This window comes from Sulfitobacter sp. EE-36, assembly GCF_000152605.1.
Taxonomy (GTDB): domain Bacteria; phylum Pseudomonadota; class Alphaproteobacteria; order Rhodobacterales; family Rhodobacteraceae; genus Sulfitobacter; species Sulfitobacter pontiacus.
In genome coordinates, this window is the sequence record NZ_CH959310.1 from 1108519 (window position 1) to 1162947 (window position 54429).

At 61.9% G+C, this 54429-nt stretch carries 59 protein-coding genes, 1 tRNA gene and 1 pseudogene (1 of these 61 only partly in view); 25 read left to right on the forward strand and 36 right to left on the reverse strand.

Translation table 11 applies throughout. The features are described 5' to 3' along the window. The 3 genes and pseudogenes from EE36_RS07890 to EE36_RS07900 all read left to right on the forward strand — a co-directional run. Positions 1-471: pseudogene (locus EE36_RS07890) on the forward strand (phosphodiesterase); the annotation flags it as partial. A gap of 50 nt (positions 472-521) precedes the next feature. Further along, positions 522-1709: a GNAT family N-acetyltransferase gene (locus tag EE36_RS07895; RefSeq protein WP_005851089.1), complete on the forward strand. Its 1188-nt coding sequence runs from the start codon at positions 522-524 to the stop codon at positions 1707-1709. Continuing rightward, a complete protein-coding gene (locus EE36_RS07900) occupies positions 1706-2017 on the forward strand; it encodes a 4a-hydroxytetrahydrobiopterin dehydratase (RefSeq protein ID WP_005851091.1) in 312 nt (103 codons plus the stop codon). Before EE36_RS07895 ends, EE36_RS07900 begins: the two co-directional genes overlap by 4 nt. Positions 2018-2105: 88 nt before the next feature. Here EE36_RS07900 and EE36_RS07905 read toward each other — a convergent pair whose 3' ends face one another. Further along, positions 2106-2594: a peroxiredoxin gene (locus tag EE36_RS07905; RefSeq protein ID WP_005851093.1), complete on the reverse strand. Its 489-nt coding sequence runs from the start codon at positions 2592-2594 to the stop codon at positions 2106-2108. Positions 2595-2686: 92 nt separating this feature from the next. On the opposite strand from EE36_RS07905, the gene EE36_RS07910 reads away from it, so the two are divergent. The 4 genes from EE36_RS07910 to pssA all read left to right on the forward strand — a co-directional run bounded on the left by EE36_RS07910 (position 2687) and on the right by pssA (position 5957). Then, positions 2687-3895 carry an NAD(P)/FAD-dependent oxidoreductase gene (locus tag EE36_RS07910; protein ID WP_005851095.1) on the forward strand — a complete coding sequence of 403 codons (1209 nt, stop codon included), beginning with the start codon at positions 2687-2689 and terminating at the stop codon, positions 3893-3895. After that, positions 3892-4443, forward strand: a complete 552-nt coding sequence (gene rsmD, locus EE36_RS07915) for a 16S rRNA (guanine(966)-N(2))-methyltransferase RsmD (RefSeq protein WP_005851097.1) — start codon at positions 3892-3894, stop codon at positions 4441-4443. Before EE36_RS07910 ends, rsmD begins: the two co-directional genes overlap by 4 nt. Positions 4444-4534: 91 nt before the next feature. Beyond that, positions 4535-5194, forward strand: a complete 660-nt coding sequence (locus tag EE36_RS07920) for a phosphatidylserine decarboxylase (RefSeq protein WP_198005501.1) — start codon at positions 4535-4537, stop codon at positions 5192-5194. Position 5195: 1 nt separating this feature from the next. Further along, complete coding sequence (gene pssA / locus EE36_RS07925; protein WP_005851102.1) at positions 5196-5957, forward strand: CDP-diacylglycerol--serine O-phosphatidyltransferase; 762 nt, start codon at positions 5196-5198, stop codon at positions 5955-5957. Between the two features lie 3 nt (positions 5958-5960). Here pssA and map read toward each other — a convergent pair whose 3' ends face one another. Together map and sfsA are read right to left on the reverse strand one after the other, a co-directional pair. Beyond that, positions 5961-6776 carry a type I methionyl aminopeptidase gene (map, locus tag EE36_RS07930; protein WP_039912200.1) on the reverse strand — a complete coding sequence of 272 codons (816 nt, stop codon included), beginning with the start codon at positions 6774-6776 and terminating at the stop codon, positions 5961-5963. Positions 6777-6810: 34 nt separating this feature from the next. Then, entirely contained in the window at positions 6811-7548 is a 738-nt protein-coding gene (gene sfsA / locus EE36_RS07935) for a DNA/RNA nuclease SfsA (RefSeq protein WP_005851105.1), read from the reverse strand. 46 nt (positions 7549-7594) lie between these two features. Here sfsA and EE36_RS07940 point away from each other — a divergent pair, with 46 nt between their 5' ends. The 4 genes from EE36_RS07940 to EE36_RS07955 are packed head-to-tail and all read left to right on the forward strand — an operon-like array spanning position 7595 to position 10553. Beyond that, on the forward strand, positions 7595-8314 hold the full coding sequence (locus EE36_RS07940) for a molybdopterin-binding protein (protein WP_005851107.1): 720 nt from the start codon (positions 7595-7597) through the stop codon (positions 8312-8314). Then, on the forward strand, positions 8311-9021 hold the full coding sequence (locus EE36_RS07945) for a GNAT family N-acetyltransferase (protein ID WP_005851110.1): 711 nt from the start codon (positions 8311-8313) through the stop codon (positions 9019-9021). The genes EE36_RS07940 and EE36_RS07945 overlap by 4 nt, the downstream gene beginning before the upstream one ends. A gap of 12 nt (positions 9022-9033) precedes the next feature. Further along, complete coding sequence (locus EE36_RS07950; protein WP_005851112.1) at positions 9034-9603, forward strand: peroxidase-related enzyme; 570 nt, start codon at positions 9034-9036, stop codon at positions 9601-9603. After that, entirely contained in the window at positions 9600-10553 is a 954-nt protein-coding gene (locus EE36_RS07955) for an OmpA family protein (RefSeq protein WP_005851114.1), read from the forward strand. The genes EE36_RS07950 and EE36_RS07955 overlap by 4 nt, the downstream gene beginning before the upstream one ends. A gap of 91 nt (positions 10554-10644) precedes the next feature. Here the strand turns inward: EE36_RS07955 and EE36_RS07960 are convergent, their stop codons facing one another. The 3 genes from EE36_RS07960 to EE36_RS07970 form a co-directional block, all read right to left on the reverse strand. Then, positions 10645-11550, reverse strand: coding sequence for a LysR family transcriptional regulator (locus EE36_RS07960; RefSeq protein WP_005851116.1), 906 nt, complete (start codon positions 11548-11550; stop codon positions 10645-10647). 136 nt (positions 11551-11686) lie between these two features. Next, positions 11687-12646 carry a zinc transporter ZntB gene (locus EE36_RS07965; RefSeq protein WP_005851118.1) on the reverse strand — a complete coding sequence of 320 codons (960 nt, stop codon included), beginning with the start codon at positions 12644-12646 and terminating at the stop codon, positions 11687-11689. Between the two features lie 116 nt (positions 12647-12762). Then, positions 12763-14790, reverse strand: a complete 2028-nt coding sequence (locus tag EE36_RS07970; RefSeq protein ID WP_005851119.1) for an NADPH-dependent 2,4-dienoyl-CoA reductase — start codon at positions 14788-14790, stop codon at positions 12763-12765. A 167-nt stretch (positions 14791-14957) separates the two neighbouring features. Between EE36_RS07970 and EE36_RS07975 the strand changes: the two genes are divergently transcribed. Both EE36_RS07975 and purU read left to right on the forward strand, forming a co-directional pair. Next, positions 14958-15449, forward strand: a complete 492-nt coding sequence (locus EE36_RS07975) for an RNA pyrophosphohydrolase (protein WP_005851121.1) — start codon at positions 14958-14960, stop codon at positions 15447-15449. Positions 15450-15660: 211 nt separating this feature from the next. Beyond that, positions 15661-16545 carry a formyltetrahydrofolate deformylase gene (gene purU, locus EE36_RS07980; RefSeq protein ID WP_005851123.1) on the forward strand — a complete coding sequence of 295 codons (885 nt, stop codon included), beginning with the start codon at positions 15661-15663 and terminating at the stop codon, positions 16543-16545. A gap of 12 nt (positions 16546-16557) precedes the next feature. Here purU and EE36_RS07985 read toward each other — a convergent pair whose 3' ends face one another. From EE36_RS07985 to nth, 3 genes are read right to left on the reverse strand one after another with little or no spacing between them, the layout of a single operon-like run. After that, positions 16558-17148, reverse strand: a complete 591-nt coding sequence (locus EE36_RS07985; RefSeq protein WP_005851125.1) for a GNAT family N-acetyltransferase — start codon at positions 17146-17148, stop codon at positions 16558-16560. Beyond that, positions 17148-18137 (reverse strand): adenosine kinase, encoded by a 990-nt coding sequence (locus tag EE36_RS07990; protein WP_005851127.1) that lies wholly within the window; start codon positions 18135-18137, stop codon positions 17148-17150. The genes EE36_RS07985 and EE36_RS07990 overlap by 1 nt, the downstream gene beginning before the upstream one ends. Further along, positions 18134-18778 carry an endonuclease III gene (gene nth / locus EE36_RS07995; protein WP_005851129.1) on the reverse strand — a complete coding sequence of 215 codons (645 nt, stop codon included), beginning with the start codon at positions 18776-18778 and terminating at the stop codon, positions 18134-18136. The genes EE36_RS07990 and nth overlap by 4 nt, the downstream gene beginning before the upstream one ends. Before the next feature lie 140 nt (positions 18779-18918). On the opposite strand from nth, the gene EE36_RS08000 reads away from it, so the two are divergent. Then, the gene (locus EE36_RS08000) at positions 18919-19812 is read left to right on the forward strand and encodes a bifunctional helix-turn-helix domain-containing protein/methylated-DNA--[protein]-cysteine S-methyltransferase (RefSeq protein WP_005851131.1); all 894 of its coding nucleotides are present in this window, start codon (positions 18919-18921) and stop codon (positions 19810-19812) included. 126 nt (positions 19813-19938) lie between these two features. After that, entirely contained in the window at positions 19939-20607 is a 669-nt protein-coding gene (locus EE36_RS08005; protein ID WP_005851133.1) for an OmpA family protein, read from the forward strand. A gap of 95 nt (positions 20608-20702) precedes the next feature. On the opposite strand, the gene EE36_RS08010 is transcribed toward EE36_RS08005, so the two are convergent. Next, complete coding sequence (locus EE36_RS08010; protein ID WP_005851135.1) at positions 20703-21734, reverse strand: FAD-binding oxidoreductase; 1032 nt, start codon at positions 21732-21734, stop codon at positions 20703-20705. 59 nt (positions 21735-21793) lie between these two features. On the opposite strand from EE36_RS08010, the gene mnmD reads away from it, so the two are divergent. Both mnmD and EE36_RS08020 read left to right on the forward strand, forming a co-directional pair. Beyond that, positions 21794-22465 (forward strand): tRNA (5-methylaminomethyl-2-thiouridine)(34)-methyltransferase MnmD, encoded by a 672-nt coding sequence (gene mnmD, locus EE36_RS08015; RefSeq protein WP_005851137.1) that lies wholly within the window; start codon positions 21794-21796, stop codon positions 22463-22465. Next, positions 22462-23370: a DMT family transporter gene (locus EE36_RS08020; RefSeq protein ID WP_005851139.1), complete on the forward strand. Its 909-nt coding sequence runs from the start codon at positions 22462-22464 to the stop codon at positions 23368-23370. Before mnmD ends, EE36_RS08020 begins: the two co-directional genes overlap by 4 nt. Here EE36_RS08020 and EE36_RS08025 read toward each other — a convergent pair. Further along, positions 23326-25299 (reverse strand): lytic transglycosylase domain-containing protein, encoded by a 1974-nt coding sequence (locus EE36_RS08025; RefSeq protein ID WP_039911749.1) that lies wholly within the window; start codon positions 25297-25299, stop codon positions 23326-23328. The genes EE36_RS08020 and EE36_RS08025 overlap by 45 nt on opposite strands. Positions 25300-25418: 119 nt before the next feature. Between EE36_RS08025 and dapA the strand changes: the two genes are divergently transcribed. Further along, a complete protein-coding gene (gene dapA / locus EE36_RS08030) occupies positions 25419-26294 on the forward strand; it encodes a 4-hydroxy-tetrahydrodipicolinate synthase (protein ID WP_005851145.1) in 876 nt (291 codons plus the stop codon). A 139-nt stretch (positions 26295-26433) separates the two neighbouring features. Here the strand turns inward: dapA and EE36_RS08035 are convergent, their stop codons facing one another. The 17 genes from EE36_RS08035 to EE36_RS08115 form a co-directional block, all read right to left on the reverse strand. Next, the gene (locus tag EE36_RS08035; protein WP_037944890.1) at positions 26434-26691 is read right to left on the reverse strand and encodes a glycine zipper 2TM domain-containing protein; all 258 of its coding nucleotides are present in this window, start codon (positions 26689-26691) and stop codon (positions 26434-26436) included. A 96-nt stretch (positions 26692-26787) separates the two neighbouring features. Beyond that, positions 26788-28185 carry an aspartate aminotransferase family protein gene (locus EE36_RS08040; protein WP_005851149.1) on the reverse strand — a complete coding sequence of 466 codons (1398 nt, stop codon included), beginning with the start codon at positions 28183-28185 and terminating at the stop codon, positions 26788-26790. A 272-nt stretch (positions 28186-28457) separates the two neighbouring features. After that, a complete protein-coding gene (locus EE36_RS08045) occupies positions 28458-30653 on the reverse strand; it encodes a DEAD/DEAH box helicase (protein ID WP_005851151.1) in 2196 nt (731 codons plus the stop codon). A 164-nt stretch (positions 30654-30817) separates the two neighbouring features. Further along, positions 30818-32386 carry a gamma-glutamyltransferase gene (locus tag EE36_RS08050; RefSeq protein ID WP_005851153.1) on the reverse strand — a complete coding sequence of 523 codons (1569 nt, stop codon included), beginning with the start codon at positions 32384-32386 and terminating at the stop codon, positions 30818-30820. 85 nt (positions 32387-32471) lie between these two features. Beyond that, positions 32472-33029, reverse strand: a complete 558-nt coding sequence (locus tag EE36_RS08055) for a CHAP domain-containing protein (RefSeq protein ID WP_235183743.1) — start codon at positions 33027-33029, stop codon at positions 32472-32474. Between the two features lie 195 nt (positions 33030-33224). Continuing rightward, positions 33225-33854 (reverse strand): urease accessory protein UreG, encoded by a 630-nt coding sequence (ureG, locus tag EE36_RS08060; protein WP_005851157.1) that lies wholly within the window; start codon positions 33852-33854, stop codon positions 33225-33227. Then, the gene (locus EE36_RS08065; RefSeq protein ID WP_005851158.1) at positions 33851-34486 is read right to left on the reverse strand and encodes an urease accessory protein UreF; all 636 of its coding nucleotides are present in this window, start codon (positions 34484-34486) and stop codon (positions 33851-33853) included. Before EE36_RS08065 ends, ureG begins: the two co-directional genes overlap by 4 nt. Positions 34487-34498: 12 nt before the next feature. Beyond that, positions 34499-34951, reverse strand: coding sequence for an urease accessory protein UreE (locus tag EE36_RS08070; RefSeq protein ID WP_005851160.1), 453 nt, complete (start codon positions 34949-34951; stop codon positions 34499-34501). 9 nt (positions 34952-34960) lie between these two features. Further along, positions 34961-36670 carry an urease subunit alpha gene (ureC, locus tag EE36_RS08075; protein WP_005851162.1) on the reverse strand — a complete coding sequence of 570 codons (1710 nt, stop codon included), beginning with the start codon at positions 36668-36670 and terminating at the stop codon, positions 34961-34963. A gap of 24 nt (positions 36671-36694) precedes the next feature. Further along, entirely contained in the window at positions 36695-37000 is a 306-nt protein-coding gene (locus EE36_RS08080; protein WP_005851164.1) for an urease subunit beta, read from the reverse strand. Then, positions 36997-37182, reverse strand: a complete 186-nt coding sequence (locus EE36_RS08085; protein WP_005851166.1) for a hypothetical protein — start codon at positions 37180-37182, stop codon at positions 36997-36999. Before EE36_RS08085 ends, EE36_RS08080 begins: the two co-directional genes overlap by 4 nt. Before the next feature lie 27 nt (positions 37183-37209). Beyond that, a complete protein-coding gene (locus EE36_RS08090; RefSeq protein WP_005851167.1) occupies positions 37210-37512 on the reverse strand; it encodes an urease subunit gamma in 303 nt (100 codons plus the stop codon). A gap of 1 nt (position 37513) precedes the next feature. Beyond that, positions 37514-38386 (reverse strand): urease accessory protein UreD, encoded by an 873-nt coding sequence (locus EE36_RS08095; protein ID WP_005851169.1) that lies wholly within the window; start codon positions 38384-38386, stop codon positions 37514-37516. A 153-nt stretch (positions 38387-38539) separates the two neighbouring features. After that, on the reverse strand, positions 38540-39853 hold the full coding sequence (locus EE36_RS08100; RefSeq protein ID WP_005851171.1) for a TRAP transporter large permease subunit: 1314 nt from the start codon (positions 39851-39853) through the stop codon (positions 38540-38542). Continuing rightward, positions 39850-40416, reverse strand: a complete 567-nt coding sequence (locus EE36_RS08105) for a TRAP transporter small permease subunit (protein WP_005851172.1) — start codon at positions 40414-40416, stop codon at positions 39850-39852. Before EE36_RS08105 ends, EE36_RS08100 begins: the two co-directional genes overlap by 4 nt. A gap of 112 nt (positions 40417-40528) precedes the next feature. After that, positions 40529-41566, reverse strand: a complete 1038-nt coding sequence (locus EE36_RS08110; RefSeq protein WP_005851174.1) for a TRAP transporter substrate-binding protein — start codon at positions 41564-41566, stop codon at positions 40529-40531. Between the two features lie 195 nt (positions 41567-41761). Continuing rightward, complete coding sequence (locus EE36_RS08115; protein WP_005851175.1) at positions 41762-42616, reverse strand: helix-turn-helix domain-containing protein; 855 nt, start codon at positions 42614-42616, stop codon at positions 41762-41764. Positions 42617-42709: 93 nt separating this feature from the next. Here EE36_RS08115 and pobA point away from each other — a divergent pair, with 93 nt between their 5' ends. Further along, complete coding sequence (pobA, locus tag EE36_RS08120; protein ID WP_005851177.1) at positions 42710-43879, forward strand: 4-hydroxybenzoate 3-monooxygenase; 1170 nt, start codon at positions 42710-42712, stop codon at positions 43877-43879. A 101-nt stretch (positions 43880-43980) separates the two neighbouring features. On the opposite strand, the gene EE36_RS08125 is transcribed toward pobA, so the two are convergent. Beyond that, entirely contained in the window at positions 43981-44961 is a 981-nt protein-coding gene (locus EE36_RS08125) for a zinc-binding dehydrogenase (protein ID WP_005851180.1), read from the reverse strand. Between the two features lie 21 nt (positions 44962-44982). Continuing rightward, on the reverse strand, positions 44983-45576 hold the full coding sequence (locus EE36_RS08130) for a TetR/AcrR family transcriptional regulator (protein ID WP_005851182.1): 594 nt from the start codon (positions 45574-45576) through the stop codon (positions 44983-44985). 121 nt (positions 45577-45697) lie between these two features. Between EE36_RS08130 and EE36_RS08135 the strand changes: the two genes are divergently transcribed. After that, positions 45698-45952 carry a hypothetical protein gene (locus EE36_RS08135; RefSeq protein ID WP_005851184.1) on the forward strand — a complete coding sequence of 85 codons (255 nt, stop codon included), beginning with the start codon at positions 45698-45700 and terminating at the stop codon, positions 45950-45952. A gap of 506 nt (positions 45953-46458) precedes the next feature. Here the strand turns inward: EE36_RS08135 and EE36_RS08140 are convergent. Beyond that, positions 46459-46534 (reverse strand) — tRNA-Ala (locus EE36_RS08140). Positions 46535-46650: 116 nt separating this feature from the next. After that, positions 46651-46977 (reverse strand): TIGR02300 family protein, encoded by a 327-nt coding sequence (locus tag EE36_RS08145; RefSeq protein ID WP_005851186.1) that lies wholly within the window; start codon positions 46975-46977, stop codon positions 46651-46653. Positions 46978-47089: 112 nt separating this feature from the next. Here EE36_RS08145 and EE36_RS08150 point away from each other — a divergent pair, with 112 nt between their 5' ends. Then, on the forward strand, positions 47090-47788 hold the full coding sequence (locus tag EE36_RS08150) for a M48 family metallopeptidase (protein ID WP_005851187.1): 699 nt from the start codon (positions 47090-47092) through the stop codon (positions 47786-47788). A gap of 56 nt (positions 47789-47844) precedes the next feature. After that, a complete protein-coding gene (locus tag EE36_RS08155; protein ID WP_005851189.1) occupies positions 47845-48495 on the forward strand; it encodes a GntR family transcriptional regulator in 651 nt (216 codons plus the stop codon). A gap of 21 nt (positions 48496-48516) precedes the next feature. On the opposite strand, the gene EE36_RS08160 is transcribed toward EE36_RS08155, so the two are convergent. From EE36_RS08160 to EE36_RS08170, 3 genes are all read right to left on the reverse strand, one after another. Next, positions 48517-49479: an acetyl-CoA carboxylase carboxyltransferase subunit alpha gene (locus tag EE36_RS08160; RefSeq protein WP_005851191.1), complete on the reverse strand. Its 963-nt coding sequence runs from the start codon at positions 49477-49479 to the stop codon at positions 48517-48519. Positions 49480-49543: 64 nt separating this feature from the next. After that, entirely contained in the window at positions 49544-50143 is a 600-nt protein-coding gene (locus EE36_RS08165) for a LysE family translocator (protein WP_254655565.1), read from the reverse strand. 104 nt (positions 50144-50247) lie between these two features. Next, positions 50248-51207: an L-malyl-CoA/beta-methylmalyl-CoA lyase gene (locus EE36_RS08170; protein ID WP_005851195.1), complete on the reverse strand. Its 960-nt coding sequence runs from the start codon at positions 51205-51207 to the stop codon at positions 50248-50250. Positions 51208-51456: 249 nt separating this feature from the next. On the opposite strand from EE36_RS08170, the gene dgcN reads away from it, so the two are divergent. From dgcN to EE36_RS08185, 3 genes are read left to right on the forward strand one after another with little or no spacing between them, the layout of a single operon-like run. Continuing rightward, a complete protein-coding gene (dgcN, locus tag EE36_RS08175) occupies positions 51457-52458 on the forward strand; it encodes an N-acetyltransferase DgcN (RefSeq protein WP_039912203.1) in 1002 nt (333 codons plus the stop codon). A 45-nt stretch (positions 52459-52503) separates the two neighbouring features. After that, on the forward strand, positions 52504-53469 hold the full coding sequence (dgcA, locus tag EE36_RS08180) for an N-acetyl-D-Glu racemase DgcA (protein ID WP_005851199.1): 966 nt from the start codon (positions 52504-52506) through the stop codon (positions 53467-53469). Positions 53470-53472: 3 nt separating this feature from the next. Next, positions 53473-54333: a D-amino-acid transaminase gene (locus EE36_RS08185; RefSeq protein WP_005851201.1), complete on the forward strand. Its 861-nt coding sequence runs from the start codon at positions 53473-53475 to the stop codon at positions 54331-54333. A 31-nt stretch (positions 54334-54364) separates the two neighbouring features. Here the strand turns inward: EE36_RS08185 and EE36_RS08190 are convergent, their stop codons facing one another. Beyond that, positions 54365-54429 carry the final stretch of a DUF1244 domain-containing protein gene (locus EE36_RS08190; RefSeq protein WP_005851203.1) on the reverse strand. Its footprint extends 250 nt past the window's final position, so 65 of the gene's 315 nt are visible here — the last part of the coding sequence; its start codon lies beyond the right edge, outside the window — the gene reads right to left on this strand; its stop codon occupies positions 54365-54367.

The following is a 54429-nucleotide window of genomic DNA, read 5'->3' on the forward strand; positions in this document are numbered from 1 at the left end:
GTGCTGGAACTGATCGCAGGACGCGTGCCGCTGCTGGTCGAGATCAAGGATCAGGACGGTGCAATGGGGACGGACATCGGACCGCTGGAAGATGCGGTGGCAGAAGCCCTGCGCGACTATGTGGGCGATGTGGCTATCATGTCGTTCAACCCCAACAGCGTCGCGCGGATGGCAGAGCTGCTGCCGGATGTGCCGCGTGGATTGGTGACCAGCGCCTATCGCTATGTCGAATGGCCGCTGCCCAAAGCCACCTGCGACCGCCTGCGCGAGATCCCCGATTACGATCGCAGCGGCGCGTGTTTCATCAGCCACGAGGTCGACGATCTGCCCCGCCCCCGCGTGGCAGAGCTGCGCGAGGCAGGCGCGATGATCTGCTGCTGGACCGTGCGCAGTCTTTCAGTTGAAAACGGCGCACGCGAATTTGCGCATAATATCACCTTCGAAGGCTATGACGCGCCGCTGCAAGGTTGAACCGTCCGGCTTCGGCCACAGATAAGGCCTATGACAACGGGACATCCAGTATGAACGCGCGCGACGTCGAAATCAGAATTGCCTCGCGCATCGCGCACATCGGTCAGGCGGAATGGGATGCCTGTGCCTGTCCCGAAGCCGCCGGGGGCGCGCGCCCCGCGGACCCTTTCACCACCTTTCGTTTCCTTTCAGCACTAGAAGAAAGCGGCAGCGTCGGCCCCGGTACGGGGTGGCAGCCGCAATACCTCAGCGCTGCCATTGACGGTCAGATCATCGCGGTCGCGCCGATGTACGCCAAGTCACACAGTCAGGGTGAATACATCTTTGACCACAGCTGGGCCCATGCGTTTGAACGGGCGGGCGGGCGCTATTACCCCAAGCTGCAGATCGCCGTGCCTCACACCCCCGCCACGGGCCGCCGTTTCCTGACCCGTCCGGGGTTCGAAGAGACGGGCACCGCGGCCCTCATCCATGGGGCGGTCCAGCTGACGGATTCAAACGGGCTGTCGTCCCTGCACATTACCTTTTGTACCCAGGACGAGGCCGCCGCGGCAGAGCAACTGGGCCTGCTGACCCGCAAAAGCCAGCAGTTCCACTGGCAAAACGCGGGCTTTGAGGACTTCGACGGGTTCCTTGCCACGCTCAGTTCGCGCAAGCGCAAGAACATCCGCAAGGAACGCCAGCAGGCTCAGGCCTTTGGCGGAGAGATAGAGGTGTTCACCGGTGACGATCTGCAGCCCGAACATTGGGATGCGTTCTGGCAATTCTATCAGGACACTGGCGCGCGCAAATGGGGCACGCCCTATCTGACACGCGCATTCTTCGACATCGCCCAGGACCAGCTACGCGACGACATGGCACTGGTGCTGGCCAAACGGGATGGTGCATGGGTGGCGGGCGCGCTGAACTTTATCGGTGCCGATGCGCTTTATGGGCGCTATTGGGGCTGCACCGAACATCATCCGTTCTTGCACTTTGAACTGTGCTATTATCAGGCCATCGATATCGCGATCAAACTGGGCCTCTCTACCGTCGAGGCAGGTGCGCAGGGGGAACACAAGCTCGCGCGCGGTTACCTGCCACAGGCGACGTGGTCGCTGCATTGGATGCGGGACGAGGGTTTTATGCGCGCTGTTGAAGACTATCTTGTACAGGAACGGGCAGCCGTTGACGAAGAGATAGACATTTTGACAGATTACGGCCCATTCAAAAGGGTCGAGGTTGAGGAACAGGAATGAGCGAAAGATTAAGCGAAGAGACGCGCAAAACCGTATTGGCCCCCTTGTTCAGCACAGGCTGGGCTATGGTGGAGGACCGGGATGCGATCGTCAAAACCTTCAAGTTCAATGATTTCGCGGATGCTTTCGGCTGGATGACCCGCGCGGCGATCTGGGCCGAGAAATGGAACCACCATCCAGAGTGGGAGAATGTTTATAACAAGGTGATCGTTACCCTGACGACCCATGACGTGGATGGCCTAAGCTCGCTTGATGCCAAGCTGGCGCGCAAGATGGATGGATTGATGGGCGAGGTCAAAGCGGGCTAAGGCACCATTAACCGTCGAATTATCCAAAGAAAAACGCAGCCCCGGTGTCCCCGCGGCTCCGTTTTTCATTTTTCAGCGTCGTGCCGGATTACATGTTGTCCAGCAGCGCCTCGCCGCCCGACATATCGCAGACGCCGGGCTGTACCTCGGCCTGGAATAGCGTGACCTTGCCGTCATCCACCAGCATCGCATAGCGTTTGGAGCGCGAAATCAGCCCCGCGGGCTCGGCCGAGAATTCCATGCCGATGGCTTTGGTAAAGGCGCTGTTGGCATCGGCAAGCATGGTGATGCCAGCCGCCGTCGCGCCTGTCGATTCACCCCAAGCGGCCATAACAAAGGGGTCATTGCAGGACACGCAGATGATCTCGTCCACGCCTTTGGCGTCGAACTGGTCCTTGGTGCGCACGAAGCTGGGCACATGGGCGGAATCGCAGGTGGGCGTATAGGCACCGGGCACGGCAAAGACGACGACCTTGCGGCCCTTTAGCTTGTCAGCCATCTGCACAGGCTGCGGGCCGTCCGGCCCCATTTGCACCAGCGTTGCATCGGGCAGCGTGTCGCCTTGAGAAATCGTCATATGCGTGACCTTTCGTGTCATTGCGTTTGTCTTCACGGAAGATATAGGCTTTGCACGCAGGCAGGAACACGGTTTTTTCGAAAGGGGCAAGGATGGGTCATGTGGTGGTGATCGGGGCAGGGCAGGCGGGGTCATCCTGTGTGGCCAAGCTGCGCAACTCCGGCTTTGAGGGTAAGATCACGTTGATTGGGGCGGAAACCGTGCCCCCCTACCAGCGCCCGCCCTTGTCCAAGGCCTATCTGCTGGGCGACATGGCGCTCGAGCGGCTCTATCTGCGGCCCGAGAGTTTTTACGCCGACCACGGGATTGACCTGATGCTGGGCACCACGGTCGACAGCATCGATCCGGCGGCGCAGACCGTGCGGGTCAACGGCGGGGATATGGCCTATGACGATCTGGTGCTGACCACCGGATCTTTCCCGCGTCGTCTGCCTGCGCATATCGGTGGCGATCTGGCGGGCGTGCATGTGGTGCGCGACCTCAGCGATGTCGATACGATGGGCCCGCGCTTTACCAAAGGCGCGCGGGTGCTGATCGTCGGCGGTGGCTATATCGGGCTAGAGGCCGCCTCGGTCGCGGCCAAGCTGGGGTTGCAGGTGACACTGGTAGAGATGGGCGACCGCATCCTGCAACGGGTCGCGGCCCCGCAGACCTCTGACTTTATCCGCGCGCTGCACGAGGCGCATGGCGTCACCATCCGTGAAGGGGTCGGGCTTGAGCGTTTGACAGGCGACACCCATGTCACCGGCGCTGAACTGTCGGACGGCACGACGCTGGACGTGGATTTCGTGATCGTCGGCGTTGGCATCGGGGCGGCGACGGCGCTGGCCGATGCGGCGGGGATCGTGAATGACAACGGCATTATGACCGACAGCCACGGGCGCACTTCTGCGCCGCATGTCTGGGCTGCAGGCGATTGCGCGTCCTTCCCTTATCGCGGCGGGCGCATCCGGTTGGAATCTGTGCCAAACGCCATTGATCAGGCCGAGCTGGTCGCGGAAAATATCATGGGTGCGGATAAGGAGTATGTCGCCAAGCCGTGGTTCTGGTCGGACCAGTATGACGTGAAACTGCAGATCGCGGGGCTGAACATGGGCTATGATCGCGTGATCACCCGACACGCCGATGCCGATAGCGTGGCCTTCTGGTACTATCGCGGGGACGAACTGCTGGCGGTGGATGCAATGAACGATCCGCGCGGCTTTATGATCGGGCGCCGGTTGATTGAGGCGGGCAAATCCCCCGCGCCTGCGCTGATCGAAGACCCGAACACAGACCTGAAGGCGCTGCTGAAGTCATGAGGATCATCGCTGGCAAACACCGTGGCACCCAACTGGCCGACGTGGGCAAGGGCGATGCGGATGCGCATTTGCGTCCTACCTCTGACCGCGTGCGCGAGAGCCTGTTTTCGATGCTGACCCATCACAATGTGATCAACGGCGCGCGGGTGCTTGACCTGTTCGCGGGCACTGGTGCCCTTGGGCTAGAGGCGTTGTCGCGCGGTGCGCGCGAGGTGGTGTTCATCGAGAACGGGCGCGTCGGGCAAAAGCTGATCACCGAGAACATCAAGAAGCTGCGGGCCGAGGGCGCGACCACGCTGATGCGCTCCGACGCGACGGCCCTTGGGGGTTGGATCGCGGCGCCGTTCGATCTGGTCTTTCTCGATCCGCCTTATGGCAAGGGGATGGGCCAGACCGCCTTGGTCAAGGCGCGGGCGGGCGGCTGGCTGACACCCGATGCCATGATCGTCTGCGAGGAAAACGCCCCGCTTGATCCGCCGCAAGGGTTCACGCGCGAGGACAAGCGCAAGTATGGCGACACCTGGATCACCCTGCTGCGCCAAGACTAGCCCAATGGCCATCAACAGTTGCCGCTTTGCATTCGCTGCGCTGCGGCCTATGTGCTAACAAAGACGTAAAGGAAAGTAGACCGCCATGAGCCTGAGCATGACCAGCACCTTCATCAAGCCGATGCACCCCGAGGGGCGCAAGTTCGTGGCGATCTTTGCCACGATCACGCTGGTGCTCTTTATCATCGCTGAACCACTGGGGTGGCTCGGTGTCGGCGCAACCGTCTGGTGCTACTACTTTTTCCGCGACCCTGAACGGGTGACACCCAAGGGCGATAACCTTGTTATCAGCCCCGCAGATGGCATCGTATCGCTGATCGAACCTGCCGTACCCCCTGCCGAGTTGGGGATGCCCGACACGCCGCTGACACGGGTCAGCGTGTTCATGAACGTATTTAACTGCCACGTGAATCGCGCCCCCGTCGCGGGCGAGATCACCGAAATCGCTTACCGCCCCGGCAAGTTTTTCAACGCCTCGCTGGACAAGGCGAGCGAGGATAACGAACGCAACAGCCTGCGCATCAAGATGGCCGACGGCCGCGAGGTCGCCGCCGTCCAGATCGCCGGTCTGGTAGCGCGTCGTATCGTGTGTTTCACCAAGAAGGGCGCGCATACGCAGGCGGGTCAACGCTTTGGCCTGATCCGCTTTGGGTCGCGCGTCGATGTCTACCTGCCCGAGGGAGTCACCCCGCGCGTCAGCATCGGCCAGACGATGGTCGCAGGCGAAACCGTGCTGGCAGAGCTTTCCTGAGATGACCGATCAGCCCCCCGTCGCGCCGGATAAGACGAAAACCGAATTCTCGTTGTTACAGCTGTTGCCCAACATGCTGACCATTGCCGCGATCTGTGCCGGTATTTCCGCGATCCGTTTCGCCGCCGAGGGGAATATCGCGCTGGCTGTGGCGCTGATCACGCTGGCGAGTATCCTTGACGGAATGGACGGGCGCACCGCGCGCTATCTGGGCTTCAACAGCAAGATCGGGGCCGAGCTCGACAGTCTTGCGGATTTTGTGAACTTCGGCGTTGCCCCGCCTTTGGTGGTGTATTTCTGGGGGCTACAGGATTCCTACCGCGCGGGCTGGCTGGCGGTGCTGGTCTTTGCGATCTGTTGCGTCATGCGGCTGGCACGGTTCAACGTCGATTCCCGGACCAAAGACCCGCTGGACGACGGCGGCTATTTCACTGGTGTGCCGTCGCCCGCAGGTGCGATGCTGGTGATGCTGCCGATCTATCTGCCCTATGCCTTCGGCCCCGGTGCCGCGCTGCCCGACGTGGTATCCAGCCTGTATATCGTGCTGGTCGGCTGGGTCATGGTCAGCCGCATCCCCACGTGGTCGTTCAAATCGGTCAGCTTTTCGCGCGCCAATGTGACCTATTTCCTGATCTTCTTTACCGGCTTTATCGCCTGCCTGGTCAGCTTCCCCTGGGCCACATTGGTGATCTGCTGCTTTGCCTATGCAGGCAGCGTGCTGTGGGCCGTGATCGAGCTGAAGCTGGCCAAGCGCCGGGGCTGAGGATCAGCCCTGGCGATAGGTCGGGTGGAACATACCGGCGGGGGATTCGGTAAAGATCTCGTATCCGGTTTCGGTCACGCCGATAGAGTGTTCAAACTGCGCTGACAGGGATTTGTCGCGGGTGACCGCAGTCCAGTCATCGGCCAAGACCTTGGTCTCTGCGCGGCCCAGATTGACCATCGGTTCAATGGTAAAGAACATGCCGGGCTCCAGCACCGCACCGGTGCCGGGGCGGCCATAATGCAGCACGTTTGGCGGTGCGTGGAACACGCGACCCAGCCCGTGACCGCAGAAATCTGTCACAACGCTCATCCGGTGGGATTCCGCGAAAGTCTGGATCGCGTGGCCGATGTCGCCAAAGGTATTGCCGGGCTTCACGACCTCGATCCCGCGCATCAGCGCGTCATGGGTCACGTTGATCAACCGCTCTGCCTTGCGCGACAGCTTGCCCGCGACATACATGCGCGAGTTATCCCCGTACCAGCCATCGACAATCACGGTGACGTCGATGTTCAGGATGTCGCCATCCTTCAGCTTTTTATCACCGGGGATGCCGTGGCAGACGACATGGTTCAACGAGATACAGCTGGCGTGTTGATAGCCCTTATACCCGATGGTGGCAGACTTCGCGCCGGCGTCTTCGATCATCTGCGTGATCACACCGTCAATGGCACCTGTGGTCTGTCCGACAAACACATGTTCGGCGATGTCATCAAGGATTTGCGCCGCCAGCTTGCCCGCCGCGTGCATCCCCGCGAAATCCGAGGGGTCGTAAATGCGAATGCCATCTTTGGTCTGGCGTCCTCGGTGTTCGTTCATCACCGCTGTCTCCGTCATATGAATTTGGTGCTGTCTAACCCGCTTGGCCCCCAAGAGCCAGTGCAGGCGGGTCGATTAGGGGGATTGCGCCCGCAACGCTGACCCCAAGGGGGCTGATATGGGTGCCGATGACATGGGTTTCCAGCCCTGCGGCATGGGCGTCGGCAAAAGCGGCGGCATAGGCAGGATCGATATCGGCCGCCACGCTAAAGGCGCTGCAATCGGTCCGCTGCACCAGATACAGCAGCACGGCGCGGTGCCCGTCCCGTGCCATCTGCGCCAGCTCTCCCAGATGCTTTGCGCCGCGTTTGGTCACGCTGTCGGGGAATTCGACCAGCCCCTCGCGGCGCGACAGGGTGGCGGATTTCACCTCGACATAGGCGTCGGGCAGGCCGGGCTCGGCCAGCAGAAAGTCGATGCGCGAGTTTTCACCGTATTTCACTTCGGGCCGCACGGTCGTGTAGCCCGCGAGCGGGGCGATCTGCCGATCCATTAACGCGGCCTTGATCGCACGGTTCGGCAGCGCGGTGTCGACGCCGGTGAAATGCCCGTTCTCGTGGTCAACCAGCCGCCAGCCGTAATTCAGCTTGCGCTTGGGGTCATCATTGGGCTCAAGCCAGATTTTCATGCCCGCTGTGGCCAGCCCCATCATCGACCCGGGGTTGGCGCAATGGGCCGTCACCTCGGTGCCGTCCTCAAGCTGGCAATCGGCCAGAAACCGTTTGTAGCGGCGGATCAGGCGGGCGGGGACAAGTTCGGTTTGAAAGCGCATGGGGGGTGACCTATACCTCAATCAACGGCCCCTCAAGGAGACAGCCATGCCTAACCCCACTGCTGCGATGATCGTCATCGGCGATGAGATCCTGTCGGGGCGCACCCGCGATTCAAACATGCACCATCTGGCGGGGCAGTTGACCAGCGTCGGGATCGACCTGAAAGAAGTCCGTGTGGTGGGGGATGAAAACGGCACGATCATTGCTGCCGTGCAGGAACTGTCGCGCGTCTATGACAGCGTGTTCACCAGCGGCGGCATCGGGCCGACCCATGATGACATCACTGCCGAATGCATCGCCGCTGCGTTCAACAAGCATATCGACGTGCGCGAGGATGCCCGCGCCATTCTGGCCGACCACTACGCCAAAAGCGCGACAGAACTGAACACCGCCCGTCTGCGGATGGCGCGTATCCCCGATGATGCCACGCTGATCGACAATCCCGTGTCGGCGGCTCCGGGGTTCAAGCTGGAAAACGTCTATGTCATGGCCGGCGTCCCCGCCGTGTTCGAGGCAATGGTCGCCAGCGTTCTGCCAACCCTGACCGGTGGGGCCCCCCTGATCAGCGCCACCCATCGCATCGAACGGGGAGAGGGCGACATCGCCGGACCGTTGGGAGAGTTGGCGCATAGCTATCCCAACCTCTCTATCGGGTCCTACCCCTTCCAGAAAGACGGCAAATACGGCGCGCATATCGTGATCCGTGGCAATGATCAGGCCGAAGTCGACGCGGCGATGGCAAAGCTCGCGCAGGTGTTCCCGTGACCGATCTGGCGCAGCTTTATCAGGTCATCGACCACACATGGCCCGCCGCGAAAATCTGGACCGAAACCGGCTGGACCCTGCGGGACGGGCAGGGCGGGGGCAAACGCGTCTCTGCCGCGACGATGGCCGAACCCAATGCGGATATCGGTCAGGCCGAGGCCGCGATGCACGCCATGGACCAGCGCCCGATCTTCATGATCCGCGACGGCGACGACACGCTGGATACAGAACTGGCCGCGCGCGGGTATGACATCGTCGATCCGGTGAATGTCTATATCGCACCGGTCGGCAAGCTGACCGATGTGCCGATGCCGCGGGTGACCGCTTTCCAGATCTGGGAGCCGCTGGCCATCATGACAGAGATTTGGGCCAAGGGCGGCGTGGGTCCTGAACGGATCAACGTGATGCACCGCGCCGCGACCAAAACCGCGATCCTGACCCGCTGGAACGAGATGCCCGGTGGCGTCGCCTTTGCCGCGCTGCATGATGGTGTGTGCATGGTCCATGCGGTCGAGGTGCTGGAACACCAGCGCGGGCAGGGTGTCGCGAAATGGCTGATGCGCAGCGCCGGTTTCTGGGCGCAGGCGCAGGGGGCGACGCAGGTGGCGGTTCTTTGCACAAAGGCGAACGCGGCCGCGAACCGCCTGTATCAAGGACTGGGCTTTGACCTGGTAGGGCACTATCATTACCGTCAATCCCCTGACTAAAGGAGCCGCCCCATGGCGCATGATGCCCCCACTGCCCTGAACCTGCCGATGGTCGATCCGCTGCCCGAGGACACGCAGAAATACTTTGATGTCTGTCAGGAAAAGCTGGGGATGGTGCCGAATGTGCTGCAAGCCTATGCCTTTGACATCGACAAGCTGAATGCCTTTACCGCGATGTACAACGACCTGATGCTGGGCGCGTCGAACCTTTCAAAGCTGGAACGCGAAATGATCGCGGTCGTCGTGTCGTCCGTGAACAAATGCTACTATTGCCTGACGGCCCATGGCGCGGCGGTACGGCAACTGTCGGGCAATCCGATCCTTGGGGAACAGATGGTGATGAACTGGCGTGTCGCCGATCTGGATGCGCGGCAAACGGCGATGCTGGCTTTTGCCGAACATCTGACCGTCGCCAGCGCCAAAACCACCGAGGCGGACCGTCAGGCGCTGCGCGATGTGGGCTTCTCCGACCGCGATATCTTTGACATCGCGTCGGTCACGGGGTTCTTCAATATGACCAACCGCGTCGCCAGCGCGACCGAAATGAAACCGAACGACGCTTACCACGCGAAATTCAGATGATCCTCTGGCGTGCCGGGCTGATCTGGCTTTTACTGGCGGGCACGGCCCATGCGCTGGATCTGTCGTTGCCCGCTGCGGCGCGGCAGACCGTGACCCGTGATACCGACCCTGACAGCTATCTTGCCCCGACCTCTGCCTTTGAGGACGGCGGCTTTGCCAGCGTCAAGATCGAAGGCGCGGTTGCGCGCTCTGCCTGGCGGTTAGAGGCTCCGGGCCTCACGCCCCTACAGATTATGCGGCCCCTGCGCACCCAGCTAGAGGACGCGGGCTACAGGATCGTGCTGGATTGCAGCGCCGAGGTCTGCGGCGGTTTCGATTTCCGCTTTGCGATCGAAACACTGCCCGCGCCGAACATGTATGTCGATCTGCGCCAGTACCAGTTTGTCACCGCCGTCAAAGGGTCGCTGCAATCACCTGATGCCGTTGCGACCCTTCTGGTAAGCACAACCGATACTTCTGCCTATCTGCAGATCGTTGAGGCGGATGCGCAAGGCCAGGCGTCCAGCCCGTCGGTGCCAGAGGTGGCGGAAGACACCCGGACCTTGGCCCCCGATGCCCCCGCGCAAAGCCAGTCAGAGATGGCTGCGGCGTTGCAGAATACCGGCCATGTGGTGCTGGCTGCGCTTGATTTCGGCACCGGCACCGCGGCCTTGGGGCAGGGGGAGTTTGATGCGCTATCCAATCTGGCGGCGGTGCTGAAAGACCAGCCCGATCTGAGGATTGTTCTGGTGGGCCACACCGATAGCGTCGGCGGGCTGCAAAACAATATTGCCTTGTCCCGAAGCCGCGCGGCGGCGGTGAGGCGGCGGCTGATCACGGCGCATGGCATCGCGGGCGATAGGATCGAGGCGCAGGGCATGGGCTATCTGTCGCCAATCGCGTCCAACCAGACCAAAGCGGGGCGCGACGCCAATCGACGGGTCGAGGCCGTGCTTTTACCCGCGCCCTGACCCCGAACAGAAAAATCCCCGCATCCCTGAAAAGGGAGCGGGGGCAGCCACATATGGGCTCAGTTCACCGAGGGCAGTTGGTGATCTCGTGTTACCAGTCCGTTGGACCTTTTTCGGCAAAGGTATGGGCTAGAAAATCAATGAAGGCGCGCACCTTGGGCTGGGTGAACCGGCCCGGAGGATAGACGGCGTAGATGCCTTGGGTCTCAAGCGGGAGATCGGGGATCGCGTCTTCGACCAGCCCTTTCTCCATCGCGTCGGCATAAAGAAAGCTCGGCAGGTAGGCGATGCCAAGGCCAGAGATGGCGGCGTTCAGCAGCGATTGCCCGTCGTTCACCGACAGCCAGCCAGCGGTGCGCACCTGACGCTTTTCGCCCGACGGCGAGGTCAGCTTCCACATATTGCCGCTGGACTGGTTGGAATAATGCAGCAGCTTGTGATCGTTCAGATCGTCGATCTTTTCGGGGCGGCCGTATTTCTCGAAATAGGCGGGCGAGGCGATCATGCGTTTGGTCGTCTCGGTCAGCTTGCGGGCCCGCAGTGTGCTGTCTTCCAGCTCACCGATACGGACGGCCATGTCGAAACCTTCGCTGATCAGTTCGACGTAGCGGTTGTTCAGCACCATGTTGACGGTGATATCGGGGAAATCGGCGAGGAATTCGGACAGGGCGGGTGACAGATGGTTCACGCCAAAGTCAGTCGCGACCGAGATCCGCAAAAGGCCCGATGGCGCGGATTGCATAGAGGTCACAAGCGCATCGGCTTCGCCCGCGTCATTCAGCACGCGGCGGGCACGGTCGTAATAGGCAAGCCCGATCTCTGTCGGGCTGACACGGCGGGTCGTGCGGTTCAGCAACCGCGCCCCAAGCCGCGCTTCAAGCGAGGATACGTGTTTGGATACGGCGGATTTGGAGATACCCATCTTCTTGGCCGCATCGGTAAAGCCACCCTGGTCCACGACCGTGGCGAATGCTTCCATCTCTGTCAGGCGGTCCATACCCGTCCCCTTTCATCATCTGCGTCTGGAAAGGGTATGGCGGCCAAATCGGGCAGGATCACGGCAGCGGTGAGACAGTGGAGAGGTATTTATAGGGATCGTTCGCGGCGGGGAAACAGGGCGCGCCGTGCTGTGGTTAAATCCAGCGGACCAGTTTCAGGACCAGAAACATAAGCAGCGCCAGCCCCGCCATGCCAAGACAGAGGATGGTAAACGCCCAAGGATGGTCCACCCCCGGCATCCCGCCCACGTTGACGCCGAACAGACCGGTCAGAAACCCCAGCGGCAGAAAGATCGCCGCGGCGACCGACAGCACATAGCCGTGGCGCGCTTGGCGCTGCGCGATATTGGCGTCGTGCTCTTCCTGAACCGACACCAGCCGGTCGCGCAGCTCGTCCAGCTCTTCTACCGCGATCAGCGCGCTGTTGGCCTGCTCGCGCAGCTCAAGCTGGCTTTCGTCGGGGATCAGCGGAATATCAAAGGCGGCCAGCTTGGCCAGCGCCTCGCGTTGGGGGTCAAGATAGCGCCGCAGCCGGATCACGCTGCGCCGGATTTCGGGCAGCTCATGGGGCATCGGGGTGTTCTTATCCTCTAGATCATCCTCGAAGAACTCCGCCTGTTCATCCAGCGTTGCAACATGTTCCTGCACCCGCAGGGACAAGCGACCCACAAGCGCTTCGAGGAACTCGGCAGGGCTGGGAGGGGCCTTTTGCGCTTCGGCCTCGCGGCGGATCGCGTCGATGGCAAAGACTTTCTTGCGGCGCACGGTGATCAGCAGGTCGGAATCCACATACATCCGCACCGATACCATTTCATCGGCATCCTGCCCTTCGTTCATATTGATGCCGCGCAGGTTCAGGATCAGCCCGCCTTCAAACCGGTCACAGCGCGGGCGGGTCTGTTTCTGGATCAGCGATCCGGCGGGGATTTCATGCAAGTGTTCGCGGACCCAGGGTTCAAGCATCGGGTCGGCCAGATCAAAGTGCCACCAGCGGTAGATGCCCGGCCCCGTGAGATGCGTGTCGGTAGGCACTTGGGTCGTGCCATCGGCAAAGATATCGAAAACGCAAATCGGCATGGCCACACCCTGAAACATCTATTGATCCGGGCATTTTGACAGACCGGCGCGGAGGCGCAAGATGTGCTGCCTTTGTGGCGCGGGCGAAAGACGGGGCAGGCCACGACAGCCTGCCCCGTTTTGGTCGACATACCTTAGAGCGCAGCGGCCAGACGGGTGCCTTGGTCAATCGCGCGTTTCGCATCCAGTTCAGCCGCGACATCCGCGCCGCCGATAACATGGCACGGGATGCCCTTGACCTCTAGCGCGTCGGCCAGCGACCGGTCCGACAGCTGACCGGCACAAAGCACGATCGTATCCGCCGCGATCACCTGCGGCTTTTCACGCGCTTCGCCAAAGCTGATGTGCAGGCCCTCTGCGTCGATCTTCTCGTAGTTGACGCCCGCGATCATCTGCACGTTCTTCATGGTCAGGGACGCGCGGTGGATCCAGCCGGTCGTCTTGCCCAAGCCCTTGCCGACCTTGGTGGTCTTGCGCTGCAGCATGGTAACTTCGCGCGCGGGGGCGTGCGGCTGCGGACCTTCGGGCGCGAGGCCAGAGCGGTGATCGGCGGGGTCGGTGACGCCCCATTCCTTCATCCATTCGGGCAGGTTGGTGGTGGTGCTGTCCCCGTCATGCACCAGATGTTCAGACACATCGAAACCGATGCCGCCCGCGCCGATGACGGCGACGCGCTGACCAGCGGTGACGGTGCCGTTCAGGATGTCGATATAGCTGACCACATTGCCCGCGTCCTGACCGGGGATTTGCGGGTCGCGGGGAATAACGCCGGTGGCGATAATCACCTCGTCGTACTCGCCCAGATCATTGGCCGAGACTTCGGTGTTCAGCTTGACGGTGACGTCGTATTTCTTGACCATCGCCCGATACCAGTCGACGAGGCCCCAGAACTCCTCTTTGCCGGCGACCTGCTTGGCAAGGTTCAACTGGCCGCCGATTTCGGCTGCGCGGTCAAAGACGGTGACCTTATGGCCGCGCTCTGCCGCGGTGATGGCGGCGGAGAGACCCGCCGGCCCCGCGCCCACCACGGCGATTGTCTTGGCCGCGTCAACAGGATCGACGCGTAGTTCAGTCTCGTAGCAGGCGCGTGGGTTGACCAGACAGCTCGAGATTTTGCCACCAAAGGTATGGTCCAGACAGGCTTGGTTGCAGGCGATACAGGGTGCGATCTCGGCCGATTTTCCGGCGGCGGCCTTGGCGACAAAATCGGCATCGGCCAGCATGGGACGCGCCATCGACACCATGTCGGCGCAGCCGTCCACCAGCACCTCTTCGGCGACCTCGGGCGTGTTGATCCGGTTGGAGGTGATCAGCGGGATGTTCACCTGACCCATCAGCTTTTTCGTGACCCATGCAAAGGCCGCGCGCGGCACCGAGGTCTGGATCGTCGGGATGCGCGCCTCGTGCCAGCCGATGCCGGTGTTGATGATCGTGGCACCTGCGGCCTCTACCGCCTTGGCAAGCTGCACGACCTCTTCAAAGGTTGAGCCGTTGGGGATCAGGTCGATCATCGACAAACGGTAGATGAGGATGAAATCGGGGCCGACGGCCTCGCGGACGCGGCGCACGACCTCGACTGGCAGCCTCATGCGGTTCTCGTACGACCCGCCCCATTCGTCGGTCCGTTTGTTGGTGTGGGTGACGAGGAACTGGTTCAGGAAATACCCTTCGGAGCCCATCACCTCTACCCCGTCATAGCCTGCCTGTTTGGCACGCAGGGCGCAGGCGGCGATATCGCTGATCTGCTTTTCGATACCTTCCGCGTCCAGTTCTTTCGGGGCGAACATCGAGATGGGGGATTTGATCGCCGAGGGGGCGACGCAATCGGGGCTGAAGGCATAGCGCCCGGCGTGCAGGATCTGCATCGCGATCTTGCCGCCTGCCTCGTGCACGCGGTCGGTGACGATGCTGTGGTTGTCCACGTCCTTTTGCGACAGCATCATCGCGGCACCATGCGCGACCGACCCTTCGGGGTTCGGCCCGATGCCACCTGTCACCATCAGCCCCACGTCGCCACGCGCGCGGGTGGCGTAGAATTCGGCCACGCGGTTCCAGTCCTGTGTTTCCTCAAGCCCGGTGTGCATAGACCCCATCAATACGCGGTTCTTCAACGTCGTGAACCCCAGATCAAGCGGGGCAAGCAGGTGCGGATAGTCGGACATTTGGCAAACCTTTCGAGGGCTGAATGTAGGGTACTGGACCGTTCTGTGCGGCAGTTCACCCCAAGCCTGCGGTTCTGTCACGCACAACGCTGCGTAAGCCAATATACATGGGCGCGGGATTCGTGCTAACGCCGGTATGACTTCTCTTGCCGCGAAAGGCCCCCGATATGACGCCAGAAGAAATCGCCCGACTGCCCTATCGCCCCTGTGTCGGGGTCATGCTGGTCAACGCCGATGGGCATGTGTTTGTCGGGCAACGTCGGGACCGGGATCAGGACGCATGGCAGATGCCGCAAGGCGGCGTCGAAAAGGGCGAACACGCCGAAGTCGCCGCCCTGCGCGAGCTGGAGGAAGAGACAGGCATCCCCCCAAGCTCTGTCACCGTGGTGGCACAGACCGAGGGCTGGTTGCCCTATGATCTACCGATCGAACTGGTGCCCAACATCTGGAAAGGCCGGTTCCGCGGGCAAGAGCAGAAATGGTTCCTGCTGCGCTTTCATGGGTCGGATGACGAGATCAACCTGGACACCGAACACCCCGAATTCTCGGACTGGCGCTGGTTGCCGGTGCGCGAACTGGTCGACAACATCGTTCCGTTCAAGCGCGAGGTCTATACCGCTGTGGTCAACGCCTTTGTCGAGCATTTCGCCGACGCCTGACAAAGGGGCGGGCCGCGTTCACCGTCTGCCCGATTGCGTAGCGGATATGGGCCAATGTGCATGATCGGAAACCGATTGTGCTGATTTGACCGGCCGCGCGGGCGTCGCGTGTCTTTTTCGGCTGTCGCGAACTTGACGGGGCGGGGGCGGATAGGAAACAGGTGGCTATCGGCGCGCGACGTCGGACCGCTTTGCCACAGGAAAAATCCCGATGAAGACATATGCCCTGACCGTGACCTGCCCCTCTGCGCGCGGGGTTGTTGCGGCGATTGCGAATTATCTGGCCGATCAAGGCTGCAACATCTCGGACAGTGCGCAGTTCGACGATAAGGAAACCGGCGGTTTCTTCATGCGCGTCAGCTTTGAAAGCGAAGCCGAGGTTGATCTGGCGACCCTGTCAGACGGCTTTGCCGATGCGGCGCGGCCCTTTGACATGGCCTATGAGTTTCACGACGAGGCGGTGAAGATGAAGGTCGTCATCATGGTCTCGCGCTTCGGGCATTGTCTGAACGATTTGCTGTACCGCTGGCGTATTGGCGCGTTGCCGATCGATATTGTCGCGGTGGTGTCCAACCATATGGACTATCAAAAAGTCGTCGTGAACAACGACATTCCGTTCCACTGCATCAAGGTCACGCCGGAAAACAAAGCCGACGCCGAGGCGCGGATCATGGCTGTGGTCGAAGACGCGGGAGCCGAGCTGATCGTGCTGGCGCGCTACATGCAGATCCTGTCGGACGAGATGTGCCAGAAGATGTCGGGGCGGATCATCAATATCCACCATTCTTTCCTGCCCAGCTTCAAGGGGGCGAACCCGTATAAGCAAGCGTTCCAGCGCGGGGTCAAGCTGATCGGGGCGACATCGCATTATGTGACCGCCGATCTGGATGAAGGGCCGATCATCGAACAGGACATCGTGCGCGTCACCCATGCGCAATCCGCCGAAGACTATGTCTCGCTCGGGCGGGATGTCGAAAGTCAGGTATTGGCGCGGGCCATTCACGCGCATATCCACCGGCGCGTGTTTGTGAATGGCAACAAGACGGTGGTCTTCCCTGCCTCGCCGGGGTCTTACGCCTCTGAACGGATGGGGTGAGCCACGGGGGCGCTAGCCGATGGTCGGCACATGCGCCCCTGCGTCCTTGTCCAGCAGATTGATCAGCCGTGGATCATCCGCGACCTCGACCTGCCGCTTGAACGGGGTAAACCCGCTGCGGATGTAAAAGGACAGCGCCTGCGGACTGTCGAGCGTGCAGGTATGTAGATGAAACCGCGAGATCGGCCGTGCCCAAGCCGTGCGGATCGCGTGGTTCATCAGGTAGCGCCCGGCACCCGATCCGATCAGCGCGGGCGTCAGTCCGAAATAGGCCAGCTCGCACGTGCCATCAGCCGTGAACTTGAGCTCGAGCAGCGCCTCGTCGCGACCGTCCTTGGTCAGCGTGAAAAACTGCGTGTCCACATCCGACAACAGCGCCTGCAATTCGGCGTCGGTTTTTGTGAGCCGTCCGAACCACAGCCAATCCTGTCCGACCCGCCGAAAGATATCACGGTACCAGTCCAGTGTCGGGGTCAGCGCGCGCAGGGTCACGCCCTCGGGGGCGGGGACATCCCGCAGGGGGGCGGCCTCGCGCATCTCAAGATGTGTGACAACCATCGCCAGCTTGCCAAGCGGTACGTCGTGATATCCGTCGGTCAGCATCAGACCAGCCCTTTTTCCTTGAACAGCTCCATCATCGAGGTCTGCGGGCGCGGGCCAATGTGGCTGATCACCTCGGCCGCGCAGATGTTGCCCATCTTGCCGCATGTTTCAAGGTCGCGACCCGTGGCCATGCCATAGAGGAACCCCGCCGCGAATTGATCGCCGGCGCCTGTGGCATCCACGGGGGTCACCTTGGTCACGGGCACGTCGACGCGTTCGCCCTTGCGGATCAGCGTCACGCCGTCGCCGGACCGGGTGCAGACGACCGTGTCACAGATCGCCGCCGTGCGGGTCAGCGCGTCTTCCAGATCGTCGGTTTCCCACAGGGCGCGGATCTCGGCTTCGTTGCCGATGACATAGCCCAGATCGTTTTCGATCAGCGCAAGGAAGTCATCCCGGTGGCGTTCCACGCAGAAGGGGTCGGAAATCGCGATCCCCGCCATGCCGCCGCCCGCCGTCGCCGCGCGGGCCGCTTCGCGGAATGCGGTTTTGCCGGCGTCGTGGTCAAAAAGGTAGCCTTCTAGGAACATCAGCTTGGCCCTGGAGGCCACCGCCTGCGGAACGTCGTCCGAGGTAAGCCCAGTGGAGATCCCAAGATAGGTGTTCAAAGAGCGTTCCCCGTCCGGGGTCACAAAGATCATGCAGCGCGAGGTCGGGTTCTCGCCCCCGGACACAGGCGCGTTGACAAAATCAATGCCGATGTCTGTCATCGCCTTGGCATAGAACTGCCCCAGCTCATCGTCATTCACCCGCCCGATAAAGGCCGTGGGCAAGCCAAGCGCGCCGATGCCCGCAATGGTATTGGCGACCGACCCGCCGGGGGTCTGAAGACGGTCTTGCATCGTCGCATACAGGTTTTCGGCGCGGTCACGCTCGATCAGCTGCATAATGCCTTTTTCGATGCCGTTATCTTGCAGAAAAGCGTCATCTGCATGCGAGATCACATCGACAACAGCGTTGCCGATGCCAACCACTTCGTATTGGGTCATTCGGTTTTTTCCTCATAGGGGCAAAGGTCACGGATGATGCAGGTTCTGCATAGGGGTTTGCGTGCTTTGCAATGGTATCGCCCGTGCAGGATCATCCAGTGGTGGGCATGGTGTTGGAAATCGACAGGGATATTATCCTCGATCGCGCGTTCTACGGCATCGACGGTTTTGCCGGGGGCGATGCGTGTGCGATTGCCGACGCGAAAGATATGCGTGTCCACCGCCTGCGCCGGATAGTGCCACCACATGTTCAGCACAACATTCGCGGTCTTGCGGCCCACGCCGGGCAACGATTGCAGCGCCGCGCGGCTGTTGGGCACGACCCCGTCATAGTCATCCACCAGAATCTGGCTCAGCTTCATCACGTTCTTGGCCTTCTGGCGGAACAGGCCGATCGTCTTGATGTGTTCGGTCAGCCCCTCCAGCCCGAGGTCCAGCATCTGCTGCGGGTGCTCGACGATCTCGAACAGGGATTTGGTGGCCTTGTTCACCCCCGCATCCGTGGCCTGCGCGCTCAGCGCGACCGCGACCAGCAACGTATAGACGTTGGTGTGATCCAGCTCGCCTTTCGGTTCCGCCTCGGCGTCCTGAAAGCGGGTGAAAATCTCGCGGATCGTGTGATAATCAAGGGTTTTGGCCATGCGCCAAGGGTATGCGTGGTTTCGCCTCTCAGGGCAAGCCGCGCGCGGCGGATTTTACGGGCGTCGCTGCGGCAGGGGGCTGCGTCATTTGGCGCATGTTTCGGGTCGCGCGGGGGCGGGGCCTGCCGTAGTCTGCCCCTATGACACATGCACAGCACACGCCCCAAACCACCGCCCCCGAAGATGCCGCCACCGCAGACGGCAGCGCCTATCACTACGGTGTGATGCGGCGGGCGATTGATCTGATCGATGCCGCCGCCGACCCGCTGGCGCTGGATCAGATCGCGGGCGAAATGGGGATGAGCCCGGCGCATTTCCAGCGGCTCTTCTCGCAGTGGGTGGGGGTGTCGCCGAAACGCTATCAGCAATACCTGATGCTGGATCACGCCAAATCGCTGCTGCGCTACCGTTTTACCACGCTCGACACGGCGCACGAGCTGGGGTTGTCCGGCTCTGGCCGTCTGCACGACATGTTCCTGCGGTGGGAGGCCATGAGCCCCGGTGATTTCGCCCGCAAGGGGGAGGGGCTTGTGATCTCGTGGGGGTGGTTCGACAGCCCCTTTGGCCCGGCACTGGTTATGGGTACGCCACGGGGGATCTGCGGGCTGGCTTTCTCGGCCGAGATGGGCACCGACGCCGCGATGGAGGATTTGTGCCGTCGCTGGCCGGGTGCGACATTCCGCGAGGATCCGGCGGTGCTGCGCGACTGGGTGCAGATTGCATTCGGCCTACAGGGAGACGGGACCGACAAAGCCCCGATGTATCTGATCGGCGCGCCCTTCCAGATCAAGGTGTGGGAGGCTTTGCTGGCGATCCCGTCGGGCCATGTGACCACCTATTCCGAAATCGCCCAGACCATCGGCACGCCCAAAGCGGTCCGCGCTGTGGGCACGGCGGTGGGGCGTAACCCGATCAGCTGGTTGATCCCCTGCCATCGCGCCTTGCGCAAATCCGGTGGGTTAGGGGGCTATCACTGGGGGCTGCCGGTCAAACGCGCCATGCTGGCCTTTGAATCCGCCCGCGTCGACGCGTGAGGGTATCGGCGGGTTGCTGCCTATGGGTTTGAAGCTGCCGGTTCAACGGGAACAAAGGCTGGTGTAAAGCGTTATGTGACGATTGCCTCGCCCGAACGGGGCCACAACTTAAAGGCAGAATAAGATATGACACTTTCGAAAACCTCCATTGCTGTAGCTCTGACAAGCGTTCTGGCGCTGGCTGCTTGTGAACCCGGTCCGATTGGCGGCAACCCCAACGACCCGAACGCCAACACACGTAACGGTGCGCTGATCGGTGCAGGTACCGGTGCTGTGATCGGTGCGCTGTCCAAAGGCGACGGCAACCGTGCGCAAGGTGCCTTGGCCGGTGCGGTCGCTGGCGGTGCATTGGGTGCTGGCTATGGCTATTCGCTGGACAAGCAAGAGGCCGACCTGCGCCGTCAACTGGATTCCGACGTGATCATCACCAACACAGGTGACCGTCTGATCGTGACCCTGCCGCAGGACATCCTGTTCGCGACAGACAGCACGCAGGTTCAGGCCGGTATGCAAAACGATCTGGCCGCACTGGCGCGGAACGTGAACGTCTACAGCAACTCCACGCTGCAAATCGTCGGTCACACCGATAGCGATGGCGAAGCGTCCTATAACCAGCAGCTGTCCGAAGGCCGTGCGCGCGCCGTTGCGAATGTGCTGGTGTCGAACGGCGTTCCCGGCAGCCGCATCCAATCTGTGGGCCGTGGCGAAAGCCAGCCGGTGGCAAGTAACCTGAACGCAGCGGGCAAAGCGCAAAACCGCCGCGTTGAAATCGTGATCCTGCCAAACGCTGCCTAAGCGTTAGCGACATGAACGTGAAAGGGCCTCGGCATCTGCCGGGGCCCTTTTGCGTTTGAGGGGTGCCATACGGGGGCTGACGGGCCGCCGCGGCGCTAGAGGTTGTCTTCGACGCGGAACCCATCAGGGATGGTATCGCGCCCGTCCAGCATCAGATCGGCCATGACCTCGGCCACTTTGGGGGCCATGCCGAACCCGATCTTGAACCCGCCATTGGCCACGAACTGCCCCGGAGCGCCGGGCAAGGGCCCCAGCATCGGGGCACGGCTGCGGCTGCGCGGGCGCACGCCGGCCCAGCGGGTGATCACCGGCGCATCTCCCAACGCGGGCACTGCAGCGCGTGCGGCGGCGATCACGTCATCAAGCTGCGCGTCCGTCTCGGTGGGCGAGGTATACGCGCGCTCTGTCGTTGATCCGACGGCGGTGGTGCCGTCGCTATGCGGGATGATATGCACACCGCCCGAGAAAAGCTGTGGCAAGCCGCGCGCGTCATAGTCCAGCAGCGCAGCCTGACCCTTGACGCCTGCGCCGACCAGACGGCTGTGATTGGCAGTCATATGCGCCAGCCCCGCGACGCCCGTCGCCCACAGCACCTGTCCGCGATCTTCGCCTTCCGCCTGCACCGTCACGCCTTTGGCCGCCAGTGCCCGCACCAGCGCGTCGCAGGCGTGGCGGGGGTGGATCAGACCACTTAGCGTGTCGTGGATCAGCCAGCCGGTGGGGCTGTCGGGCTGCCACGGGGTGTCACTCGCGCGGATCACGGACCATGTGGCCTGACCCTGCCACAGCGCCTTGGCGGTTTCGACCCGCTGCTGTGCCAGCTCCAATGCCGCGTCATCGGCCACGGGTTGCAGGCGCCCCTTGCGGGCATAGCCCGCGTTCCCGCCGCCCGCCTGTTCAACCGCTTGCCAGAACCCTTCGGCCATCAGCAGGCTATCGCGTTGAAAGGCTTTCTTGGCGTTCCAGTTTTCAGGCACATGCGGGGCCAGCGCGCCGACGATACCGCCGCTGCTGCCGGCGGCGGGCCCATTCGGGTCGATCACCTGCACAACCGCGCCGCGTTGCACGCAGGCCCATGCCACGGATAGCCCGAATATTCCCGCGCCGCGTATCGTGATTTCGGCCATTGCCAATCCTTGCCCTTTTTGCGCAGTGTTCGGCAACGCCCATAGCACAAGGCCATCCCATGGAGAACCAGACAGCTGATATTGAATGGAAAGACAGCGGTGTGCCCGTGTCCTCCAAGTTCGACGACCCGTACTTCAGCCTCGACAACGGGGTAGAGGAAACGCAGCATGTCTTTATCGACGGGAATGACCTGACCAACCGCTTCCGCGACGGGTTCCGCATCGGAGAGTTGGGGTTCGGCACGGGGCTGAACTTTCTCGTGGCTTGGGACGCGTGGGCGCGGCATGGCGCGAAAGGCACGCTGCATTTCACCTCCTTCGAAGCCTTCCCGATGTCGTCCGAGGATATGGCCCAAGCGCATCGGTCCTTTCCTGCCTTCGACGGCAAGCGCGACGCGCTGCTGGACGCCTGGTCGCCCGAAGGTGGAGAGATGCGCTTTGGCGATGTGGTGCTGACCGTAGTGATCGGCGATGCGCGACGTGCGGTGCCCGCGTGGGACGGGCTGGCGGATGCGTGGTTTCTTGACGGGTTTTCCCCCGCCAAAAACCCCGAGCTGTGGGAGCCGGAGCTGCTGCACGATGTAGCACGGCACACGGCACCGTTTGGCACGGCCGCGACCTATACCGCCGCTGGCGCGGTCCGTCGTGCGCTGGAAAGCGCGGGCTTCGCGGTCGAGCGCACGACCGGCTATGGACGCAAGCGACACATGACGCGGGCTGTGCGCGTATGAGCATGGCCACCAACCGCGCGGCGGCTGCGGCGCAGTCGAACAACATCCCGCTTGGCATCACCTTGATGGTGATCACGACCTTCGTGTTTGCGGTACAGGACGGGCTGTCGCGGCATCTGGCCTCTGAATACAACGTGATGATGGTGGTGATGATCCGCTACTGGTTCTTCGCGGCCTTTGTGATCGCGCTGGCCAAGCGCCATGCGGGCGGGTTGCGGGCGGCGGCGCGGACCAGCCAGCCGGTGCTCCAGATATTCCGCGGGCTGCTGCTGGCGGCCGAGATCTGCGTGATGATCGTCGCCTTCACGATCCTTGGCCTTGTGGAAAGCCACGCGGTCTTTACCTGTTATCCGCTGCTGGTGGCCGCCCTGTCCGGCCCCGTCCTGGGGGAGAGTGTCGGCTGGCGCAGATGGGCGGCGATCGGGGTCGGTTTTATCGGGGTGTTGATCATTCTGCAGCCGGGGATGAGCGTCTTTGACCCCGCCGCCGTGATCCCGCTGGTGGCGGCCGCGATGTTCGCGATCTACGGGCTGCTGACCCGCTATGTCGGGCGCAAGGACAAGACCGCCACCAGCTTTTTCTGGACCGGCGTCACGGGGTCAGTGGCGATGACAGCCACGGGGCTGTGGTATTGGGAGCCGATGATCGCCAGCGACTGGCTGATCATGGGGTGCCTGTGCATCACCGGTGTCACGGGCCACTGGCTGTTGATCCGCTGCTACGAAGTGGCCGAGGCGAGCGCGGTGCAGCCCTTTGCCTATTTGCAACTGGTCTTTGCCGCGATCATCGGCATCAGCGCCTTTGGCGAAACCGTGCGTCCCAATGTCGCCATCGGGGCGGCGCTGATCGTCGCGGCGGGGCTATTCACCTTTTGGCGCGAACGGCAAAAGGGTCGTGCCCGTTAGTTCCTCTGTAAAGGGTTGGGGCAGGGGGTCTTTGCCCATGCGCGCGCGGTAAACGGGCAGGCTTTCGGTCACCCGCATCACATAGTTCTGCGTCTCGCGGAACGGGATCATCTCTATCCAGTCGACGATATCGATGTCGCCCTCGCGCGGGTCGCCATAGGTGTCCATCCAGCGCGTCGGACGCGAGGGGCCCGCGTTATAGGCGGCAGAGACCATGACCACATTCCCGTTAAACCGGCCCGCCATCTGCGACAGGTATTCGGACCCCAGCAAAGCATTATATTCGGGGTCGGCGGTCAGTCGGTCGGTGGTGTGCAGCGCGCTGATCTCCAGATCGCGGGCGACATCCTTGGCCGTGGCGGGCATCAGCTGCATCAGACCGCGTGCGCCCACATGGCTTTGGACCACGGGATCGAATTCGCTTTCGCGGCGGGCGATGGCCAACACCATCTCGGGGGCCATGTTCAGGTCCAGCTTGATCGCATCATGCAGCGCGTAATAGGGGCCGGCGATGGTGATGCCCCGTTGTGCCACACGTTTGCCGATCATCACGGCCAGATGCGGCTGGCCCACGTCGATCGCAGCCTGTCCAAGAAGGGCAGCGTCTTCGGTGATCAGCTGCTCTGCCAGATGGGTCCAGAACCGTTCGGCGGTCGACAGCTCGCCCGAGGCTTGCAGCAGCAGCCCCGCCTGAAACAGCGGTGCCTGTGCCAGCGCCGATGTGCGCCAGTCCTGTTCAGGGGGCGCGCCCGCAAGGCTTGTGTCGAACGGCAGATTGCCCCGCTCTGCCGCAAGCAGACCGTAGAAAGAGGATTGGAACTTCGCACCTTGGGCATAGGCTTTGGCCGCGCCCTCGGCATCGCCCATGGCTTGATACGCGCGGCCCTGCCAATAGCCTGCGCGCCCTTGGCTGATGGGGGATTCTACCGCGCCGTCATGGGCCTGAAAGTGACCAAGCGCCAGCTTGGGGTCTTTGAGGAACCGCAGGGCGATATAGCCCGACAGCCATTCAAGGTCCGCGAAATGTGACCCTTCGGACAGGAAGTGTTTCGACGCCATCTGATAGGCCCGCGCCGGATCGCCATTGCGCATTTCATCCCGCGCCAGCGCGCGGCGTCGGTTGGCCCATGCGGCGGGCTGACCAAGGGCCGCGGCGCTGACCGATTGCGACAGCATCAGATCCTTGGCGCTGTCGCCGTAGCCTTTGCGGATGCGCCATTCAAAGCGGTCGGCCTGTAGCCCCGGATCACCGGCCTTGCTGGCGGGCAGCGCGTCGATCAGGGCGTTTACGTCGCCGTCCAGATTTTGCAGGGCGATGCGGGTTTCGGCCAGCGCCTTGTCGGCATCACTGACCAGATCGAACATCTGGCGGGCTTCGGCGTGTTCCCGTTGCCATAGCATCTCGTCCAGACGGGCCGCGTGGTGCGGTTTCAGCAAAGGCCCATGCGCGTCAATGAACTTTGCCTGATCGTTCCCGCTCATGGGCAGGGTACGCCACGCCAGCACCAGCCGCGCCTGTGCCTCGCCCAGACGATCCGCACGCAGCAGCGCTGCGGCATGGGCCAGCACACCCTCGGGCGTCTGCGGGCCCTGACCGGTAAAGAACTCCAGTATCGCCTTGTCACCCTCGCGGATCACGGCCTCTTCGGACTGTCTGCGCAGATAGGCCTCGCCCGGCCAATCAGGGCGGCGGCTAAGGAAATCTGTCACCTCGGCATAGGTGCCCCGTCCGGCGCGCAGGCGGTGCCATTCGATCACATCTACCGCAACGGACCCGTCACGGCGCGCGATCAGGGCGGCATTCTCCCAGCTGCCCGCGCGCATGGCGTCCATCGCCCATCCCAGCGGACGCGGCCTTTCGGCATGGGCCGGAAGGGCGAGGGCAAAAACCATCGTCAGCGTCGCCAAGGCGCGTCTCATCACTTGCATTTCCTACTGGTCAAAGGCTACAGCCTTGCAACATACGGCGCGGCGCGGGGGTTTCAACTCAACTTGCCGCTATCAGCAATTGGGCGCTTGCCCAGCAACGCAAGAATAGGAGCGTGCATATGCTACAAGGTTCACTACCTGCACTCGTCACGCCGTTCACGGACGGCGCGCTGGATTTGGCCACGCTCAAGAAGCTGGTGGAATGGCACATCGCGGAAGGATCGAACGGGCTGGTGCCTGTCGGGACCACCGGTGAATCGCCCACCCTGACCCATGCCGAGCATGAAACCGTTGTCGCAGAAGTCGTCAAAGCCGCCGCGGGTCGTATCCCCGTCGTTGCAGGTGCTGGTTCGAACAACACGACCGAAAGCATCCGTCTGGCCAAACACGCCGAAAGCGTCGGTGCCGATGCGGTTCTGGTGGTCACGCCCTATTACAACAAGCCGACCCAAGCCGGTCTGATCGCGCATTTCACCGCGATCCACGAGGCCTGCGGTCTGCCGATCATCATCTACAATATCCCTGGCCGTTCGGTCGTTGATATGCTGCCCGAAACCATGGCGGAGCTGGCCAAGCTGCCGCGCATCATCGGTGTCAAGGATGCCACCGGCGATCTGGCGCGGGTCTGTGACCAGCGGATGCTGTGCGGGCCGGATTTTGTCCAGCTCTCGGGCGAGGACGCCACAGCGCACGGGTTCAACGCCCAAGGCGGCGTGGGCTGTATCTCTGTTACCGCGAATGTCGCGCCCAAGCTGCTAAGCCAGATGCAGGCGTTCTGCCTTGCGGGGGACTATGCCGCGGCGCTGGAAATCCAGGACAAGCTGATGCCGCTGCACAACGCGATCTTCACAGAGCCGGGCCTGGTGGGTGTGAAATACGCGATGGCGCGTCTGGGGTTGTGTTCAGACGAGGTGCGCCTGCCGCTGGTGCCGCTGACCGATGCCACCAAAGCGCTGGTGGATCACGGGTTGAAGCACGCGGGCCTGCTTGACTAAAATCACGGTTAAGACGGGGCGGCATCTAGCCGCCCTTTTTTTAATGGGCAAGACGCAGCCAATCGGTCAGCGCATAAAAAAGGCCCCGGCGAAACGCCGAGGCCTAATGTTAATATCTGCCTTCGGGAGCAGAAAACGCTTATGGGCAAGCAGCCGTGTAACGCTGACCTGCGGAGTTCTGGTAGACACACTGGCCGTTTTTGCCGCGGCCCAGGTATGCACCTGCAGCAGCGCCAGCCAAGCCACCCAGAACGGCGCCTTTGGTTTTGTCATCGTCGCCCGAGACGACAGCACCCAGAGCCGCACCAGCAGCAGCGCCGGTTACAGAAGATTGAGTCTGCGTTTCGCAAGCGGCGAGTGCGCCAACCATAGGCAGGACCAAAAGTAGCTTTTTCATGATATACTCCATACTAGCTTCAGTACTTAACGCTATGTGACGGGTTTGGTTCCAGTAAGATTATTTTGATCGGCAACAAAGTGCCGGAGCGGCAGCTTATTTGCTGCCGAACACCCGACCCATTGCCCCATCCACAGCCGCGATGATCTGATCAATATCGTCCTTCTTCGCGATCAATGCAGGGCTGAAGCAGAGCGTGTTGTTCTTGCCCGGCACCGACCGGTTGGTCGCCCCGATGATCACGCCCTGCGCCATACAGTCTGCGACGACCGCCTGGATCTGCGCTTCGATAACGGGAACGCGGGTGCTGCGATCTTGGACCAGCTCTGCGCCAAGGAACAGACCCTTGCCGCGCACCTGACCGATCACGTCATATTTGTCGGACAGCTCTTCAAGCTCTTCGAGCATGTATTGCCCCATGTCGCGGGTGTTTTGCAGCAGGTTTTCGCGTTCGATAATCGCCATGTTTTCAATCGCGGCGGTGGGGCCCGCGGTGCATCCCCCGAAGGTAGAGATATCGCGGAAGTAGTTCAGCGGGTCGCTGGCGTCGTCCTTGAACAGGTTAAAGACCTCTTCCGTCGTCACCAGACAGGCAATCGCCGCATAGCCCGAGGCCACACCCTTGGCCATCGTAACCATATCGGGCTGGATGCCGAAATGCTGGTAGCCGAACCATTCGCCGGTACGCCCGATGCCGCAGACGACTTCGTCGATGTGCAGCAGCACGTCATACTTGCGGCAAATCTCTTGCACCCGTTCCCAGTAGCCGTCCGGAGGCGTGATAACACCACCGCCCGCCGTGACGGGTTCAAGACACAGCCCGCCCACGGTGTCGGGCCCTTCGGCGAGGATGATCTTCTCGATCTGATCCGCGGCCCAAACGCCGTAGTTATCCTCCGGCGCGCCGTCTTGCTCGAACTTGCGATACTCCAGACAGTGGGGCACGCGGACGAACCCGTCGGTGAAGGGGCCGTATTGCGCATTGCGTTCTTCCTGACCGCCCGCAGACAGACAAGCGATGGTCGTGCCGTGGTAGTCGCGGTCGCGATACAGGATTTTGTGCTTCTTGCCGCCATAGCGTTTGTGGGCGATCTGGCGGATCATCTTGAAGGCTTTCTCGTTCGCCTCGGAGCCGGAGTTGCAATAGTATAGGCGGCTCATGCCCGGCATCTTGTCGATCAGCTTTTCCGCAAAATGCGACCCCGGAATAGACCCGGCAGACCCCGCAAAATAGTTCAGCTTGATCAGCTGGTCGCGCACGGCGTTGGCAATGCTTTCACGGCCATAGCCGACGTTGACGGTCCAGACACCACCGGACACCGCGTCCAGATGCTCTTTGCCCTTCTGGTCCCAGACACGCATGCCTTTGCCTTCGACAATGATCCGTGGGTCCGTGGTTTCATAGGCTTTGTGCTGGCTGAGGTGGTGCCAGATGTGCGCGCGATCTGCCTCGACCACACGGGAGATATCGTTTTCGCTAAATGTACCATCCATGTGCGTGACCTTTCCGAGGTTGGGATTGGGGGCGGGTGGCAAAGCACCCTGTTTTCAAGGCCCCATCGCAAACGCGCCTCGCGTCTGTTTCGGCCCATGTGCAGTGATTGTTAGGAGCAACTTCCCCCTCTGAAAAGGAAAAACCTGCCACATAGGGGGGCGGGACGGGGAAGATAGACGCAAAAAGGGCCGGAATTGATTAAAATTCCGGCCCCTAAGCGATTGATTGATCTGTATTTCCCCTTTTTTAGACCGGGGGTAGGTCTTGCAGCTTATTTCGGGCGAAAGCTCGACTTGCCGCGTTTGGGGGCTGCATCGCCGCCACCGGCTTTGCCCGAGGGTTTGCCGCCCTTGGGTTTCGCGCCCAGTTTACCCGGTGGGACAAAGCGTTTCGACGGGTCAGCGGCGCGGGCCTTGAACGGTTTATCCGCTGGTTTGCCGTCGCCACGGGGGCGGTCCGCCCCACGATCCGCTGGCTTTTCCTTTTTCCAGACGGCTTTGGCTTTGGGCTTTCCGCCGGGTTTGTCAAAGCTGTCAGGCTTGCCCGCAGACTTGGGTTTAGGCGTGGCACCGGGCTTCATCGGAGACCGTTCGGTCTTGTGCGACTTGGGCGGGCGTTCGCCTTTGGGGGCTTTGGGCTTGTCAAACTTCGGCTTGTCGCCGCGAGGTTTGTCGAACCCTTTATCGGGGCGCGGGCCGCGAGGTTTGTCGTAGGTAACCGATGCTTCTTCGGTGCTGGCCGCACGTGGTTTGCGCGGTGCACGTGGTGCGTCGGGGTCATAGGGTGCGCGGTCGGGGCGTGGGCCACGATCGGGGCGCGGGCCGTTGTCAGAACGGGGGCCGCCACGGTTCGGTTTGGGGCCACGGCCACCGGGCTTGGGCCCGCGCGACAGATCGGGGGCCTTGTCCAGCTTGGTCACAACCGCGCCGTCTTCGACCTTCATGTCGGGGCCAAGCGCGTTGGTGAATTTATCTGCCGAGGTCGCGAGGATCTCGACAAAGGTATGGCTGGGCTGCACTCGGATCGCGCCCACGTCATCCTTGGTCAGATCGCCCATGCGACAGATCATCGGCAGGATGGTGCGGGGTTCGGCGTCATCATTGCGCCCGATCGAGATCGAGAACCAGACCGACGGGCCAAAGTCGCCACGGGGGCGTTCGTCGGCAGGGGTGCCGGGCTCTGCCAGCTGCTCGGGCGCGGACTGGCGTGCACGGTACAGGTTCACAAAGGCCGTCGCCAGTTGCTCGGCGCTGAACTGTTCGACCAGATTGGCAACAAAGCCCGCTGCATCATCGGGGATCGGATCAGACCATGCGGAATCGGCCAGCAAACGCTTTTCGTCTTCGGCGTTCACTTCTTCGGCAGAGGGCGGGTTGGCCCATTCGACCTTCAGCTTGGCGCCGCCCAGCAGACGGTTTGCCTTGCTGCGCATCTTGGCGGGAACGATCAGCGCGGACACACCCTTGCGACCGGCACGACCGGTACGGCCCGAGCGGTGCAGCAACGTGTCAGAGTTCGACGGCAGATCGGCATGCACCACCAGTTCGAGGTTGGGCAGGTCGATCCCGCGTGCGGCAACATCTGTTGCGATACAGACGCGCGCGCGCCCGTCGCGCAGCGCTTGCAGCGCGTTGGTGCGTTCGGATTGCGTCAGCTCGCCCGACAGCGCCACGACTGAAAAGCCGCGGTTGGTAAAGCGGGTGGTCAGGCGTGCGACGGCGGCGCGGGTGTTGCAGAAGACGATGGCGTTTTTCGCCTCGTAAAAGCGCAGCACGTTGATGATCGCGTTTTCAGTGTCGCGCGGGTGCACGTTCAGCGCACGGTATTCGATGTCGGCGTGTTGTTTCTTTTCGCCTACGGTTTCGACGCGCTGCGCATCACGCTGGTAGGATTTGGCCAGCTTGGCGATCGCTGCAGGCACAGTGGCCGAGAACAACAGTGTGCGGCGCTCTTCCGGCGCTTCGGAGAGGATGAATTCCAGCTCTTCGCGGAAACCCAGATCAAGCATCTCGTCCGCTTCATCCAGCACCACGGCACGGATGTCGGACAGGTTGATGTTGTTGCGTTTGATGTGGTCGCACAGGCGGCCCGGTGTCGCGACGACGATATGCGCGCCACGGTCCAGCGCACGACGTTCGGTGCGTGTGTCCATGCCGCCAACGCAGGTGGTCACGACCGCACCGGCCTTGCCATAAAGCCACGTCAGTTCGCGGCTGACCTGCATGGCCAATTCGCGCGTCGGTGCGATGATCAGCGCCAGGGGCGCGCCGGCGTGTCCGAATTTTTCATCATCGCCCAAAAGGGTCGGTGCGATGGCCAGACCAAAGGCCACTGTCTTGCCGGAACCCGTTTGGGCTGACACCAGAAGGTCGGCCTCGACCAGATCTGGGTTGGTAACCGCCTCTTGGACGGGGGTAAGCGAATCATAGCCTTGGGTGGCAAGCGCGTCTGCGATGGTTTGGATCAAGGGATTGTCCTGTCTGAGAAAATGTCGCGCTACAAATACGCGCGTCGCGGCAAAAGCGGATACGCCAGCCACGTGTTGCGCCCGTCCCTAGTCGGTTGTGACGCAAATGTACATCTCTTTGTCAGATGCGCAGGGCAAGGCAGCTATGCTTGCCCGTCGCTCTTTCAGGCGCTGACGGCATCCCCCCAAGCGGACATCACCTCTGTCACGCCGGTATTTTCGTCGCCCGCGCGCCCGACAGCAGAGGGGCAGGCGAAGTGATAGGGGAAGATCGTGCGCGGCGCGAGCACCACATTGTCCAGCGTGTCTTGCAGCGTCGCGATCACTTGCGGCGGCAGCGCCTGATCCACGATGGTCACATCGGCAAGGCTCATATCCGTGCGCGGCGCATGAAAGGCGGTTTCCAGATCCATCCCGTAGTCCAGCAGCAGTGAGGTCAGTTCGACCACAGCGGGCATGATCTTGCGCCCGCCAGACGCCCCAAGCGCGAATTGCGCACCGTCGGCACGCTCCAGCAGGGTGGGGCACATATTGGCAAGGCAACGTTTATCCGGCCCAAGCGAGTTCGGCTTGCCCTGTTCAGGGTCGAACCACATGATGCCATTGTTCATCAGAATGCCCGATCGGGGCAGCATCATCCGCGAGCCAAAAATCGACAGCAGCGTTTGGGTGACGGCGACCATATTGCCCGCCGCATCGACCACGCTGAAATGTGTGGTGCAGGACGGATCGGGTTCATGTTCGATATCGCCCATCGTGTCATAGCGTTCCTGGTTGGCTTGCCGGATGGCGCGGTCATAAGCGATGAAGGCTTCGGCGTCGGGGGCGTCCGTGCCAGGCTGCCAAGCGGTCATCAGATCAAGGGCGCGGCGCATGGTCGGGCCAGCGGTCAGGGTCGGTGTGGCGATGACCTCGTGCCCGCGGTAGGCATAGTGCATCGCGTCGACCAATGTCGCCTGATACTGCGCCAGATCCTCGGCCGTATGGTGCCCGCCCGCGGCTTGCAGATCGGCGACGATGGATTGCGCCAATGCCCCTTCGTAAAACGCGCGCGGTCCGTCCTTGGCCACGGTGCGCAGCGACGCGGCAAGACGGCCAAGGTCGCATTTTGTCTCGCCCAAGGCGGTCCAGCCAGAGGATTTGGGAAAGCCGTCTGCGTCCAGAAACGTCTCGGCCGATGCGGGGAAGGGGGCGAGGTCTTTGGCCGAACCACCAAGGATCAGCTGCGTGTACCAGTCAACTGGCAGACCATCATCGGCAAGCTTGATCGCAGGGGCCAGCAGATCGGCCCAAGGTTTCGTGGCAAAGCTTTCATGCGCCAGACCCATGCCCGCGACCTGACCGGGAATGGCAATCGCCTTGGCCCCGAAGACATTGCGGTCTTCCAGCACCGAAGGCCAGGGGAACAGATCGCCCGCCTTGCCGCCCACGATGGGATAGTCCGCGACATCCAGCCCCTTGGGGGATTTCATCCCGAATTCGATGACCTTGGCCGTCGTTTCGCCCGCCATGCGCACGACCATAAAGCCGCCGCCGCCCATGCCGCTCATCCAGGGTTCAGCCGCGCCAAGCGCAAAGGAGGTGGCAATCGCCGCATCCACCGCATTGCCGCCCTGCGCCATGACATCCGCCCCGACCTGCGCCGCGACACGGCTTTGGGAAGCGACGATCCCCTTGCGGCTGCGGGTCGCGGGTTTGGTGATCTGCCAAGAGGCATTCTGCTGCTGGGTCATTGGGGGCATCCTGATGTTTAGATGTGCCTACCCAACGCCAGTGTCAGCAGATTTGCAACCTTGAGGGGCACCGCGGCCCCATTGGTCAGTTGCTTTGTGTCGGTGCCGCTGAAAATGCGAACACGGGGGGCTGCGTCATCTCGTTCGACGGCGCGGATTTCGCATCGGGATAGATGAACCCGTTGATCGGATAGACACTGCCGTAGGACCCGGCCTGGCTTTCAAGGCGCACATCGGACCAGTCGTTCAGCGGAGATACGTCTTGCACGCTCATCCCAAGCGAGATCTTGTTGCGCTTCCAGTTGGCGTGATCAACTTTGATCTCGCGCGGGGAAACGACTTCGGAGACGACGGCAACATGGCCCATAGGGTTCCGGCTGGTGCCTTTGAACGCCATGACCGACCCGACGACGGGTTCTTTGCCGCGCTCGTACAGGCCGTTGGCTTGCGCCCACCATGTATTGGCATTGCCGCGGATTTGAACGCCGCTGGCATTGCGTGCGAAGGGCACGCACCAGACGCGCTGACCTTTGGATTGCAAAACGCGCACCTCGCGGATTGCCATGGCGTGCAGGTCGGGGTTGATACCCGCCTGACCAATGGTCTGAATTTCAGACGGGCCGCGGGCGCAGGCTGCTGTCATCAGCAGGGCCACACACAAAAAAGGAATTCCGACTTTCGATGACCACTGGCGTTTCACGCTCATTTATCTGTCCTGCTGCCCGTTTCACTCACCTTACTGTCCCAGTAAAGTCCGGCAGACATTCCGCGATTCTCGGCCAAAAACAAAGCGTCAGGATTTTCGTGGGCAAAATTCCGCCGCTATTATTGCAAATTGTTAATTTTCGGGAACCGGGCGGAGGCCGCCGATTTTGACAATCAGGTCCAGCAGCTCTGCCACACCCTTATCGTGTTTCATCTCGGCAAAGAGATAGGGCAGATCGCCGCGCATCCGTTTGGCGTCACGGTCCATCACCTCTAGCGACGCACCCACATGCGGGGCGAGGTCGGTTTTGTTGATGATCAGGATATCCGACTTGGTGATCGCCGGCCCGCCCTTGCGCGGGATCTCTTCGCCCGCAGCCACGTCGATGACATAAAGCGTCACATCCGCCAGTTCGGGGCTGAAGGTCGCCGACAGGTTATCGCCACCGGATTCGATGAGCACGCAGTCCAGATCGGGATGACGGTCGCGCATCCGGGCGACGGCGGCAAGATTGATCGAGGCATCCTCGCGGATGGCGGTATGGGGGCAGCCGCCGGTTTCGACCCCGATGATCCGGTCCTGCGGCAAGACCTGAAGCCGCATGAGCGCTTCGGCGTCCTCTTGGGTGTAGATATCATTGGTGATCACGCCGATCGACCAGCGGTCGCGCATGGCACGGCACAGGGCGGCGGTCGTTGTCGTCTTGCCCGCGCCAACGGGGCCACCAATGCCAATACGAAGCGGTCCATGGGGGGAGGTCATGTCTGGAACATCCTTGAGTAAAGCGTTTCATGTCGCATCGACGCGATATCGGCCAGAAAGCAGGCGCTGCCGATGTCGTCGATGGTTTGGGTCAGGGCCAGCGTCACCGTGTCGTGGCACAGCGGGGCAAGGGCGGTGATCACCCGCTGCCCGTCCGTTTGCCCCAAGGGCACCGCGCGGATCGCGGCAGAGACCAGTGCGCTGACAAAGGCGTGCAGGAACAGCTGCGCGCCTTGTTCCACGGGCAGCCCCTGCGCCGCGCAGGCTGCGCCAAAGGCGACGGGCAGCGTTAGGTCGGGGAGGTCATGCCCCCAGACGTCATTGACCACCCGCACAAAGGCCGCGCCCTGTTGGGTCATCTCGGTCAGTCGCTCCGACGAGGGGGCCAGCGCGCGCGCCAGCGCATCCACCTCGTCCACCCCCTTGCCCGCAAAGCCAGCGTTCAGCAGGATCGCATCGGTCCGGCCTGCACCGTGGGTGATGATATCCGAAAGCCACGCCTGAAGGCTGGCCGCATCGTGAATGGTGCCGTCCTGCACGGCCATTTCCAGCCCGTGGCTATAGCTGAACGCGCCGATGGGAAAACTGGGCGACAGCCATTGCGCGAGCGTGATCAGGGCTTGGGTTTGCATCGTCCGGCGGGCCTAATGTGCGTGGCTGTGGGTGCGCCCGTGGCCATAGGCACCGCCCTCGGGAATGAACGGTTCGGACACATCCCGCAACGTCGCGCCGAGCTTTGTCAGCATGTCGCGGATCACGTGGTCGTTCTGGATCAGCAGGCGAGCGGGTTCAAGCTGGCAGGGGCAGTGCCGGTTGCCGATATGCCATGCCAGCCGCACCAGATCGTCGCCGGTGATTTCCAGCAAGGCTTCCTTGGCCGCGATGACCTCGATGATCTGCCCGCCTTCAAGCTCGAACGCATCGCCGTGGTTCAGCGATTCCGTATGGGCGAGGTCCACGAGGAACCCGCGATTGTGGCTGGTCAGCAGGCGTTTGCGGCGCAGAAAGCGGTCGTCATAGGTCAGCACGCAGCTGTCATCCGCATGGTCCCACTGGCCGTGGCGCTTGATCGTATGGGCGGGGGGAAGGTCGGTCATCTAGGGGCCTCAGAACATGAAATAGCGTTGCGCCATGGGGACGGTCTCAGCGGGCGCGCAGGTCAACAACTCGCCGTCCGCGCGGACTTCGTAGGTTTCGGGGTTCACCTCTACCTTGGGGGTGGCCGCGTTGTGGACCAGATCGGATTTGCCGATGTTGCGGGTGTTTTGCACGGCGATGGTCTGTTTGCGCAGGCCAAGGCTGTCGCGCAGCCCGCTCGACTGCGCGGCTTCCGAGATAAAGGTCACCGCGCAATGTTGAAGCGCGCTGCCATAGGCCCCGAACATCGGGCGGGTATAGACCGGCTGCGGCGTGGGGATCGACGCATTCGGATCACCCATCTGTGCCACGACGATCATGCCTGACATCAATACCATTTCGGGCTTCACGCCAAAAAAGGCGGGGTTCCATAACACCAGATCGGCCTTCTTGCCGACCTCGATCGAGCCGACCTCGCGGCTGACACCATGAGCAATGGCGGGGTTGATCGTATACTTCGCGATATAGCGTTTGACGCGGAAGTTGTCGTTGTCGCCGGTTTCTTCCGGCAAGCGCCCGCGCTGCTTGCGCATCTTGTCAGCGGTTTGCCATGTGCGGATCAGCACCTCGCCCACACGTCCCATGGCCTGACTGTCAGAGGCGATGATAGAGAAAGCACCGATGTCATGCAGAATATCCTCGGCGGCAATCGTTTCGCGTCTGATCCGGCTTTCGGCAAAGGCGACGTCTTCGGGGATGGATTTATCAAGGTGGTGACAGACCATGAGCATGTCCAGATGCTCTTCGAGCGTGTTCACCGTGAAGGGGCGTGTCGGGTTGGTCGAGGACGGCAGCACATGCTCTTCGCCGCAAATCTTGATGATGTCGGGGGCGTGGCCGCCGCCTGCGCCCTCGGTGTGGAAGGCGTGGATGGTCCGGCCCTTCATCGCGCCAAGCGTATGTTCGACAAAGCCGGATTCGTTCAGCGTGTCGGTGTGGATCATCACCTGCACGTCCATATCGTCGGCGACCGACAGGCAGCAATCGATAGCGGCAGGGGTGGTGCCCCAATCCTCGTGAAGCTTCAGCGCGCAGGCCCCGCCGTTCACCATCTCGACCAGTGCGCCGGGTCGGCTGGCGTTGCCCTTGCCCGAGAGACCGATGTTCATCACCACGCCATCCATCGCCTGCAACATGCGCCCTATGTGCCACGGGCCGGGGGTGCAGGTGGTGGCCAGCGTGCCATGCGCCGGGCCGGTGCCGCCGCCAAAGCAGGTGGTCACGCCGGAATGCAGCGCGTCTTCCATTTGCTGGGGCGCGATAAAGTGGATGTGGCTGTCGAAACCGCCCGCGGTGAGGATGCGTCCCTCGCCTGCGATCACCTCGGTCCCCGGTCCGATGATGATGTCGACGTTTGGCTGGGTGTCGGGGTTGCCCGCCTTACCAATCGCCGCGATGCGCCCGTCCTTCAGCGCGACATCTGCCTTGTAGATGCCCGAATGATCCACGATCAGCGCATTGGTAATCACAGTATCCACCGCACCGTTTGCCCGCGTGACCTGCGACTGGCCCATCCCGTCGCGGATCACCTTGCCGCCGCCGAACTTCACCTCTTCGCCATAGGTGGTCAGATCGCGCTCCACCTCGATGATCAGATCGGTGTCGGCCAGTCGCAGCCGGTCCCCCGTGGTGGGGCCATACATCGCTGCATATTCAGAGCGGGGGAGTGTGGTGGTCATAGGTCTCTCTTTCCTCGAAGCGCCTTAGAGCGCGCCCATCACTTCAGCGTTGAACCCGTACACCTTGCGGTCTCCCGCGAGCGGGATCAGCTGCACCTCGCGGCGTTGACCGGGTTCAAAGCGCACGGCGGTGCCGGCGGCGATGTCCAGCCGGTAACCACGCGCGGCGGCGCGGTCAAAGTCGAGCGCGGGGTTGGTTTCGGCAAAGTGGTAGTGGCTGCCGACCTGCACGGGCCGGTCGCCGGTATTGGCAACCATCAGGGTGATGGCTGTGCGATCGGCGTTCAGGGTGATGTCCCCCGCGGCGCACAGCACCTCTCCGGGGATCATTTGCGTGCCTTGCGGGGGGCCTTGACTCGCCCGCGCAGGGCGATGGCCGCGGCGGTTGCGATGACGGCAAGCCCCATGAAGACAGGCATCCATTCGGCCCCGTGGGGGGCGATATGCACACCGGGGTGGGCAAGGGCAGGGCCGGCCATCAGGGCGGCGGGCAGGATCATCAGATGTTTCATAGCAGGGGCCTTTCTTGCGAATGGGGGCTAGCGGATAGGGTTGTGCACGGTGACCAGCTTGGTCCCGTCGGGGAAGGTGGCTTCGACCTGCACGTCGTGGATCATCTCGGCGATGCCCTCCATACAGTCGTCGCGGGTGATGACCTGGGCACCGGCCTGCATCATCTCGGCCACGCTGCGGCCATCGCGCGCGCCTTCGACGACGGTGTCGGTGATCAGGGCAATCGCCTCGGGGTGGTTCAGCTTGACGCCACGGGCCAGACGCTTGCGCGCGACTTCGGCCGCCATGGCGATCAGCAGTTTGTCTTTTTCACGGGGGGTCAGCTGCATGTCAAAGCATCCATGTTTTAGGAGGGGCCGCGCCGTGCAAGCGGGCGATGATCGGCACCAGAGACTGGCGCAGGATGTAACTGTCGGGCGCGAGGAGCCGCGCATAAAGCACGCCGTCGCGGATCAGGCTGGCACCGGCGCTGGCAGGCAGCAGCGCGCGCAGGGGGGCAAGCAGCGCTTCGGCATCGGGGGCGGCGTAGATCACACTGGCCATGGCGCAGTTGCCGCCCGCGGTGGCGGTGCCTGCAAGCTGTGCATGGATATCGCCGGACAGACGCACGGCATCTGCAAAGATAGGGTGCCCGTCGCGGCGGATCGTGATGTTATCGGCAAAGCGCGCGTCGCGCAGCGTTTCGCCCATGGAGACGCGGCCAAATACCAGCGGCTCTACGCCGAAGAAACAGGCATCACCCGACAGGTCCACCTCCAGCTTGCGGCGCAGGGCGGAGCCGTTGAACAGGATCGTTTCCTGCGGCAGCCAGTCGATCCGTGCCCCCGCTTTTGCATCCAGCCGCGTGGTCATCTGCGCCATGGGGCCGGGTTGCGCCAGATAGACGCGCTCGGCCGCTTGGCTGGTCAGGGTCAGCCGGCTGCCCGCACCCGCCGTGGCGGTGATCGACAGTTCATCGCCGCCCGTCATCCCGCCCGAGGTATTGAGGAAAACCCCCGTCAGCCCGCCCGCCGCCGCGCGCGGAAACAGCGCTTTGAAGCAGCCTTGCTGGTAGAGATCGCCAATCACCGACGCGCCGCCATAGGTCTTGCTGCTGATGCGCAACGCCCCGCGGGCGCGGGGTTGCATCGGCACGGCGAGAGCCTGATCGGTATGGGCGGCGATGTTGATGGGGGGCCTCGTCCAGCTGAAAATAACTCCCATCTGGATAGCGTGATTCCCGTCGGGTGCGATCCGAAACGGGCATTTTTGGCGCAATTTCAGGCTGTATTTCGACGGCTGCCTAATATTTGAGCATAACCCGTCAGGGGCTTTGACCCGCAGCCGTGCCGCGGGTCAAGGCAGGTGTTTACAGGTCTACCCGTAGAAATACTTGGGCAGATAGGTCGCGATCTCGGGGATCAGAATGATCAGCAGAACCCCGATCAGCGTCACGATCACGTAAGGCGTCACAGAGGCATAGATATCGCCCATTGTGACATCCGGCGGGGCCACCCCTTTGAGGTAAAAGAGGTTAAAGCCGAAGGGCGGGGTCATATACCCGACCTCCATCATGATGATGAAGAGGATGCCGAACCAGATCGGATCAAAGCCATAACTCTGCACAACGGGCAGGAATACAGGCAGGGTGATCAGCATGATCCCCACCGGATCCAGCACCATGCCAAGGATGAAGAGCACCGCCAGCATAAACACCAGCGACCCCCAACGCCCACCGGGCACAAGGTTCATCATATCCTGGATCAGGCTTTGTGCCCCAAGCGCGGTATAGGCCGTGCTGAAGGCATGGGCCGCGAAAAGGATCCACATGATCAGCGCGGTCAGTTTCAGCGTCGCGACAGAGGCGTCGCGGATCACGGCCCATGACAGTTGCCGGTTGACGCCCGTAGCGACCATTGCGCCAAAGACGCCGATGGCGGCGGCTTCGGTCGGCGTCGCGTAGCCGCCGAAGATGGCCCCCAGCACGATCACCACGATCAGGATCGGCAGGATCACCGCCTTGAGAGACCGCAGCTTCTGCCCCCAATTCGCGCGTTCCTCTTTCGGGAGGGCGGGGCCCAGTTCCGGCTGCATCCAGCAGCGCCCGCCGATATAGACGGAGACGAGGAAGAACAGCAGCAGCCCTGGCCCGATACCGGCCGCGAACAGACGCCCGACCGACACTTCGGTTAGCAACGAATACAGCACCATCAGGATCGACGGCGGGATCAGGATGCCCCAGCCCCCGCCCGCGTTGATCGCCCCAAGCGCGAGCTTCTTGTCATAGCCGCGTTCCAGCATCTTGGGCAGCGCGATGGTCCCCATCGTGACAACTGCCGCACCCGAGATGCCCGACATGGCAGCAAAGATCACGCAGATCAGCACCGTGCCGATAGCCAGACCGCCGCGCAGCCCGCCCCACCATTCGTGCATCATATCGTAAAGGTCATTCGCGACCCCCGATTTTTCAAGCAGGATCGCCATGAAGACAAACAGCGGGATTGCCATCAGCGTGGGGGATTGCATCGTTTCCCACATTTTGGAGGCGAGCAGATAGAACCCCAGATCGCCCATTTCCGCATAGAGGAAGATGACCGATATCCCCCCAAGGGCAAAGGCCAGCGGCGTACCGAGCATCACAAACAACAGCAGCGCGCCAAAGAAAAGCATGGTCAGGATTTCAACGCTCATGACTGGCCTCCTGCGGCTTGGGCGGCTTGGGTGTCGCCGGCGGCCGGTTGTCCAAAGATCGCGGGATCATTGGGCAGCCCCATCAGAGTGCGCACATCGGCCCAAAGGCGTACGAAGCCCTGCAACAACAGCAGCAAGGCGGCGACGGGGATCAGCGATTTTGTCGGCCACAGCGGGGCCTTCCAGACAGAGTTCGACCGCTCCATATCCGCGATGGCCTCGGACGCGATGTCATAGCCTTGCCACAGCAGCACGCCGACAAAGATCAGGAACAGCGGCCATGTCACGATGTCCACCAAGGCTTTGCGTTTGGGGGAAAACTGGCCGTAGATGATATCGACGTTCACGTGACCGCGTTCGGTCAGCAGATAGCCGCCCCCGATGATCGCATAGACACCAAAGATCAGCGTCGCCAACTCGGCAGTCCAGATCGCGGGCTGTCCGATCAGATAGCGCATGACCACATCGGCCAGCAGCAGGGCAAAGATGATCAGCACGCAAAAGCTGATCCAATAGCCGATAATGCGGTTCAATTGCGTGATGAAGCGCGCAAGTTTAAACAAAACGTTTCTCCCTCAAGACATAAAAGAAGCCGCCCGAAATGCAGGGACATGTCAGGCGGCTACATTGATTTTCACTGTGGCATCACCGGGGTCGAGCCCCCGGATCAGGCCCCTAGAGGTAGCCGAGGTCGGTCATCAAGGTTTTGTAGATATCCGCCGCCTTCGCCGCGCGTTCGCCTTTCTGCGCCTCTGTGTCGAGGATCTTGGCCGAGGCATCGGCAAGAATCGCCAGAACGTCGTCGGGCAGTTCGGACACCTCGATATCGTTCTCGGCGATGCCCGAAGAAATCGCGATGGCTTCGGCGTGCTGGTATTCGGCCGACCGCTGGAAGAACCGCGTCTCCATCGTGTCGAGCAGGGCAGTGCGCAGATCGTCCTCCAGCCCGTCGACGGCCTCCATATTCAGGATAAAGGCGTCGGTGGTCTGACCAAGCGCGGGTTTGTAGTGGTATTTGCAGACCTCCCAAAGGGACATGGATTTCGCCCCGACGGCAGCGCCCCAATGTGCGCCATCCACAACGCCCGAGCTGAGCGATTGATAGAGCTCGGACCCGGGGATGTATTGCGGCGCGGCACCAGCGGATTGCAGGTAATCCAGCATCGTACCCGACGACCGCAGCTTGAGCCCTTTGAAGTCTTCGGCGGATTCGATCTTTTTCGACACGACGATTTCGACGGGCAGGACCTTTTCTGTCTTCATCATCACGCCATCGGCGTTCAGGTCTTCGTTCACCAGCGCCTCAAGGCCAAGGTTCTTGACCGCGTGTTCCATTTCCCAGGCCTGACGGAAGGTGCCGGGGATGCCGAACAGGAAGGACGCGGCCTGCGCCTGATCTTGCACATAGGACGGGCTGACCGTCCCCATGGGCACCACGCCCTTGCGCACGATATTGTAGATGTCGGGGCCTTTGGCGAATTCGCCAGCACCCAGCAGATCCATTTTGAACGCGCCTTCGGTGCGCGTCTCAAGCACTTCGGCCAGTTTGCCAAGGCTGTCGGTGAAAGAGCTGGACGCTTTGGGCCAATGCGCTTGCACGCGCCAGTTGACCTTGCCCTGCGCGATCCCTTTGCCGACCAGCGCCGGTGTCGCCAGCGCGCCAAGAGCAGCGCCGCGCAGCATGGTGCGACGGTTCATATTGCCTTTTGTCATTCTATTTCCTCCCAGAAACTTCGGTTTCTCTTATCTGCGCGGCACGGGTTGCGCAGGCTCCCTAACGTCACCTTCACGTATCAATTGGGGTAGGTCAAACGGCTGTTAGCGATAACGGTTAATAATTCTGACATTTGTCAGTTTTGTGAGCGCTGATTTGCCGAGACTTCAACCTATGGTCCTTTGGCCGCGATCTCAGGTTACGAATTGCTGGCGGTATTGCGATGGGGTCACCCCCTGCACGGTGCGGAAACGGCGCGAGAAATAGGACGGATCGGCGAACCCCAGACGGTAGCCAACCTCGGCCACTGACAGGCGGGTGAAGGCCAGCATGCGGCAGGCTTCCTCGACATGGCGGGCTTCGATGTAGGCGGTGGCGGACAGCCCCTTTGCCGCGCGACACAGGCGCGACAGATGTCCGGTGCTGATCCCGAGGGTGCTGGCAAAGTCCTTGGCCGTCCAGCCGGCACTGTCGGGATCGCCGATAAGCTGGTCGAGCCGCGACAGGCGATCATCCTGCGGTGCGTCGTTGCTGCGGTTTTGCGTGGTCCCCCATGCCGCGATGCTGGCCAGAACCGCATGTCCCAGCCCCACGGCAATCTGCGCCCGAAACGGCGCCCCCGTCTGGGCCGCCACGGTTTCCAGCTGGGTCATCAGCGCGATCAGCGGGCCCGCGGCGCGACCAACCGTCGGCTTGGTCAGCGCCTGTGCGACCTCGGCATTGACGGGCCCGATGCTGTGCAGGATCGCAATGGGAAAGGATTGCACCATGCCTTGGGTATTCGGGGCAAAGTCGAAACTATGCACCATGCGGGGCGGGATAAAGACGACCGATCCCTGCGTTAGGGCAAATCGGTCGCCATCAATATTCGCCGTGCCACCCCCCGAAAGGATGTAGAGCACCTGCGCCAATTGCGCGTGCCGATGCGGCGCGATGTGCCACGCGTGATCCGGTGCGCGGTCCTTGATCCGTTCGCAATGGAGGACATCGGGAAAGCCTTTGGTTTCGCCAAAAAGCGCATAGCTGGGGATCGGGGAAAGCTCTGTCATGCACGGATTGTACCAGCAATTGCGCTAACGATCCATTCATCATGCACGTTCCGTACAATAGGTTAACCCGAAAATCGGGCAGGGAGCAGCTCTATGAAAACGGAAGTCGTCATTATCGGCGGCGGGCCATCGGGCTTGCTGCTGTCGCAATTGCTGAACGACGCAGGGGTCAGCACTGTCGTGCTTGAAAGGACCACCCGTGAACACGTGCTGTCACGCATCCGCGCGGGCGTGCTTGAGGATGGCACAATGAACCTGCTGCGCCATGCCGGTGTCGGTGCGCGGATGGACCAACAGGGCTTGCCGCACAAAGGCTGCTACCTGACCGACAACGATCTGATGGTGCATATCGATTTCCACAAGCTGATCGGCAAGAAGGTCATGGTCTATGGCCAGACAGAGGTCACCCGCGATCTGTACGACGCACAGGACCGGATGGGCACCACGATCATTCACGAGGTCGAGGATGTGGTGATCGACGGTGCGGACAGCAATGCGCCCACGGTATCCTTCACCAAAGACGGCCAGCGACGCGAGATCAGCTGCACTTACGTGGCGGGCTGTGATGGGTTCCACGGTGTCAGCCGCGCGACGATCCCCGCCGCCAAACGCCGGGAGTTTGAACGGGTCTACCCCTTTGGATGGCTGGGGATTCTGTCGCGCACGAAACCGGTGAACGATGAATTAATCTATGCCAGTTCGGCGCAGGGCTTCGCCCTTGCCTCCATGCGTAGCGCAAGCCTGAGCCGCTATTACATTCAGGTGTCGTCGACCGAAAAGGTCGAGGATTGGAGCGATGACCGCTTCTGGGAGGCGCTGAAGCAACGTTTGCCGCGGCCTGTGTCAGAGGCGCTTGTGACCGGCCCGTCGATCGAGAAATCCATCGCGCCGCTGCGGTCCTTCGTGAGCGAGCCTTTGCGGTGGGGAAACCTGTTTCTGGTGGGGGATGCCGCGCATATCGTACCGCCCACCGGTGCCAAAGGGCTGAACCTCGCGGTGTCCGATGTCTTCTATCTGCATGACGCGCTGATTGCCGCGTTGAAGCGAGGGGATCACAGCGGGGTTGAGGGTTATTCCGCCCACGCGCTGTCGCGGATCTGGAAGGCGATGCGGTTCAGCTGGCAGATGACAACAATGCTGCATCAGTTCGAGGGTGAAGACAGTTTCGCTCCGCAGATGCGGCGGGCGTCGCTGGCCCATCTGGCGCAAAGCGAAACAGCACGGCGCGATCTGGCAGAGAATTATACGGGGCTGCCGTTCTAAAGATCGCGGCCACTCAAGCTAGAGTACCAAAATAAAAGCAGGGCGGCCCTTGATCCCGGATCAAGGGCCGCCCTGTTTGGTGCTGTGGTATTCGGCTGCGTTTAGCCGTGGATCATCACCTTGCCGGGGCGGCCCGGTGTTAGCGAGGCTTTCAGCGCACCCGAAAGATCATCCAGCCCGAACTGCCCACCGTCTTCCAGCACCAATTCGCCTTTGGCGACCAGCGTGACCAGTTCAGTGATCAGGCGCTTGCGCTCTTCGGGGTCCATATCGCCGCTCACGCGGGAGCCCCAGAAGCCTTTGACGGTGATGTGCTTCATGATCAGCGCGCCAGAGTTCAGCGGCATCGGCGCACCGGTCGCGGTCCCGAACACGACAAGCTCTCCGTCCAGTCCCAGCAGATCGACCAGATCGGCAGAGATATCGCCCCCCACGGAATCGATCGCGGATGCGGCCCCTTTTTCGCCAATGATTTCGCGCGCTTTATCCTGCCAGCCCGCTTCCGAGGTCGACAGCACGTTGTCGATGCCCAGATCTGTCAGCTCTTTCACAGCATCTTCGCGCCGCACGAGGTTCAGCAGGTTGATGCCGCGGCTTTTGGCGAGCGTGGTCATGATCTTGCCGACGGCCCCGTTTGCAGCGGTTTGGACGATCCAGTCGCCTTTCTGCGCCTTGAGCGTTTCCAGCAGAGAGATGGCGCTGAAGGGCATCGCGATCAACTGTGCGCCAGCAACATCCGAGATCACGTCGGGCAGGGGCAGAACACCCGTGGCGGGGGCGACGAAGTATTCAGCCCAGGTGCCATGCACGCCCGCGATCGACACACGCTGGCCGATCATCGCGTCGTCCACGCCTTCACCGACAGCCTCGACGGTGCCAAGCGCTTCGCTGCCGGCAATCGCGCCGGGAAGCTCGGGCTTGTAGCCGTAGTTGCCGCGGATGGTCCAAAGGTCGTGGTTGTGGATTGGCGACAGGGTCATCTTGACCAGAACCTCGCCCGCCCCTGCGGTGGGGGTGTCGACTTCGGTCGCTTCGATAACGTCGATGGGTTCGCCAAAGCTGTTGTGCGCGGCTGCTTTCATGGGGGTCTCGCTTTCTTTGGTTTATTGTATGGTTAGAAAATCGGTGGTTTCTGACAAAGCCTGCTGCAACGGGACCTGATCCTGCGACAGTTTCGACAGGATCGCGGCCCCCAGAAACTTGGCATAGAGCATCTGCGCTACTGCCCGCGGATCATCGACCGGCGGGACGGAGCCTTCTTCGGCCCCGGCAACCAGCAGTTGCGCAATGCGGCTGACCAACTGAGCCACGCCATCATCCAAGATGCGCCGCATGTCGTCGGACAGATCGGCAACCTCGGCCCCAAGCTTCACAACGAGGCACTGGTTGGCGATCCCTTCGGAATGGGCATGGGCAAGCCACGCCGACCAGAAGGACAACAGCTTGTCACGGGCAGAACCCGACCCACTGCACAGCGCATCCATGCGCGCCAGATAATCGTCGACATAGTCGTGCAGCAAAGCCTGACCAAAGGCATCCTTGGACGGAAAGTAATAATAGAACGACCCCTTGGGGACTTCACTTTCCCTCAGGATGCGCGCCAGCCCGACCGCGCCAAACCCGTGCTTGCTGATCAGCGCACGTCCGGCGGTCAGTATCTTTTGCCGCGTTTGATCTGATTTCTTTTGCTCTGTCATACGGGGGAGGTAAGAAGTAATAGACCGGTCGTCTAGTGGTGCGGCCAATTTAATTTTGTGCGCGGCTGTTCCTTGCCGTACAGCTTGGGGTGGGGCGGCGTTTCAAGGGGCAGGGTGCGCAATGGGAAAGGTGACGGACCGAGCGGTCATATGGGTGTTTTGCGTCTCAGGCGTGCTTTGTCTCGGGATCATCGCATTCCTTGAAGTGCAGCACTGGGTCGAAAGCATCCCCTACACCGACACATGGGCCTATTTCCGCAACTACCACCCGATCCGGCACAAGCTGCTCGTGGTGTTCGCATGGGTCTTCGCCGCCGTCAGCGTGACCGCGGGCTTTGTATACGTAGGTAGGCTTGCGATGCGTCGAAAACGCTGACGCGCGTCAGTCAGCCTCGCGTGGTGCGTGACGTGTGCGCTGGAATGTAGGGGGGAAGTTTGGTGGAGCCTAGCGGGATCGAGCCGCTGACTCAGAGTGTCCGCTTCGCGGACGCGCGTCAGTCAGCCTCGCGTGGTGCGCGACGTGTATGCTGGAATGTAGGGTGGTGTTTGGTGGAGCCTAGCGGGATCGAACCGCTGACTCAGAGTGTCCGCCTCGCTGACGCGCGTCAGTCAGCCCCGGGTGGTGCGTGACGTGTGTGCTGGAATGTAGGGTGGTGTTTGGTGGAGCCTAGCGGGATCGAACCGCTGACTCAGAGTGTCCGCCTCGCGGACGCGCGTCAGTCAGCCCCGCGTGGTGCGTGCCATATATGCTGGAATGTAGGGGGGAAGTTTGGTGGAGCCTAGCGGGATCGAACCGCTGACTCAGAGTGTCCGCCTCGCGGACGCGCGTCAGTCAGCCTCGCGTGGTGGGTGACGTGTGTGCTGGAATGTTCGGTGAAGGTTTGGTGGAGCCTAGCGGGATCGAACCGCTGACCTCCTGCATGCCATGCAGGCGCTCTCCCAGCTGAGCTAAGGCCCCATCGTGGATCAGAGATCCGGGAAGTGTATCAACCGTTCAAGGCCGATGCGCCGCTGAATAGGCGGTCGCGAAGGCGGGATCAAGAGGAAAATCTATCCCGCCCTCGCAAAATTCAATCAATCTTCGTCGTCGGATGCAACGTCGGCGATTTCTTCGAGTGGAACGGTATCATCATCGTCGTCGTCATCGTCCAGGATGTCGTCGTCCAGATCCACATCTACATCGTCGTCATCTACCAATGTCTCGTCATCATCCACATCGCCCTTCTTGGCTTTGGCGGTGACGGCATCTTCGGCGTCTGCTGCGATCATGCGGGATTTGGAGTTATCCACCTCGACCACTTCGCCGGAGTAAGGGCTGATGATCGGATCTTTGTTCAGGTCGTAGAACCGCTTGCCCGTTGTGGGGCACAGGCGCTTGGTTCCCCATTCTTCATTGGGCATCGAAGTCCCCTTTTTGAAAGTGTTGTTGCGTATAGATGATTCAGGCCAAGTGCCATATGAGATAGGCACTGTCAAAGGCAATCGCCACCCCATCGCGACCCGGAACCCTGAAATGCCTGATCCTGTCCTGCCCGGAAACCCGCCTATCCCGCTGATCCTGCGCCGCTCTGCGCGGGCGCGGCGGATATCATTGCGGATATCGCAGTTGGATGGGCGGGTGACGCTTACCATGCCGAAACGCTTGAAGGAGGCAGAGGGAATCGCCTTTGCCCGCGAGAAAGAGGCGTGGATTCGGCAACATCTGGAAGCGCGTGGCGCTGATGTTCTGGTGGGCATCGGGGCAGAGTTTCCCTTGGGCGGTCGGATGCTGCGGGTTGAAGCCGGGCAGGGCAGACGGGTGGTACTGGGGACCGATACGATTTCGGTGCCCGGTCCGGTGGCGCGTGTGCCGACCCGGCTTGCCGCGCATTTGAAAGAGCTCGCGCGGGACCGGCTGACCGGGGCCTGCGACGATTATAGTGCGCTGCTGGGGCGGCCGTACAGCAAGCTAACCTTGCGGGATACGCGGTCGCGGTGGGGGTCTTGCACCTCGGACGGGGGGCTGATGTTTTCGTGGCGCTTGATCCTGACGCCGCCCGACGTGCTTGATTACGTCGCCGCCCACGAGGTCGCGCATCTGGCGCAGATGAACCATTCGCCCGCCTTCTGGGCCGAGGTCGAACGGATTTACGGCCCCTATCAAGAGGCGCGCGGCTGGCTGCGCACCCACGGCAGCGACCTGCACCGGTTCAAGTTTACTACGCAGGCATAGACCTCGCCCGCGTTTGCGACATTGACGCAGCGGCGATTCGTGATCACAACGGCTATATGAACCTGAACCCTCGCCCCCTTGATGCGCATCCTTTGGCCCATGACCGTGTCTATCGGCAGTTGCGGACCCGCATCATGCACGGCGATCTGGCCCCGGGACAGGCGCTGACCCTGCGGGGAATCGGGAAGGAATACGAGGTGTCGATGACTCCCGCCCGCGAGGCCGTGCGACGGCTGGCGGCGGAAGGGGCGTTGACCATGTCGGCCTCTGGCCGGATATCGACGCCGGAGCTGAGCAACGAACGGATCGAGGAGCTGGCCGCCCTGCGTGCCCTGATCGAGGTGGAGCTTGCGAGCCGCGCCCTGCCGCGGGCCCACCTTGCGCTGATCGACCGGATGCAGGCGATCAACAATGCCATCTCGGATGCGGTGATCCACCGTGACGCGGTGAGCTATATTCGCACCAATCTGGAATTTCATCGCACGCTGTACCTACGGGCGCAGGCCCCTGCGATGCTGGCGATGGCGGAAACGGTCTGGCTGCAGATGGGCCCGACGATGCGGGCGCTTTATGGGCGGCTCAGACGGACAGAGCCGCCGCATTTTCACAAGCTTATTATCGCGGCGCTGCGCGCGGGCGACGAACCCGGTCTGCGGCTGGCAGTGCGCACCGATGTGACCCAAGGTCTGCGGATGCTGGCGACGTGATGCGCCAGCGGGCGGCGTAGATTACGCCGCCAGCCCCTTGGCCCCGAGGTCGAGGAATTTCTTGCGGCGATCTGCCACCAGCGCCTTTGGGTCTTTGCCCGACAGGTCATCCAGCATCGCGGCAATCGCCTTGCGCACCGATGCAATTGCCTCTTTCCGATCCCGATGCGCGCCGCCACGGGGTTCGGGGATGATGCGGTCGTTGACGCCCAGTTGTTTCAGATCTTGCGCGGTCAGGCGCAGCGCTTCGGCGGCCTCGCGCATTTTCTCGGCGTCTTTCCACAGGATCGATGCGCAGCCCTCGGGCGAGATCACAGAGTAGACGGAATGTTCCAGCATGGCGACGCGGTTCGCCGTGGCAAAGGCAACCGCCCCGCCTGACCCACCTTCACCGATGATGACAGACACCAGCGGCACACCGATCTGCAGGCATTTCTCGGTCGCGCGGGCGATGGCTTCGGATTGGCCACGCTCTTCCGCGCCTTTACCGGGGTAGGCACCGGGGGTGTCCACCAGCGTGATCACGGGCAGCCCGAACTTGTCGGCCAGCTCCATGAGGCGCACGGCTTTGCGGTAGCCTTCGGGGCGGGCCATGCCGAAATTGCGTTCGATACGGGATTTGGTGTCGTTGCCCTTTTCGTGGCCGATCACGACGACAGGCGTGTCGTTGAACCGTGCCAGACCGCCCATGACCGCAAGATCATCGGCAAAATTCCGGTCCCCCGCCAGCGGGGTATATTCGGTAAAAAGGGCCTCGATATAGTCTTTGCAATGGGGCCGGTCGGGGTGACGTGCCACCTGACATTTGCGCCACGGCGTCAACGACTTGTACAGATCGTCAAGCATTTGGTGGGCTTTTTCGTCCAGCGTTTTGGCTTCGGCGCTCACGTCCATCCCTTCGGAGGACCGCGCCAGAGCGCGCAGCTCTTCCGCTTTGCCTTCCACTTCGGCCAGTGGTTTTTCGAAATCCAGATACTGTGTCATCACCTGCTCCGCGCTTTGTTCAGGGCTATATGGCGTTGATTTGCGGTCTTTGCAACGGAACCTGTCAGCTGGCCGGCCAAAGGGCAGGCAGCAGCGACGCCACGAGCAGCGCGGCCATGGTCACGTTAAACACCCGCAAACGCCGGGGATTGGTTAGAAAACGGGCCATCTGCCCGCCAAGAAGGGTCCAGAGGGTGACCGACGGCAGCGCCATCACCGCCACGACAAGCGCCGTGATCACCAGCGGCAATATGCCGGCAGAGGGCACGTAGATCGTGATGATGCTGAGCCCGAAGGCCCAGGCCTTGGGGTTGACCCATTGAAACCCCGCCGCTTGCAGAAAGCTCAGCGGTTTGGCGTTGGGGTCTGCGCTTTGCACCGGGGCGGCGGTGGCGATCTTATAGGCGAGGTAGATCAGATAGATCAGGCTCAGGACCTTGAGCACCGTATAGATGACGGGAAAGGCGTCAAACACGCGGATCAGGCCAAAGCCCACCAGCAGCAACATGACCATAAAACCAAGGGTGATGCCCATCATATGCGGGACCGTGCGCGCAAAGCCGAAGTTCGCGCCCGATGCCATCAGCATCAGGTTGTTCGGCCCCGGCGTGATAGAGGTGATCAGCGCGAAAAGCGCGAGCGCAGAGAGGACATCGATGGTCATGCTGCCTTGATGCCCCAAGCCGCGGGGCATGCCAAGCCCGCTTTGCAGCGGGGGAGATGTCGCGGCGCGTGGGTCGCCTCGCGCCGCTGTTCAGTATCGCGGGGTTAGCGCGAGGCGATCATCTCGGACTGGCGCACGATGACTTCGGCCTGTTTGATGCTGGCGATATCGACCAAACGGCCCTTGTAGACGGTCGCGCCTTCGCCGTTGGCCTTGGCTGTTTCCATCGCGGCCAGAATCTCGCGGGCTTCGGCGACGGCCTCGTCGGAGGGGGTGAACACCTCGTTCGCGACGGCGATCTGCTTGGGGTGGATGGCCCATTTGCCGACCATGCCCAGGGTCGCCGACCGGCGCGCCTGCGCGCGGTAGCCTTCATCGTCCGAGAAATCACCGAACGGACCATCGACCGGCAGCACGCCGTGGGTCCGGCAGGCGGCGACAATGGCGGTCTGCGCCCAATGCCACGGATCGGACCAATGCTTTGCCCCGTCGCGCAGCATGTAATAGTTTTCTTGCGTGCCACCGATGCCGGTCGTCTGCATCCCCATCGAGGCGGCAAAGTCGGCGGCACCAAGGCTCATCGCTTGCAGGCGCGGGCTGGCGGCGGCGATCTCTTCGACGTGGGCGATGCCTGCGGCCGATTCGATAATCACCTCGAACGAGATTTTCTTGGTGCGGCCCTTCGCGGTTTCGATCGCCGTGACCAGCGCGTCGACAGTATATACGTCAGCGGCACAGCCGACCTTGGGGATCATGATCTGGTCCAGACGCTCGCCCGCCTGCTCCAGCAGGTCGACGATATCGCGGTACCAGTAAGGTGTATCCAGCCCGTTGATCCGCACGGACAGTGTTTTGTCGCCCCAGTCTACATCGCTGATCGCCTTGATGATATTGGCGCGGGCGCTGTCCTTGTCCGTGGGGGCCACACTGTCTTCCAGATCAAGGTTGATCACATCGGCGTCAGAGCTCGCCATTTTTTCGAAGATTGCCGGGCGCGAACCGGGGCCGAACAATTGGCAGCGGTTGGGACGTGCAGGTGCTGTAGGCTGGATGCGAAAGCTCATATGCGGAATCCTTGAGTAATAAAGTTACGACTTGCTTGCCTTGGGTGGTATTAAATTGCGCTGCGCCCTGCAAGGGTGATCTCGCACCTGCAGCATCAGCGGCTGAATTTCTGTGCACAGTTCTTGCTTGGATGGTCGAATATCCGCAAAATTCCCGCGCCATCTCTTGCGCCTACCACTCATTTGCAACCTTATCGCGCCGAAAGGCTGCGAAACTGAGCCAAAGCCAAATTGCAGGAGCATGTGATCATGATCAAAACACCTTATCTTCTTTTTCTGGGCGACGCGCCGGATCACCTTGCGGTTAAAGTGGCGCAGGGCATCAAGGACTGGCGTCCTGAAAATGCCGTCGGTCAGCTGCGGCTGGACGGGTGCAAGGCGGATCTGGGGCTGACCGATATGACGCTGGCGCAAGCGAAAGACGCAGGCGCGCAGACCCTGGTGATTGGCGTCGCCAACCGCGGGGGCACCATCAGCGCCACATGGCGCGCCGTGCTGGTCGACGCGCTGGAGGCCGGTTTCGATCTGGCATCCGGCTTGCATAACCTGCTGCGCAACGAGCCAGAGCTCGTGGCCGCCGCCGAGAAACACGGGCGCAGCTTGCATGATGTGCGTATCCCGTCGGTGCAGTACCCGATTGCGAATGGCGTCAAACGCAGCGGCAAGCGCGTGCTGGCGGTCGGCACCGATTGTTCGGTCGGCAAGATGTATACCGCGCTGGCGCTGGACGCGGCGATGAAAGAGAAGGGGCTGAAAAGCAGCTTCCGCGCGACGGGCCAGACCGGTATCCTGATCACCGGCGAAGGTGTTCCTTTGGATGCCGTGATCGCGGATTTCATGGCCGGCTCGATCGAGTATCTGACCCCCGACAATGACGATGATCACTGGGATATCATCGAAGGGCAAGGGAGCCTGTTCCACGTGTCCTATTCTGGTGTCACCATGGCGCTGATCCACGGCGGCCAACCCGATGCGTTGATCCTGTGCCACGAGCCGACCCGCAAGACCATGCGCGGACTGCCCGACTACACGCTGCCCAAGTTGGAAGACGTGCGCGATGTTGCACTGACGCTGGCAAAGGTTGCCAACGCAGGCTGTCAGGTGGTCGGTATCTCGATCAATACCCAGCATCTGTCGGAGGCAGAGGCAGACGCCTATCTGGCCGAGGTCGAACAACGCTTGGGCTTGCCAGCCGTGGACCCGTTCCGCCAAGGTGCCGCGAGATTGGCGGAGGCTTTGGCAGCCCTCTGATCGGCCCTTCGGGGAGAGTTTAAGTGGCAAAATGAAGGAGCGGATATGCGTATTGAGGTAAGCCGGGATGTCTTTCGGCTGGCGCAGGTCTTTACCATTTCGCGTGGATCGCGGACCGAGGCGCAGGTGCTCACGGTGCGGATCACCGATGGCGGCGTGACGGGGTGGGGCGAATGTGTGCCCTATGCCCGGTACGGCGAGACGCTGGAGTCGGTGACGGCAGAGATCGAAGCGCTGCGCGGGCCGCTGACGCGTGATGCGCTGTATGACCTGCTGCCGGCTGGTGCCGCGCGCAATGCAGTGGATTGTGCCCTATGGGATCTGCAAGCCAAGCAGGCGGGCAAACCTGTGTGGGAACTGGCGGGGCTGGCGCGACCGGGGCCCGAGATCACGGCCTTTACCCTGTCGTTGGATAGCCCCGAAAAGATGCGCGAACAGGCTGCCTTGCATGCGCACCGCCCGCTGTTGAAGATCAAGCTGGGCACGCCGGATGATATGCCCCGCCTTGAGGCCGTGCGCGCCGGTGCGCCTGATGCGCAGATCATCATCGACGCGAATGAGGGCTGGTCGGCAGAGGTTTATGCCGATCTTGCCCCGCATCTGGTGCGGCTGGGTGTGTCATTGGTTGAACAGCCTTTGCCCGCAGGGGATGACGATGCGCTCGTCGGGATGGAGCGGCCCGTGCCGGTCTGTGCCGATGAAAGCTGTCATGACCGTGCGAGCCTTGCTGCGCTGAAGGGCAAATACGATGTGGTCAACATCAAGCTGGACAAGACCGGTGGTCTGACAGAGGCGCTGGCGCTGCGCGATGCGGCTGTCGCGCAGGGCTATGAGGTCATGGTGGGGTGCATGGTCGGGTCGTCGCTTGCGATGGCGCCGGCGGTGCTGGTGGCGCAGGGGGCAAAGGTCGTGGACCTTGACGGCCCGCTGCTTCTGGCCGAAGACCGCGACAACGCTTTGACATTTGACGCCGCCGGGGTGCATCCGCCTGCGGCCAAGCTTTGGGGATAAGACATGCGGACTGTATATGTGAACGGCGAATACCTGCCCGAGACCGAAGCCAAGGTTTCGATCTTTGATCGCGGGTTTCTGATGGCGGACGGGGTCTATGAGGTCACCAGCGTGCTGGACGGCAAGCTGATCGACTTTGACGGCCATGCGATCCGACTCAGCCGGTCGTTGAACGAGCTACAGATGCGCAACCCGATCTCGAAGGAGGACCTGCTGGAGGTCCACCGCGAACTGGTGCGCGTGAACGAGATCGACGAGGGGCTGATCTATTTGCAGATCACCCGCGGATCGGACGGGGACCGCGACTTTGCCTTCCCCGATCCCGAGACGACAGAGCCGACGATTGTCTTGTTCACCCAGTCCAAGCCCGGTCTGGCCGACAGCCCCGCCGCCAAGAAAGGTGCCAAGATCATCAGCATCGAAGACATCCGCTGGGGCCGTCGCGACATCAAGACGGTGCAGCTGCTGTACCCTTCGATGGGCAAGATGATGGCCAAGAAAGCGGGCTGCGATGATGCCTGGATGGTCGAGGACGGCTTTGTCACCGAAGGCACCAGCAACAACGCCTATATCGTGATGGGCAACAAGATCATCACCCGCGCCCTGAGCAACGAGATTTTGCACGGCATCACCCGCGCTGCGGTTCTGCGTTTTGCCAAAGAGGCGCAGATGGTGGTGGAAGAGCGTAACTTTACTATCCACGAAGCGCAGCAGGCGGATGAGGCGTTTACCACCTCCGCCAGCGCCTTTGTCATGCCCGTGGTCGAGATCGACGGCGTGGCCTTGGGCGATGGAACACCGGGCAAGGTCGCGCCGCGTCTGCGCGAGATCTATCTGGACGAGATGCGCAAGGCGGCGGTCTAACCCGCCTTGCCAAGGGGCTGGCTGCGCGCGGTCAGCCCTTTTCGCCGACGTTCTGTTCGAAGGCGACCTTGAACGCCTCTTTCTGCGCGTCCTGCG

Coding starts and splice junctions, on each gene's coding strand:
- EE36_RS07985 (WP_005851125.1), bottom strand. CDS start 17,148: ATGCTGACCGACGGATATCACGACGTACCGCTTGGCAAGCTGGCGATG.
- EE36_RS07940 (WP_005851107.1), top strand. CDS start 7,595: ATGCCTAACCCCACTGCTGCGATGATCGTCATCGGCGATGAGATCCTG.
- EE36_RS07950 (WP_005851112.1), top strand. CDS start 9,034: ATGGCGCATGATGCCCCCACTGCCCTGAACCTGCCGATGGTCGATCCG.
- EE36_RS08025 (WP_039911749.1), bottom strand. CDS start 25,299: ATGCAAGTGATGAGACGCGCCTTGGCGACGCTGACGATGGTTTTTGCC.
- EE36_RS08050 (WP_005851153.1), bottom strand. CDS start 32,386: ATGACCCAGCAGCAGAATGCCTCTTGGCAGATCACCAAACCCGCGACC.
- EE36_RS07905 (WP_005851093.1), bottom strand. CDS start 2,594: ATGACGATTTCTCAAGGCGACACGCTGCCCGATGCAACGCTGGTGCAA.
- nth (WP_005851129.1), bottom strand. CDS start 18,778: ATGGCCAAAACCCTTGATTATCACACGATCCGCGAGATTTTCACCCGC.
- EE36_RS08010 (WP_005851135.1), bottom strand. CDS start 21,734: ATGGCCGAAATCACGATACGCGGCGCGGGAATATTCGGGCTATCCGTG.
- EE36_RS08135 (WP_005851184.1), top strand. CDS start 45,698: ATGGGAAAGGTGACGGACCGAGCGGTCATATGGGTGTTTTGCGTCTCA.
- EE36_RS08165 (WP_254655565.1), bottom strand. CDS start 50,143: ATGACCATCGATGTCCTCTCTGCGCTCGCGCTTTTCGCGCTGATCACC.
- EE36_RS07960 (WP_005851116.1), bottom strand. CDS start 11,550: ATGGACCGCCTGACAGAGATGGAAGCATTCGCCACGGTCGTGGACCAG.
- EE36_RS07955 (WP_005851114.1), top strand. CDS start 9,600: ATGATCCTCTGGCGTGCCGGGCTGATCTGGCTTTTACTGGCGGGCACG.
- EE36_RS08080 (WP_005851164.1), bottom strand. CDS start 37,000: ATGATCCCCGGAGAGGTGCTGTGCGCCGCGGGGGACATCACCCTGAAC.
- EE36_RS08095 (WP_005851169.1), bottom strand. CDS start 38,386: ATGGGAGTTATTTTCAGCTGGACGAGGCCCCCCATCAACATCGCCGCC.
- pobA (WP_005851177.1), top strand. CDS start 42,710: ATGAAAACGGAAGTCGTCATTATCGGCGGCGGGCCATCGGGCTTGCTG.
- EE36_RS07975 (WP_005851121.1), top strand. CDS start 14,958: ATGACGCCAGAAGAAATCGCCCGACTGCCCTATCGCCCCTGTGTCGGG.
- dapA (WP_005851145.1), top strand. CDS start 25,419: ATGCTACAAGGTTCACTACCTGCACTCGTCACGCCGTTCACGGACGGC.
- mnmD (WP_005851137.1), top strand. CDS start 21,794: ATGGAGAACCAGACAGCTGATATTGAATGGAAAGACAGCGGTGTGCCC.
- ureG (WP_005851157.1), bottom strand. CDS start 33,854: ATGACCTCCCCCCATGGACCGCTTCGTATTGGCATTGGTGGCCCCGTT.
- EE36_RS07990 (WP_005851127.1), bottom strand. CDS start 18,137: ATGACCCAATACGAAGTGGTTGGCATCGGCAACGCTGTTGTCGATGTG.
- EE36_RS08040 (WP_005851149.1), bottom strand. CDS start 28,185: ATGGATGGTACATTTAGCGAAAACGATATCTCCCGTGTGGTCGAGGCA.
- EE36_RS07970 (WP_005851119.1), bottom strand. CDS start 14,790: ATGTCCGACTATCCGCACCTGCTTGCCCCGCTTGATCTGGGGTTCACG.
- EE36_RS08005 (WP_005851133.1), top strand. CDS start 19,939: ATGACACTTTCGAAAACCTCCATTGCTGTAGCTCTGACAAGCGTTCTG.
- EE36_RS07910 (WP_005851095.1), top strand. CDS start 2,687: ATGGGTCATGTGGTGGTGATCGGGGCAGGGCAGGCGGGGTCATCCTGT.
- EE36_RS08160 (WP_005851191.1), bottom strand. CDS start 49,479: ATGACACAGTATCTGGATTTCGAAAAACCACTGGCCGAAGTGGAAGGC.
- EE36_RS08035 (WP_037944890.1), bottom strand. CDS start 26,691: ATGAAAAAGCTACTTTTGGTCCTGCCTATGGTTGGCGCACTCGCCGCT.
- EE36_RS08130 (WP_005851182.1), bottom strand. CDS start 45,576: ATGACAGAGCAAAAGAAATCAGATCAAACGCGGCAAAAGATACTGACC.
- EE36_RS08155 (WP_005851189.1), top strand. CDS start 47,845: ATGAACCTGAACCCTCGCCCCCTTGATGCGCATCCTTTGGCCCATGAC.
- EE36_RS07895 (WP_005851089.1), top strand. CDS start 522: ATGAACGCGCGCGACGTCGAAATCAGAATTGCCTCGCGCATCGCGCAC.
- EE36_RS08065 (WP_005851158.1), bottom strand. CDS start 34,486: ATGCAAACCCAAGCCCTGATCACGCTCGCGCAATGGCTGTCGCCCAGT.
- EE36_RS08125 (WP_005851180.1), bottom strand. CDS start 44,961: ATGAAAGCAGCCGCGCACAACAGCTTTGGCGAACCCATCGACGTTATC.
- EE36_RS08000 (WP_005851131.1), top strand. CDS start 18,919: ATGACACATGCACAGCACACGCCCCAAACCACCGCCCCCGAAGATGCC.
- EE36_RS08110 (WP_005851174.1), bottom strand. CDS start 41,566: ATGACAAAAGGCAATATGAACCGTCGCACCATGCTGCGCGGCGCTGCT.
- EE36_RS08020 (WP_005851139.1), top strand. CDS start 22,462: ATGAGCATGGCCACCAACCGCGCGGCGGCTGCGGCGCAGTCGAACAAC.
- EE36_RS08055 (WP_235183743.1), bottom strand. CDS start 33,029: ATGACAGCAGCCTGCGCCCGCGGCCCGTCTGAAATTCAGACCATTGGT.
- ureC (WP_005851162.1), bottom strand. CDS start 36,670: ATGACCACCACACTCCCCCGCTCTGAATATGCAGCGATGTATGGCCCC.
- rsmD (WP_005851097.1), top strand. CDS start 3,892: ATGAGGATCATCGCTGGCAAACACCGTGGCACCCAACTGGCCGACGTG.
- EE36_RS08145 (WP_005851186.1), bottom strand. CDS start 46,977: ATGCCCAATGAAGAATGGGGAACCAAGCGCCTGTGCCCCACAACGGGC.
- sfsA (WP_005851105.1), bottom strand. CDS start 7,548: ATGCGCTTTCAAACCGAACTTGTCCCCGCCCGCCTGATCCGCCGCTAC.
- EE36_RS08085 (WP_005851166.1), bottom strand. CDS start 37,182: ATGAAACATCTGATGATCCTGCCCGCCGCCCTGATGGCCGGCCCTGCC.
- EE36_RS08090 (WP_005851167.1), bottom strand. CDS start 37,512: ATGCAGCTGACCCCCCGTGAAAAAGACAAACTGCTGATCGCCATGGCG.
- EE36_RS08070 (WP_005851160.1), bottom strand. CDS start 34,951: ATGACCGACCTTCCCCCCGCCCATACGATCAAGCGCCACGGCCAGTGG.
- dgcA (WP_005851199.1), top strand. CDS start 52,504: ATGCGTATTGAGGTAAGCCGGGATGTCTTTCGGCTGGCGCAGGTCTTT.
- purU (WP_005851123.1), top strand. CDS start 15,661: ATGAAGACATATGCCCTGACCGTGACCTGCCCCTCTGCGCGCGGGGTT.
- EE36_RS08115 (WP_005851175.1), bottom strand. CDS start 42,616: ATGACAGAGCTTTCCCCGATCCCCAGCTATGCGCTTTTTGGCGAAACC.
- pssA (WP_005851102.1), top strand. CDS start 5,196: ATGACCGATCAGCCCCCCGTCGCGCCGGATAAGACGAAAACCGAATTC.
- EE36_RS07965 (WP_005851118.1), bottom strand. CDS start 12,646: ATGTTTCAGGGTGTGGCCATGCCGATTTGCGTTTTCGATATCTTTGCC.
- EE36_RS08170 (WP_005851195.1), bottom strand. CDS start 51,207: ATGAGCTTTCGCATCCAGCCTACAGCACCTGCACGTCCCAACCGCTGC.
- EE36_RS08185 (WP_005851201.1), top strand. CDS start 53,473: ATGCGGACTGTATATGTGAACGGCGAATACCTGCCCGAGACCGAAGCC.
- EE36_RS08100 (WP_005851171.1), bottom strand. CDS start 39,853: ATGAGCGTTGAAATCCTGACCATGCTTTTCTTTGGCGCGCTGCTGTTG.
- EE36_RS07900 (WP_005851091.1), top strand. CDS start 1,706: ATGAGCGAAAGATTAAGCGAAGAGACGCGCAAAACCGTATTGGCCCCC.
- EE36_RS08150 (WP_005851187.1), top strand. CDS start 47,090: ATGCCTGATCCTGTCCTGCCCGGAAACCCGCCTATCCCGCTGATCCTG.
- map (WP_039912200.1), bottom strand. CDS start 6,776: ATGAACGAACACCGAGGACGCCAGACCAAAGATGGCATTCGCATTTAC.
- dgcN (WP_039912203.1), top strand. CDS start 51,457: ATGATCAAAACACCTTATCTTCTTTTTCTGGGCGACGCGCCGGATCAC.